General features: G+C 65.0%; 46 protein-coding genes (2 of these 46 cut by a window edge). 29 read left to right on the top strand and 17 right to left on the bottom strand.

Annotated elements, in window-relative coordinates; translation table 11 throughout:
• From AB4Y98_RS01490 to AB4Y98_RS01445, 10 genes are all read left to right on the top strand, one after another.
• Window positions 1-793: the final stretch of a GMC family oxidoreductase gene (locus AB4Y98_RS01490; RefSeq protein ID WP_442243607.1), read on the top strand. The gene continues 848 nt to the left of window position 1, outside the view; only the last 793 of its 1,641 coding nucleotides appear in the window; the start codon falls outside the window, past its left edge; the stop codon is at window positions 791-793.
• Window positions 790-2,187, top strand: coding sequence for a c-type cytochrome (locus tag AB4Y98_RS01485; RefSeq protein ID WP_394195612.1), 1,398 nt, complete (start codon window positions 790-792; stop codon window positions 2,185-2,187). The genes AB4Y98_RS01490 and AB4Y98_RS01485 overlap by 4 nt, the downstream gene beginning before the upstream one ends.
• Window positions 2,184-3,455, top strand: a complete 1,272-nt coding sequence (locus AB4Y98_RS01480) for a carbohydrate porin (protein WP_442243606.1) — start codon at window positions 2,184-2,186, stop codon at window positions 3,453-3,455. Before AB4Y98_RS01485 ends, AB4Y98_RS01480 begins: the two co-directional genes overlap by 4 nt.
• A gap of 259 nt (window positions 3,456-3,714) precedes the next feature.
• Window positions 3,715-4,125, top strand: coding sequence for a hypothetical protein (locus AB4Y98_RS01475; protein ID WP_394195614.1), 411 nt, complete (start codon window positions 3,715-3,717; stop codon window positions 4,123-4,125).
• A 111-nt stretch (window positions 4,126-4,236) separates the two neighbouring features.
• Window positions 4,237-5,049: a hypothetical protein gene (locus AB4Y98_RS01470; RefSeq protein ID WP_312785859.1), complete on the top strand. Its 813-nt coding sequence runs from the start codon at window positions 4,237-4,239 to the stop codon at window positions 5,047-5,049.
• 30 nt (window positions 5,050-5,079) lie between these two features.
• A complete protein-coding gene (locus AB4Y98_RS01465) occupies window positions 5,080-8,844 on the top strand; it encodes a hypothetical protein (protein ID WP_442243605.1) in 3,765 nt (1,254 codons plus the stop codon).
• 103 nt (window positions 8,845-8,947) lie between these two features.
• Window positions 8,948-9,244 carry a hypothetical protein gene (locus AB4Y98_RS01460; protein WP_127563146.1) on the top strand — a complete coding sequence of 99 codons (297 nt, stop codon included), beginning with the start codon at window positions 8,948-8,950 and terminating at the stop codon, window positions 9,242-9,244.
• 18 nt (window positions 9,245-9,262) lie between these two features.
• On the top strand, window positions 9,263-9,640 hold the full coding sequence (locus AB4Y98_RS01455) for a hypothetical protein (protein WP_442243604.1): 378 nt from the start codon (window positions 9,263-9,265) through the stop codon (window positions 9,638-9,640).
• Between the two features lie 132 nt (window positions 9,641-9,772).
• Window positions 9,773-11,347 carry an alpha/beta fold hydrolase gene (locus AB4Y98_RS01450; RefSeq protein WP_442243603.1) on the top strand — a complete coding sequence of 525 codons (1,575 nt, stop codon included), beginning with the start codon at window positions 9,773-9,775 and terminating at the stop codon, window positions 11,345-11,347.
• A gap of 80 nt (window positions 11,348-11,427) precedes the next feature.
• Window positions 11,428-11,781: a hypothetical protein gene (locus AB4Y98_RS01445; protein WP_164279926.1), complete on the top strand. Its 354-nt coding sequence runs from the start codon at window positions 11,428-11,430 to the stop codon at window positions 11,779-11,781.
• A gap of 99 nt (window positions 11,782-11,880) precedes the next feature.
• Here the strand turns inward: AB4Y98_RS01445 and AB4Y98_RS01440 are convergent, their stop codons facing one another.
• Complete coding sequence (locus AB4Y98_RS01440) at window positions 11,881-12,285, bottom strand: hypothetical protein (protein ID WP_442243602.1); 405 nt, start codon at window positions 12,283-12,285, stop codon at window positions 11,881-11,883.
• 162 nt (window positions 12,286-12,447) lie between these two features.
• Between AB4Y98_RS01440 and AB4Y98_RS01435 the strand changes: the two genes are divergently transcribed.
• The 4 genes from AB4Y98_RS01435 (at window position 12,448) to AB4Y98_RS01420 (ending at window position 15,434) form a co-directional block, all read left to right on the top strand.
• Entirely contained in the window at window positions 12,448-12,606 is a 159-nt protein-coding gene (locus AB4Y98_RS01435; RefSeq protein ID WP_312108171.1) for a hypothetical protein, read from the top strand.
• Window positions 12,607-13,087: 481 nt separating this feature from the next.
• Window positions 13,088-13,678, top strand: a complete 591-nt coding sequence (locus AB4Y98_RS01430) for a hypothetical protein (RefSeq protein ID WP_442243601.1) — start codon at window positions 13,088-13,090, stop codon at window positions 13,676-13,678.
• A 121-nt stretch (window positions 13,679-13,799) separates the two neighbouring features.
• Entirely contained in the window at window positions 13,800-14,252 is a 453-nt protein-coding gene (locus AB4Y98_RS01425) for a GFA family protein (RefSeq protein ID WP_312108167.1), read from the top strand.
• 60 nt (window positions 14,253-14,312) lie between these two features.
• Window positions 14,313-15,434, top strand: a complete 1,122-nt coding sequence (locus AB4Y98_RS01420; RefSeq protein WP_442243600.1) for a hypothetical protein — start codon at window positions 14,313-14,315, stop codon at window positions 15,432-15,434.
• 93 nt (window positions 15,435-15,527) lie between these two features.
• On the opposite strand, the gene AB4Y98_RS01415 is transcribed toward AB4Y98_RS01420, so the two are convergent.
• Window positions 15,528-17,189, bottom strand: coding sequence for a fatty acid--CoA ligase (locus AB4Y98_RS01415; RefSeq protein ID WP_442243599.1), 1,662 nt, complete (start codon window positions 17,187-17,189; stop codon window positions 15,528-15,530).
• Window positions 17,190-17,215: 26 nt separating this feature from the next.
• On the bottom strand, window positions 17,216-19,069 hold the full coding sequence (locus AB4Y98_RS01410) for a 3-hydroxybutyrate oligomer hydrolase family protein (protein ID WP_442243598.1): 1,854 nt from the start codon (window positions 19,067-19,069) through the stop codon (window positions 17,216-17,218).
• Window positions 19,070-19,157: 88 nt separating this feature from the next.
• Here AB4Y98_RS01410 and AB4Y98_RS01405 point away from each other — a divergent pair, with 88 nt between their 5' ends.
• Window positions 19,158-19,832: a response regulator transcription factor gene (locus tag AB4Y98_RS01405; RefSeq protein WP_442243597.1), complete on the top strand. Its 675-nt coding sequence runs from the start codon at window positions 19,158-19,160 to the stop codon at window positions 19,830-19,832.
• Between the two features lie 7 nt (window positions 19,833-19,839).
• On the opposite strand, the gene AB4Y98_RS01400 is transcribed toward AB4Y98_RS01405, so the two are convergent.
• Genes AB4Y98_RS01400 through AB4Y98_RS01385 form a run of 4 tightly spaced genes read right to left on the bottom strand, consistent with a single transcriptional unit; the run spans window position 19,840 to window position 26,789 of the window.
• Window positions 19,840-23,172 (bottom strand): hybrid sensor histidine kinase/response regulator, encoded by a 3,333-nt coding sequence (locus tag AB4Y98_RS01400; protein WP_442243596.1) that lies wholly within the window; start codon window positions 23,170-23,172, stop codon window positions 19,840-19,842.
• A 46-nt stretch (window positions 23,173-23,218) separates the two neighbouring features.
• Window positions 23,219-23,704: a MaoC family dehydratase gene (locus AB4Y98_RS01395; RefSeq protein WP_442243595.1), complete on the bottom strand. Its 486-nt coding sequence runs from the start codon at window positions 23,702-23,704 to the stop codon at window positions 23,219-23,221.
• Window positions 23,701-24,579, bottom strand: coding sequence for an alpha/beta fold hydrolase (locus AB4Y98_RS01390; RefSeq protein ID WP_442243594.1), 879 nt, complete (start codon window positions 24,577-24,579; stop codon window positions 23,701-23,703). The genes AB4Y98_RS01395 and AB4Y98_RS01390 overlap by 4 nt, the downstream gene beginning before the upstream one ends.
• A gap of 11 nt (window positions 24,580-24,590) precedes the next feature.
• Window positions 24,591-26,789, bottom strand: a complete 2,199-nt coding sequence (locus AB4Y98_RS01385) for a TonB-dependent receptor (protein WP_442243593.1) — start codon at window positions 26,787-26,789, stop codon at window positions 24,591-24,593.
• 157 nt (window positions 26,790-26,946) lie between these two features.
• On the opposite strand from AB4Y98_RS01385, the gene AB4Y98_RS01380 reads away from it, so the two are divergent.
• Both AB4Y98_RS01380 and AB4Y98_RS01375 read left to right on the top strand, forming a co-directional pair.
• Entirely contained in the window at window positions 26,947-28,350 is a 1,404-nt protein-coding gene (locus tag AB4Y98_RS01380) for a GntP family permease (RefSeq protein WP_442243592.1), read from the top strand.
• Between the two features lie 87 nt (window positions 28,351-28,437).
• Window positions 28,438-29,442: an extracellular catalytic domain type 1 short-chain-length polyhydroxyalkanoate depolymerase gene (locus tag AB4Y98_RS01375; protein ID WP_442243591.1), complete on the top strand. Its 1,005-nt coding sequence runs from the start codon at window positions 28,438-28,440 to the stop codon at window positions 29,440-29,442.
• A gap of 117 nt (window positions 29,443-29,559) precedes the next feature.
• On the opposite strand, the gene AB4Y98_RS01370 is transcribed toward AB4Y98_RS01375, so the two are convergent.
• The 3 genes from AB4Y98_RS01370 to msuE are packed head-to-tail and all read right to left on the bottom strand — an operon-like array spanning window position 29,560 to window position 32,256.
• A complete protein-coding gene (locus tag AB4Y98_RS01370; protein ID WP_033831132.1) occupies window positions 29,560-30,594 on the bottom strand; it encodes a methionine synthase in 1,035 nt (344 codons plus the stop codon).
• 44 nt (window positions 30,595-30,638) lie between these two features.
• Window positions 30,639-31,616: a DUF1852 domain-containing protein gene (locus tag AB4Y98_RS01365; RefSeq protein WP_080148744.1), complete on the bottom strand. Its 978-nt coding sequence runs from the start codon at window positions 31,614-31,616 to the stop codon at window positions 30,639-30,641.
• A 58-nt stretch (window positions 31,617-31,674) separates the two neighbouring features.
• Entirely contained in the window at window positions 31,675-32,256 is a 582-nt protein-coding gene (msuE, locus tag AB4Y98_RS01360) for an FMN reductase (RefSeq protein ID WP_442243590.1), read from the bottom strand.
• 176 nt (window positions 32,257-32,432) lie between these two features.
• On the opposite strand from msuE, the gene AB4Y98_RS01355 reads away from it, so the two are divergent.
• Both AB4Y98_RS01355 and AB4Y98_RS01350 read left to right on the top strand, forming a co-directional pair.
• The gene (locus AB4Y98_RS01355; protein WP_025874528.1) at window positions 32,433-33,347 is read left to right on the top strand and encodes a LysR family transcriptional regulator; all 915 of its coding nucleotides are present in this window, start codon (window positions 32,433-32,435) and stop codon (window positions 33,345-33,347) included.
• A complete protein-coding gene (locus AB4Y98_RS01350) occupies window positions 33,347-34,255 on the top strand; it encodes a methylenetetrahydrofolate reductase (protein ID WP_312785753.1) in 909 nt (302 codons plus the stop codon). Before AB4Y98_RS01355 ends, AB4Y98_RS01350 begins: the two co-directional genes overlap by 1 nt.
• Window positions 34,256-34,269: 14 nt before the next feature.
• Here AB4Y98_RS01350 and gcvA read toward each other — a convergent pair whose 3' ends face one another.
• Window positions 34,270-35,181 (bottom strand): transcriptional regulator GcvA, encoded by a 912-nt coding sequence (gene gcvA, locus AB4Y98_RS01345; protein WP_202968387.1) that lies wholly within the window; start codon window positions 35,179-35,181, stop codon window positions 34,270-34,272.
• 99 nt (window positions 35,182-35,280) lie between these two features.
• Between gcvA and AB4Y98_RS01340 the strand changes: the two genes are divergently transcribed.
• The 4 genes from AB4Y98_RS01340 to AB4Y98_RS01325 all read left to right on the top strand — a co-directional run bounded on the left by AB4Y98_RS01340 (window position 35,281) and on the right by AB4Y98_RS01325 (window position 38,161).
• On the top strand, window positions 35,281-36,135 hold the full coding sequence (locus AB4Y98_RS01340; RefSeq protein ID WP_025874531.1) for an MBL fold metallo-hydrolase: 855 nt from the start codon (window positions 35,281-35,283) through the stop codon (window positions 36,133-36,135).
• The gene (locus AB4Y98_RS01335) at window positions 36,132-36,998 is read left to right on the top strand and encodes an MBL fold metallo-hydrolase (RefSeq protein WP_442243589.1); all 867 of its coding nucleotides are present in this window, start codon (window positions 36,132-36,134) and stop codon (window positions 36,996-36,998) included. Before AB4Y98_RS01340 ends, AB4Y98_RS01335 begins: the two co-directional genes overlap by 4 nt.
• A 157-nt stretch (window positions 36,999-37,155) precedes the next feature.
• On the top strand, window positions 37,156-37,728 hold the full coding sequence (locus AB4Y98_RS01330) for a hypothetical protein (protein WP_238582167.1): 573 nt from the start codon (window positions 37,156-37,158) through the stop codon (window positions 37,726-37,728).
• A gap of 7 nt (window positions 37,729-37,735) precedes the next feature.
• On the top strand, window positions 37,736-38,161 hold the full coding sequence (locus tag AB4Y98_RS01325) for a nuclear transport factor 2 family protein (RefSeq protein ID WP_312785755.1): 426 nt from the start codon (window positions 37,736-37,738) through the stop codon (window positions 38,159-38,161).
• A gap of 15 nt (window positions 38,162-38,176) precedes the next feature.
• On the opposite strand, the gene AB4Y98_RS01320 is transcribed toward AB4Y98_RS01325, so the two are convergent.
• Window positions 38,177-39,109 (bottom strand): ABC transporter six-transmembrane domain-containing protein, encoded by a 933-nt coding sequence (locus AB4Y98_RS01320; RefSeq protein WP_363733322.1) that lies wholly within the window; start codon window positions 39,107-39,109, stop codon window positions 38,177-38,179.
• A gap of 273 nt (window positions 39,110-39,382) precedes the next feature.
• On the opposite strand from AB4Y98_RS01320, the gene AB4Y98_RS01315 reads away from it, so the two are divergent.
• The 3 genes from AB4Y98_RS01315 to AB4Y98_RS01305 all read left to right on the top strand — a co-directional run bounded on the left by AB4Y98_RS01315 (window position 39,383) and on the right by AB4Y98_RS01305 (window position 42,382).
• Complete coding sequence (locus AB4Y98_RS01315; RefSeq protein ID WP_442243588.1) at window positions 39,383-40,561, top strand: serine hydrolase domain-containing protein; 1,179 nt, start codon at window positions 39,383-39,385, stop codon at window positions 40,559-40,561.
• A gap of 69 nt (window positions 40,562-40,630) precedes the next feature.
• Window positions 40,631-41,212 (top strand): hypothetical protein, encoded by a 582-nt coding sequence (locus AB4Y98_RS01310; RefSeq protein WP_442243587.1) that lies wholly within the window; start codon window positions 40,631-40,633, stop codon window positions 41,210-41,212.
• Window positions 41,213-41,512: 300 nt separating this feature from the next.
• Window positions 41,513-42,382: a S1 family peptidase gene (locus AB4Y98_RS01305; RefSeq protein WP_442243586.1), complete on the top strand. Its 870-nt coding sequence runs from the start codon at window positions 41,513-41,515 to the stop codon at window positions 42,380-42,382.
• A gap of 64 nt (window positions 42,383-42,446) precedes the next feature.
• On the opposite strand, the gene AB4Y98_RS01300 is transcribed toward AB4Y98_RS01305, so the two are convergent.
• The 3 genes from AB4Y98_RS01300 to AB4Y98_RS01290 all read right to left on the bottom strand — a co-directional run bounded on the left by AB4Y98_RS01300 (window position 42,447) and on the right by AB4Y98_RS01290 (window position 51,951).
• Window positions 42,447-42,770 (bottom strand): hypothetical protein, encoded by a 324-nt coding sequence (locus tag AB4Y98_RS01300; RefSeq protein ID WP_442243585.1) that lies wholly within the window; start codon window positions 42,768-42,770, stop codon window positions 42,447-42,449.
• A gap of 212 nt (window positions 42,771-42,982) precedes the next feature.
• Window positions 42,983-43,219 carry a hypothetical protein gene (locus tag AB4Y98_RS01295; protein ID WP_394195635.1) on the bottom strand — a complete coding sequence of 79 codons (237 nt, stop codon included), beginning with the start codon at window positions 43,217-43,219 and terminating at the stop codon, window positions 42,983-42,985.
• Window positions 43,220-43,239: 20 nt separating this feature from the next.
• A complete protein-coding gene (locus AB4Y98_RS01290) occupies window positions 43,240-51,951 on the bottom strand; it encodes a GH36-type glycosyl hydrolase domain-containing protein (RefSeq protein ID WP_442243584.1) in 8,712 nt (2,903 codons plus the stop codon).
• Window positions 51,952-52,272: 321 nt separating this feature from the next.
• Between AB4Y98_RS01290 and AB4Y98_RS01285 the strand changes: the two genes are divergently transcribed.
• The 3 genes from AB4Y98_RS01285 to AB4Y98_RS01275 all read left to right on the top strand — a co-directional run bounded on the left by AB4Y98_RS01285 (window position 52,273) and on the right by AB4Y98_RS01275 (window position 55,905).
• Entirely contained in the window at window positions 52,273-52,455 is a 183-nt protein-coding gene (locus AB4Y98_RS01285; protein ID WP_442243583.1) for a hypothetical protein, read from the top strand.
• A gap of 144 nt (window positions 52,456-52,599) precedes the next feature.
• Complete coding sequence (locus tag AB4Y98_RS01280; protein WP_442243582.1) at window positions 52,600-53,124, top strand: DUF6622 family protein; 525 nt, start codon at window positions 52,600-52,602, stop codon at window positions 53,122-53,124.
• Window positions 53,125-53,253: 129 nt separating this feature from the next.
• Window positions 53,254-55,905 carry an excinuclease ABC subunit A gene (locus AB4Y98_RS01275; RefSeq protein WP_442243581.1) on the top strand — a complete coding sequence of 884 codons (2,652 nt, stop codon included), beginning with the start codon at window positions 53,254-53,256 and terminating at the stop codon, window positions 55,903-55,905.
• 376 nt (window positions 55,906-56,281) lie between these two features.
• On the opposite strand, the gene AB4Y98_RS01270 is transcribed toward AB4Y98_RS01275, so the two are convergent.
• Window positions 56,282-57,313: an aldo/keto reductase gene (locus AB4Y98_RS01270; protein ID WP_442243580.1), complete on the bottom strand. Its 1,032-nt coding sequence runs from the start codon at window positions 57,311-57,313 to the stop codon at window positions 56,282-56,284.
• Window positions 57,314-57,357: 44 nt separating this feature from the next.
• Window positions 57,358-57,671, bottom strand: the end of a protein-coding gene (locus AB4Y98_RS01265; protein ID WP_442243579.1) for an alkene reductase. It continues 799 nt past the right edge of the window; only the last 314 of its 1,113 coding nucleotides appear in the window; the start codon falls outside the window, past its right edge; its stop codon occupies window positions 57,358-57,360.

Below are 57,671 nucleotides of genomic sequence, written 5' to 3'. Positions count from 1 at the left end.
CAAGGCCACCGGCCGCAGTTTCGTCATCGCGTGCAACGCACTGGAGACGCCGCGTCTGCTGCTGCTTGCCGCCAACGAGCAGAACCCGAACGGTATTGCGAACAGCTCCGATCAGGTCGGGCGCAACATGCTCGACCATTCCGGTTTCCACTGCTCGTTCATTGCCGACAGGCCGATCTGGCTGGGCCGTGGACCGGCGCAGTCCAGCTGCATGGTTGGCCCGCGAGACGGCGCCTTCCGCTCGCAGTACTCGGCCACCAAGATCATCCTCAACAACATCAGCCGGGTGGCGATCGCCACCGACCAGGCGCTGAAGAAAGGCCTGGTCGGCGACGCGCTGGATGCGGAGATCCGCCGCCGTGCGGTATTCGGCGTGGATCTGTCGATCAGCCTGGAACCCTTGCCGGATCCCAGCAACCGGTTGACGCTGTCGAAAACGCGGGTCGACGGCCACGGCCTGGCCTGCCCGGATATCCATTACTCACTGGGCGACTACGCCCGCAAGGGTTACGACGAATCCTGCAAACAGCTGCGGCATATCGGCTCGCTCTTCAATGCCGAGGAGTTCGTCATCACCACGGCGCTCAACGCCAACAACCACATCATGGGCTCGACCATCATGGGCGCTGACCCGCGCGATTCGGTGGTCGATGGCGATTGCCGCGCACATGATCATCCGAACCTGTGGCTTCCCGGCGGCGGCCCGATGGTGTCGGCCAGCGTGGTCAACAGCACCTTGACCATGGCCGCGCTGGCGCTGAGGGCAGCTGATGCCATCGAGCGTGCAGCATGAAGACCTTCGCCTCGGCTCTGCTGATGCTGCTGGCCGCAGCCAGTCAATCCGCGCGCGCAGACGAGGTTGCCGAGCGTGGGCGCTACCTGTCTGTCGCTGCGGACTGCGTGGCATGCCACACCAGCCCCAAGCAGGGCAAACCCTACGCAGGCGGCTACGCGATTGCGTCGCCGCTGGGTGAGATATGGGCAAGCAACATCACGCCCTCCAGAAGCCATGGCATCGGCCTCTACAGCGAAGATGATTTCGCCAAGGCGGTACGCGAAGGCGTGCGCAAGGATGGCGCCCACCTGTATCCGGCGATGCCCTATACCTCGTATGCCAAGCTGACCGACGAGGACATCCACGCGTTGTATACCTACTTCATGAAGGAGGTGGTGCCGGTCGATGAAGAAGCACACGCGACCGAGCTGCCGTTCCCCTTCAGCATCCGCCAGTCCATGGCGGTGTGGAACCTGCTGTTCCTGGACAAGGAAACGTTCAAGCCCGATGCGGGCAGGAGCGCGCAGTGGAATCGCGGCGCCTATCTGGTGGAGGGCCTGGCGCACTGCTCCAGCTGCCACAGTCCGCGCGGGCTGATGATGCAGGAGGTGGACGGCAAGGCCTTCGCCGGCGGATCGCTGGGTGACTGGTACGCCCCCAACATCACCTCCCACCCCACCAGCGGTATCGGGGGTTGGAGCGATGCCGAGCTGGCCCAGTACCTGAAGACCGGCCGCGTCGCCGGCAAGGCACAGGCCGGTGGCGGCATGGCCGAAGCGGTGAGCAACAGCCTGTCCAGGCTGCAGGACGAGGACATCGCCGCCATCGTCGCCTACCTGCGCACGGTGCCGGCCGTGGCCGACCCTGATGCCACGCGGGCCGCCTTTGCCTGGGGCGATGTCGCCTCGACGGCGGGCGAGCAGCCGGTACGAGGTACGGGAGCGGCACTGGCATCGGGCGGCGTACTGTACTCGGGCTTGTGCGCAAGCTGCCATGGATCGCGGGGCGAGGGCAGCAGGGACGGGTACTACCCCTCCCTGGTGCACAACACCACCGTCGGCATGACCCGCCCGCAGAACCTGATCGCCACCATCATCGGCGGCATTGACCGCGATGTGCACGGCGAACACGCGTTGATGCCGCACTTCTCGAAAGGCTCGTTCGTACAGGACCTGAGTGACGCCGATATCGCAGCGGTTGCGACCTACGTGCGCACGCAGTTCGGGCCGGGCGACCAGGTCACCGAGGCGCAGGTTGCGCTGACCCGTGCCGGCGGCGAGAAGCCACTTCTGGCGAAGATTGCACGCTTGTGGCTGCCGATGCTCATCCTTGCCGTGCTGGCGTTGGTAGGCATCGTGCTGCTGGTGCGACGCGCCTGGAAGACCCGAAAGGCGCGGAGGGCGGCCGCATGAATTTCGTATCCTTGACCGGCATCGGGCTGCTTGCCTTCATCGTCAACGGGTCGGTGTCGGCTGCCGAATCAAGTGCCACCGCCAAGCCCAAATCGGTCGACAGCGTCGTGCAGACGCCGCTGAGCGCGGATTGGGCAGCGCGCCTCTGGCTGCAGGACCACGGCGTTACCCCCAGCGCACGCATCGTGATCGGCAGCGGCGTCAACAGCGATGGTTACAAGGGCAGTGGCTGGTCCACCGCCGAGCACATCGACCTGGGCGCGACGATCGACACCGGCAAGGCATTCGGCTTCGACGGCACCTTGCGCGTGGTGTTCTCCGATCGCTTCGGCAACGCCATCAACGAACGATCCACCGGTTCCTACATCCAGAACCAGGCCTTCTATGGCCAGGGCCAGAACCTGCGTTTCAACGAGCTCTCCTACGAGCGTTTGCTGCTGGACAAGCGGTTGAGCCTGAAGGGTGGCTTCTACTCGATGGGCAACGACTTCGGTGGCTTGCCTTACACCTGCAACTTCAACAACAACGGCCAGTGCGGGCATCCGCTGGGCCCGATCTACAGTTCTGGCTGGCTGGACAATCCGACAGGCCAATGGGGCCTGCGGGTAAAGTGGAACGATCCTTCAGGCTGGTACGCGCAGACCGGCATCTACGACGTCAATCCAACGCGCAAGCAGGCCAACAGCGGCTTCCGTGTATCGACGAGGGGAAAGACCGGCCTGTTCCTGCCAGTCGAGCTGGGCTACAGCCATGGCAAGTCCGGAGAGGACTACGGCGGCACTTACAAGATCGGTTACTACCTGGATACCTCCAACGCCGATGATATCGGTGACCCGACGGCACCTCGCGCTTCGCATCGCAGCGGTTCGTACGTGCAGGCCGCACAGCGGGTGTGGAAGCCCGAGGGTGACACGGTGCGCGGCATTTCGGTGTTCGGCGTGGCTACCCGTGCCGACGCAAAAACAGGGCTGATGCGCTACTCGTGGGAAGCGGGCGTGAGCTGGCGCGGCGTGATCGCGTCGCGCGAGGATGATGTGCTCAGCCTGGCCTGGAACCGGCTGGACATCTCCGACCGGCTCGCCCGCCATCAGCAGCTGACCGGAAAGGATGTGCAGAGCAACGAGCAGTTCGTCGAGCTGAACTACGGCGTGCAGGTCGCCCCGTGGCTGGTGCTGCGGCCGGCGGTGCAGTACGTGGCACGGCCCGGCGCCTATGCCAGCCGGCCTGACAGCTGGGTGTTCACCCTGCAGGCGCAGGCGACGCTGTAGCGCTGCGTCAAATAATTGACCATTTTCCCCGGCGATATTCCGGGGTCCAATGGATTATCTGCACTTTCTACTTTTGCGACGCCGCGCACGATATTCATTGATTATAGGATCATACTTCGCCGCAACTGCAGGAGCGGATGCAAGGTTCGCCCTCCGGCCTGGATTCAACGAACGGGCCGCATGCAGAAGCGGGAATACACGATTGGCGTAACAAGAATTTCAGGCTTGTACATACGTCCAAATGCGAAGGGGGCAGGGGATGCGCACGCGAACCTTTGGAATGCTGGCCGTCGGCATGGTCGCCTTGTTGGGATTTGAAGGGGCGGCCCTGGCGGACTTGCCGAAGAACATGATTTTCTTCATGTCCGGAACTGCTTGCCCGGCAGGCAGCAGCCGGCTCACCAATGCGAATGGCAGGATGCTGCTGGTGGCCAACGATACAGGTGCGATCGGGTCGACCTCGGGAAAGGCGCTGTCAGACCGCGAAGATCGCAGGCACAAGCACAAGGCGAAGGTTTCAGCCAATTTGAACGAGCATTCGATATCGGCCGCCAGCAGTTGCTGCAACAGCCAATCGACCCGCAAGGGAGAGCACTCTGCGGAGCTGGAGACCGACGAGTCGACATCCGCGCTGCCGTTCGTTCAATTGCTTGCCTGCAAGGTCGATTGACTTCTCCTTCAAGCTGCACGTTTCCAACACCAAGCGCCGTGCTGCGACCTCGGGTCCAGTACATGCCTGACCACGACCGCTTTCGCCTCACGCTCACTCAAAAGGTGCGACATGGCTACCACGCGTCGTCTTTCCCGGCCAACCCAGGCCCCGCTGCTCGCAGCTTTTCTCCTGTACGCATCCGCGCCGCAGATCGTTGCAGCAGCTGATGCCATGCCATTCTTCACGCAGGCCTATTTTGCCGGCACATGCCCAGAGGGCTGGACATCGGTCGATGGTGCCAAGGGACGCTTTGTGGTGCCCGCGCCCCTGGGCGCCGGTGTCGGCGGCTTTGCCGGAGATGCGCTCGATGGAAAAAAGCCTCCGGCGCACAGGCATCAGCGCATCAACGGCAAGATCAATCTCCCATCGAAGAACTTCGTGCTGATCGGCGGTTGCTGCAATGGCAGCCTGGGTGATTCCGGGGATTATGCGGTGAGCGGTGCCTCCGAGGAGGCGAGCGGCGACCTGCCTTACGCCCAGTACGGCCTCTGCATCAAGACCTCCAATGGCGATGGTTCTGCCATCCCGTCAGGTCTGATGACCTTCATGGCACAGACGATGTGTCCGACATCGTGGGAGGTGGAAAATTCAGTTGCGGGGCGCTATATCGTAGCGCTCCCCGATAATGGCACGCCCTACTACCAGTTCGGCGGGAAGCCGCTGGATCCAAGCGAAGTGCGCAGCCACGTGCATGGCGTGCAGGGAAAGATTCCGTTCAGCGGCCATGACATCGCGGGCGCCAGCGGCTGCTGCGCCAGCGGCTATGCGTCCAAGGGCGATTTCAACATCGTCGACACCAAGACGGCGCCGGTTGCCGGGCAGCCGTCCGACAGTGCGGTGCAGGCGCCGTACTACACCGCGCTGATGTGCCGGAAGCACTGAGTCCGGCTTTGGAAGGGCAGGGAGAGCATCATGAGCTGGGGTCACTTTGGCGGCGAACGGGATCGGGAACGTGCCGATGCCTCCGATCGTAATGCGCCAGGCACGGCCGCCGTACGGGTGCGCAATCGCGCTTGCCCATCGTTGATGCGTGCAGTTGTGGCAATGTGCTTGGCTGCGGCAGCGCTTGCCAACGTTGCGGCGGCACAGCAGGCAATGCAGGTGCACCGGGAAAGCGCTGCTGAGGTGCGCCCCGGTGAAGTGGATCCCATCACCAACCCGAAGCGGCTGACGATGTTCCCGGTCAGCACCATCGGAATGCTGGCGAGTCAGAACTCATCGCTGTACAGCGATCTGTTCGACTACGCCGCAGCCAACGCAGAGCTCACCCAGTGGAACGTGTCGGCGCAGAAGCTGCAGCCGGGAGATTCCTGCCAGCAGTCACAGCGGCGACGCCTTGCCCATGGCCGCGTATCCACGCCCGATTTCGAGCAGGCGGTGTGCATGACCAACTTCGGCATCACTGTTTATACAAGCCCTCTGAAGATCAACGATGGTCAGCGCGCAACGCTGTCCTTTGCCAATCCCTCCACCAGCATGGCGGGGCGCAATTTCGATCTGGCGGTCGGGGAGATCCTGCGGCGCCCCAACCAGGATGAACAGCCCCAACAGATGATCGTTGCCGCCTATGCCAACCTGCAGCAGCGACTGCAGGTCGACGTGATCCTCTGGACGCCAGGAGAGGGTTCGCAAGGCGGACTGGAAGTGGCTGCCTCCTATGTCGGCCCGGCCGATGAGGCGCCCACCGGCGACGTCGCGGTGACGCTGGGGGACTACATGAACGACGGCACCCTGCAGATCGTCACTGCCGCCGATGCGTCTGCTGGCGCCGGCGCCGGACGCATCCGCCTGGCGGCGTACCGCTATGCGAGCGACGGCAGCAAGCACGCCCTGCAGCGAGTCGGCACCTCCTATGCGTACGATGTCCCCAGCGGCCGCCCGAGTTCGATCGGGCTCGCCTCGGCGGACTTCGTTGGCCGAGGCCATGAGCAGTTCATCGTGAGCTATCTCGCCCAACGGGACGCCGGCGCCGACCAGATGCTGTCACTGGCCTATTTCGATCCGGCTAAGCTGGAGCAGATAGGGCCGCCGAGGGCAAAGTCCCTGGTCGGACCTGTCGCCGGCAACTCCTACGCCGATCTCGCTACTGGCCTGTTCCAGTTCGATCCCCGGACAGCCACTCCGGCAAGCGATCCGTTCTTCAGGCGGCAGCTGGCGATCGCCTACGTGTCACCCGACGGCAGAGTAATGGGGCGCGTACTGCAGGTCCGTGATGGCACGCCGCCATCCTTCCATGCCGGTCCGGAAGCTCAGTTCTCGTCGGACCGATCGCCGGTCGCGACCACCGGGTTGGGCCCGATGGTCGCGGCAGGCAATTTCATCGGCCTCAAGAACGATGGCGTCGATCCGCGGCACCAGCTGGCGGTGGCACTGCCCCAACGGGGTGACCAACCCGGGCGCATCCTGCCGGAGATCGTTGTCGCCCGTGTCAACAACGAGTCGTTTGCACTTGATCCGGTGTATCGCCACCGCATGCCCAACTACGAGAGCACCGGCCTGGTCTTCGGCGTGCCGATCATCGCCTATGATCGTGGTGGCGATTCCCTGTATCTGGGAAATCCAGCGCACATCACCATCCAGGACATGATCGATCCGCAGTACGTGGTCGGCATGCCGCCTCGCCACGTTGATGCGCTGCCTGACCCCGGTGGTGATTCTCCCTACAGGATCGTCAACCTGCTTGGTGGCTTCGGTCCATCGGCGTTCAGTGTCACCTTGCGTGACAGCGCAGACAGCACGCTCACCGAGACATCAACCAACTCCAGCTCGTCCCGGTTCGGTGGCGGCCTTACGCAGACCGTGGGCAGCACCGTCGGTGGCGGCTTCATGAACATTGCCAACTTCGAGACGTCGCTCTCGGTAAGAACGGCGGCATCGTTCGAGACCAACAGCATGGAGCGCACGCTCAACAACGACTACCAGTCGATCACCACCCAGAAGGCCGCCACCACCACCCAGGACGACCACTTGGTATTCAACATGCGCCTGATCGATATCTGGCGCTATCCCGTTTACGGCGTGAACCAGGAGCGCTCGGGCCGGTTCCCCTTCTACGACATCGTCATACCCGGGCAATTGATGGAGTACAGCGGCGGCGGCCTGAACTACGACTGGTACAACCCGTCGCACCAGAACTACAACGCCACCAGCTATCCGGAGATCCCGACGCAGGGTTTGTTCGCCACCGACATCGGCATGTTCAGCTTTCGCGATGAGGCGGGGAAGACCGTCGAGGTGGCGGGAAAACCGCTCAACAGCCCCATCGCGCGTGCCTTCGATGGCAATGCCCAGACGTTCAGCCTCGACTACACCAGGGAATCCGGCTCCAGCAGCGAGAAGTCCTTCTCCTATTCGCTCAGCAGGAGCATCGACATCACCACCGGATTCCGGGCGTCAGCAGACGTGCGCATGTTCAGCGGCAGCGCCAACTACGAAGGCACCGTCAGCCTGTCTGACGCATCGAACTGGGAAAGCAGCGTAGTCGCGCAGCGTACGATGCGCAACTCGCGGGGAATCACCCTCGATCAGCCGGATGTGCCCGGAATTGCCTCACGGGCCTATCACTACCAGACACTGATCTATGTCACCGGCAATGGCGGCATCAAGGTCGCGCATGGTACCGACTTCCTCCGCTCGTCCGGTGGATCGCAGTGGTGGAAATCCACCTATGGCGGACGACCGGATCCTGCCCTCAACCTGCCGTGGCGCATGGCCTACGACCCGACGCAAGGCGCGTGGACACTGGCGCCGCAGGACGAGTACTTCCGGTTGCGTGGACTGACGCTCACCGAGGCCTTGCCGGACGATGTCACCGGCGAGTACGCACCGCTGCTGGGTGGCGTGGATGCAGGAACCAAGGTCAGGGTCGTGGTACCGGTGCACAACTACTCTCTCGATACAGCTGCGCAGAAGGTCGTCGTCGCCTTCGCCTATCGCGCAAGGGCGCCGGACGCCGACAGGCTGGGCGGGCGCGAACCGGTCTCTGCACACGAAGAGGACTATGTCGAGTTCGCTCGTTCAAAGCCGATCACCATTGCGCCGCGCGGTGTCGCCAACGTCGACGCGCTGTGGAATACCGCCAACCTGGGCGGTAGTGACGCCGGCACTGCCTATGAGTTCAAGATCACCGTGGACCCGGACGATGCGATTCCCGACAAGTTGCACGGATCGGATCCCGCCGCCGGTGCGCAGACCATCGGCCATTGGCCATGGAATGGCGGCTTCTGGGTATTCAATGCCCAGAAGCCCGGCGCGAAAACGCGGCGCCATGACCTCCGTCAATCGCCACAGACGCCTCGATTGACGCTGAGCGTGCCGGCGCCCGCGCGACCGGCAGGTGAGGGCAGGGCGGCTGAAGGCAAGCGCACTGACGTTGCCACCGTGATCATCGATATGCCGGCAGCGGACCGCTCTCTGCGTCGACTGATCATCGGTGGCATCGACGCCGACGGCAGACGCGTCGCGCTGGCGTCGCGCTCCCTCTATGGACTAGGGCCCGGCCAGCATCGGTTTGACATCAGGCTTGGGGCCGCAGATGGCCCGGTCGCCCTGGCATCGCTGCACGCCTGGATGTCCTCGGGTGCGCTGCGCGGAGAATCACGCGCCGGCATCAGCACGCAGGGCGTGGATGCGGTGCATCCCGGTGCAAAGGAATCGAACCCAACAGAAGGGGAGTGATGCGTGACGAGGCGAGGCAGTCGCCTTCGGTGATCCACCCGTATCGGTTGGCGTGAGGCTATGCCGCCGGAATATCGACTTCAATGCATGGAGGGGTATCCCGATGAGAACGACCATTGTTGTAGCGATGCTGCTTGTAGCTGGCTCGATTTCCACAGCGAATGCCGCACAGTGCTATCAGGGGAGGGCCACGGTGCGACAGAACGCGCCAGCGAACATGTGCACGCAGCCGGAAAAGGGCTATGCCAACACCGGCAAAGGTCCATTGACCCATGACGGTTGCACGGCAGCCAAGAACCAGGCCGCTACCAAGCTGAGAGCGCGCCTGCAGCAGAGTTGTCGCGCCTATGTGCAGACCAATGAATCGTGCACCGTCATCACCGCTCCGACCTGTACCTGACAAGGGTGGTGAGGTGGTTTGCGGATTCATGCCTGCTGGCGGCGGGTTGGCTCGGGCCGGATGCCGGGGCCGATCCGACTGCTGGCGCTCGAACAGACAACAGGGACTACTGCGATGACGGACTGCAGAACCTTCAACGGGGTCACCAAGGCCATCTTCAGCTGCGTCAAGAAGAAGAGCTTCGAGGAGCACGGCACGGTCTACGAACCGGCGAATGCGAACCAGGGCAAGGCAACGACGAAAGTGCCGGTGGTCGGGACGGTGGTCGTCAGCTTCAGCTTCGATCCAACTGCGGGAACGATTGTCTACTGCATCATCTCAAAGCCCTGGATCGTGTCCGCTTCCCAGGTCTTCGATGGCATCGGCGACACCATCAATTCCTGCCGGAAGTCGTAGGGCCTGCGCAGGCACGCCGATGGCATGTCTTGCGCCTCCTTGCCCCAGCCATGCTGCAACGCAAGGTGTAAGCCACCATTCGCACTGGTACGGTCCTGCCCGTTGCACCACCAACGACGGGGAGAGACGACGATGCGCAAGGTATTGCTGCTGTTGATCCTGCTGACCGGACTGGCGCCCACCGCCTGGGCTGCCACGGTCAAGACCACCCACCGCACCCTTCCCAGCTGGGATGGCACGCCCCTCGGGGTCTTTGTCATCGAGCCCCAGGACGCAGGTGGCGGCAAGTACCCGCTGCTGGTGATGCCCAGCAGCTGGGCCGTTCCCAGCGTGGAGTACGTGGGGGTGGCACAGTCGCTGGCCAAGCGCGGCTATGTGGTCCTCAGCTACAGCTCGCGCGGCTTCTGGGAGTCCGGCGGGGCCATCGATATTGCCGGGCCGGCCACGGTCGAGGATGTCAGCGCATTGATCGACTGGGCGCTGGACAACACCCAGGCCGACCCGGCGCGGATCGGCGTCTCGGGCATCTCCTACGGCGCCGGCACCAGCCTGCTGGCGGCGGCACGCGATCCCCGCATCAAGGCGGTGGCCGCGCTCAGCGGATGGGCCGACCTGCAGGCGTCGCTGTACGCCAACGACACCCCCAGCGCACAGGGAATCGCGCTGCTGGTGGCCGCCGGCCTGGTCACCGGCCGACCCGGGGCAGAGCTGGCCACGATCAATCGCAACGTGGTGGTTGGCAACTACCAGGGTGCAGTGGAATCGCTGCTGCCCGTGGCCGCCATCCGCAGCCCCGCTGCGAGCATCAGCGAGATCAACGCCAACCAGCCGGCCGTGTTCCTGGCCAACGCCTTCAACGACAGCCTGTTCCCGCCGGGTCAGCTGGTGGATTTCTTCAACCAGCTGAAAGGCCCCAAGCAGCTGCAACTGCGCCACGGCGACCATGCCCTCAACGAGGCCTTGGGCGCACTGGGCATTCCAAACGAGGTCTACGAGTCGGCGGGCGACTGGTTCGACCATTACCTCAAGGGCGTGGCCAATGGCATCGACCGCCAGCCGGCGGTGCAGCTGAAGTCGCAGAAGGGCAGCTGGAGCAGCTACCCGAACTGGCAGGCCACCAACAGTGGTGCGGTCAGCTACGCGTTGACCGCACCGGGCGGCCTGCTTCTGCCCACCGGGGGGCTGGTTGAAAACGGGCGCAGCAATGGCTGGAACTACCGCATCGGCAGCGGCCTGGGGACCGCCGCCAATTCCGGCGTGGCGATGGTGTCCGGCTCGCTGCAGATGATCAACCTTCCGCCGGGTGCGTACGTGCCTTTCATCGGGCGCAACGCCGCAGGTGTCTGGCAGGGGCCGGTGTACTGGAACGCACGCCGCCTGGACGGCGCGCCGGAAGTACGGGTGACCGTTACCCCCAGCCGCGCCAACACCACGCTGTATGCCTATCTGTACGCGGAAGATGTGCTGGGCAATGGCCAGCTGATCAGCCACAAGCCGTACACCCTGCGTGGCGTTGCGCCCGGCCAGGCGACCACCCTCGATCTTCGGCTGGAAGCGAGCAGCTGGAACATTCCGGCGGGCAGCCGGCTGACGCTGGTGGTCGATACGGTGGACCTGCGCTATGCAGGCATCAGCCAGTTGGGCGGGGCGGTGACCTTCAGTTCGCCCGCGTCAGCACCATCGGTGCTGAAGGTGCCGTTGCATTGAGTTGCAAGCGGGCGCCCGTCGTTGCGGGCGCCTGCATGCGTTGGTTACGCTGTTCGCATTCATGACGCATGGAGTATTCGATGGGGCCGGAAACGCTGATCGGCACAGCGGCAGCCGCCATCGCGCTGGTGGTAGTGCTGGCCCTGTTCAACAAGAAGCGACAGCCACCTTCGCGGATCTTCAAGTGCGGTCGCTGCGGCAGCGCCGCTCACCACAATGATCGCACCAGCAACGCCTGGCGCAATGGCAAGACCCGGTTCTTCTGCCAGGCCTGCCATCGCCAGTGGCTGCAGTCACAGCCGCCGTCCGAGCGGAGAAGCGGCGACGCTCGGAGCGATTTCACATCCAGCACCAGCAACGGCGGCTGCCTTGGCGTGCTCGCGCTGCTCGCCGTGTTGCCACTGGGCGGATGGCTGGCCTGGGCCTGTATCTGAAACTACGTGTTGTGCCGTCCTGCAGCGTGCGGGGCCTCCTGCCATCCTGTCAGATCCAGCTGAGGACACCAGAAGACACCTGCGGACCGCGTGTTGCACTTAAAGCTTGCCGGCCGTCCTATAGCGGGACACGCCCTGTTCGATCAGCATCTGCAGCTCACGCAGAAGAGCCGGGTCCCAGGCATCGAAGTTGAAGCAGGACTTTCCTTGCATATGCTTCTTCAGCGCCGGGCTGATGCCCGCCAGCAGCTCGGGAAAGGTGTAGACGGGCATGAAGTGGAACGAATGCCTGCGAGCCGACGACTTCACCGCGCCGAAGAACTGCGCCTTGCCCTTGGCGTCTGCGTTCCTGCAATTGGCGTAGAAGTGACCGTCCTCGTCATGCACGACGAGAAGATCGGTCTTGTAGGGAAGCAATAGATCACGCAGGGCGACGAACAGGTCCGTCGCGGCACCGTCCATGTTGAGATTCGACTGGGCAGCAGATGCTTGCGGGATTTTCATGGAAGTAGCCCGGAAGGGAGCGCGGGTGAGAGATCGTGCGCAGGTTCTGCTGGGCAAGCCTATCACGGGGCAGTAAGCCGACAGCGGCAGATGGCTATGGACTTATAGCCACGAGCACCTGACCATGGCGCTCCAAGAAAACCCCCGCAACCTGGCAGCTCGATGAAAACACTGGCGCTGATCGCACTTTCCCTCTCCATCTGCATCAGCCTGGCTGGCTGCATTGCGCCATTTCGCGTAAAGGTGCGCGAGTTTGCGTCTGCCGACGTGCCGTCGCCAGAAAAGCGCGATGCGCCCGTTCGGTCAGCGCCGCCGCAGTAACGAAGCAGGAGGCTGCTGCCGGGCAGATATGGCGTATCAAGTGATCGCGCTGTCCACCAGCACCACATTGGTGAGGGCGCTGGAAGCGATCGCACAGCCCTACCCGTTGCCTGAGCTGCATCATCTTCAGCCAGGCAATTCGCACTTCATCCTGCCGTCAACATAGTTCAGCGCTGTTGATCAGGTTCACCGTTTTGGCAGAGGCCAGCGGGCTGAAGGCAAGCATGCAGCCGGCAATCATCAGGGTGTGCAGCTTGGTCATGTGGTTGCGCCCTGCAGAAGTCCAATGAAGTGTCAGCATGGTTCGGCGCCGTTAATAGCATGTGGTTGCGGCTTCGCTGGCCGCGGAACCATCAGGGGCGCAACCCTCAAGAAAGATGCACGGCAGCCGCTAATGCTCGGGAGAAGGTCGTGTCGCCCTCTCGATTTCGCAATCCTGATCCGGATACAAGGACGTAGTTCTGTGAGAATCACTGTAGTTTTGGCGCTGGCGCTGTCTGTCAGCGGATGCGGGATGCTTCCAAAGAAGGAAACGCCCGAACAGACGGCGGCTGCATCCCGCTTCTATCCGGGCAAGTCAATCGACCAGGTTCGTGCCGCATCGACAGAGGTCTTGAATCTACTGGCGCCGGGGAAGATGAAGTACGACGCTGGCGCGGCCGGTATCGCGGCCAAGCGTGAATATGGCTATGTGGAACGGCGCATGGGTTACCAGGGGAGCATGACGACGTTCTACAACGTGAGTATGACGGCGGTTAGCTGGTATACCGTTGTCTTCTCCGAAGAAGCGGGTGGCACGCGGGCCCGCTTTGCGGTGCAGACCCGTGCCGATGACCAGGGTTCGTACTGGGCCAATCCGGCGATCCCGGAGATTCACCGCAGCTTCCGCCACAATCTCCCGCTGGACGGCCGTTACGGCGTTGCCGATCTGAAGCTGTTCCATGACCGCGTCGAGTACCTGCTGGGGCTGCGTCCGCAGTGGACATCGTGCAGCGACGTGAAGGAGCCGGGCATGCCCCTCGAGTTCTGTGATCGCGCCGGTGCCAACGACGTGGGTCCAGCTCAGCCGTGACCGAACCGGGGCCGGCCTCTGTTTGATGTGCAGGGGCGGGCCCGGACCAAGAGGCATCCTCTTGTGAAGGACGAGCGGTAACAGCACACTCCTCGCCAGCCACTCCCATAAAGAAACATCCATGTCCCTTTGCATCACCTGCCTGTGCGGCGCAAATACCATGGAACTGCATGGCCGTCCCGCTGCGCAGGCGAACTGCCACTGCGCCACCTGCAGGGATTTCTACGGCGTTGCGATGCTCTCGGCCACCGCATGGGCGGCCGAATCGGTGAGCGTTTCGGGGACGAAGAATGCGCGTTTCCAGCACCCGGCCAAGCAGCTTTCCAAGACCTTCTGCCTGACCTGCGGGGATGTCTTGTTTGGCACCAATCGCCTGGGCATGCGCGTGGTTCCCAACACTCTTGTTGCGCGAGCTGCCGAGGGCGTGCTGGGTGCAGGGTTTGCGCCAACGATGCACCTGTTCTACCGGGAGCGTGTCATCGACGTTGCAGATGCGCTGCCGAAGTACCTCGATGGGTGGGATGGTCCGCTTCATGTGAGCCAGAAACATCCGCAGCCATGTCCTGGCCCCTGACGATACGAGGCCGCAATGTCCATGGATAAATCGTGGGGCAAGATCAAAAGGACTGCGCAGATGAGCTCGCCAATCACTAACGACCTGGTACTGGATACGCTCCGGAAGAGCTTTGAAGGCCTGCCCGCGACCGATGGTGTGGGCCTGCCATTGCTTGCAGTCTGCGCAGCATTCGATGATTTCAACGCGCTTTCCATTGGAAGGAAGCTCGATGAGGAAGCGCTTACCAGCCTGTTCCTGGGGCACTTGGGGTCGAGCATCCGCCATGCAAGCTGCATCTGGCCAGAAGGCGACGTTGGCGGCAATCGCATGGGCCTGCGCTGGCTCCATTACAGCCGCCCGGCAGAAAACACCTTTGGCAGTGACTTCGCGCTGCTGATCGCCGCACCTGGGCAGGACGAGCGCTACCGGTTGGCGGTCTTCCAGGCCAAACGCTGCGATGGGTCTGCCGTTGACCTGAAGCGGGCACCCGCATGGGATCTGGGTGAGAGTCCCGATGGCAATGGGGCTCCAGCGTCGGTCAGCAAAGCCAGTAGGGATCAGCTGGAGAAGGAACGCAAGGCAAAGCGTGTGGAGGAAGCCGACGCCGAGCTTGAACGCTATCTTGGGTGGTTACAGAAAACAGATTCCGTGCTTACGGCTGACCAGCTTTCGGAGATTGAACAGCGACAGCCCGGCAAATGCTGGCAACTTACCAAACTGGTCATCCTTGCCCTCAGGCTGAGGCACCAGTTCAACAGGCCGGCGGCGGCGAGCGTGAATTATGTGCTGTGGCCAGAGCAGACCGGCAAGCCTGTGACCTATGCGCCCGTGGCCCATGCCAGATTGGAGCGTCTGGTTGACAGCAAGAGACCCACGACAGCGCCGGTGGCGCAGCGGAATACGGCGTCCGGGGAAACGCTTGGGCGTAGCAGGCAACGTCTGGAACCACCCCAAAGCGAGCTTCGCACGCTTTTGATGGCGTGGCTGACGGAAGACGGGGGCAGCGGCGACTCCTTGAGCGTGGACGAAGCTGCCGACGCCTGCCAGTTGATCACTGACTGTGTCGGCTCGGTCGCCATCGTCGACCTTCGCAGTTCAGGGCCCGCACTCACCCTGGATAGCAGGATCGGACTGGTAGAACCTGCTGCAGCACTGTCCACCTACGAACACGCGTTCGAAGGCACCGGGTACACGCCCTGATGCAGATGGGCGAAAGGTGCACGGGCTCTGCGATGCTGCAACCCGCATCGTGCGGGTTGCAGCAGAACCGTCTTCGCCCTGCAGGTGCTGGTCTCAGCGGGCGTCGGTGGCACCACCCGAATCATGCAGGCTGCGCAGCTTCTTCTTGTTGATCTTGCCCACGCTGGTGCGTTCCAGCGAATCGACGAAGCTGACGCGGTCGGGGATCGCGTAGCGGGAGATATCGCCGGAGCGGCTGCGTGCTGCGACCAGCTCGATGATCTCCGCCTCGGTCACATCGCTGCCGTGCTGCCGGACCACCAACGGCAGCGGTCGCTCGCCCCATTTCGTATCGCTGATGCCGATCACCGCAACCTCGTTGACCGCCGGATGCAGGGCGATGATGTCCTCCAGGGCGAGCGAGGAGATCCACTCGCCACCGGTCTTGATCACATCCTTGATGCGGTCGGTCACGCGCAGGTAGCCGCTGCCATCGATGCTGCCGATGTCCCCGGTGTGCAGGTAACCGCCGGCCCATAAAGCCGTCGAAGCGTCCGGATTGTGCAGATAGCCCTGGGTGAGCCAGGGCGTGCGCACCACCACTTCCCCGGTGGCGATGCCATCGTTGGCAACATCATTCATGTGTTCGTCGACGATGCGCAGGTCAACCAGCGGCACCGGAATGCCGGCCTTGGTGCGCAGGGAAAGCTCCTCGTCCGGGCCGTCCACGGCGTCGGCATCGATCTGCGCGAGGGTGAGCAGAGGGCAGGTCTCGGACATGCCGTAGCCGCCGAAGATGTCGATGCCACGGGCCAGTGCCTGCTGCGCCAGGGCCCGCGGTAGTGCCGCGCCGCCGATGATCACCTTCCAGTTGCGCAGGTCGGTATCGGCAGCAGTGGGATGGCCCAGCAGCATATGCAGGATGGTCGGCACGCAGTGCGAGAACGTCACCTTCTCGCGGGCGATCAACGCCAGCAACGTGCCCGGCAGGTAGCGACCGGGGTAGACCTGCTTGATGCCCAGCAGCGTGGCCACGTACGGCATGCCCCAGGCGTGGACATGGAACATCGGGGTGATCGGCATGTAGACATCGTCACGGTGGAGGCGCCCTTGACTGGACGCACTGCCGAGCGCGGCCATCGCCGCAAGCGAATGCAGTACCAGCTGCCGATGGCTGAAGTACACCCCTTTGGGCAGGCCCGTGGTGCCGGTGGTATAGAACGTCGTGGCGCGGGTGTTCTCGTCGAAGTCCGGGAAGTGGGTGATGGGCGTGGCCTCGCGCAGCCCGGCTTCGTACTCGGTCACGAAACCCGCTGGCAGTGGGCCATCCTCTTCGTCCAGCAGCACGCGCGTGCGCAGGTCAGGCAGCTGTTCGTCGATGGCGTCCAGCAACGGAAGGAACTCGCGGTTGGCCAGGAGTACCCGCGCGCCGCTGTGATTGAGCGTATAGGCAATCTGCTCAGGCGCCAGGCGGATGTTCACCATCATCAGCACCGCTCCGATCATCGGCACGGCGAAGTAACTCTCCAGGTAGCGGTTGCTGTCCCAGTCCATCACTGCCACGGTATCGCCGTGCTTTACCCCCAGTGAGGTCAACAGCCCGGCCAACTGGCCAATGCGTGCCTGCAGGGTGCGGTAGTCGAAGCGCACCTTGTCGCCATAGACGATCTCCTGCTGCCGACGCACGGCCAGCGGCGTCAGCAGCAACTGCTTGATCAGCAGGGGATAGGCATGAGCCTCGGCGGTGGGCGCGTCTGTAGCGGTGGCGAATGACATGTGGGGACTTCCTGGTGGGCGGCGTGTCAGCGGCTGGGGATGGCCTGGATTGCGGGAATGGACAGCTGCTCGCGCAGCAAGGGCGCTTCCGCGCGTGGCGCTGGCTGGATGAGCGCATCCTTCGGCAGTGCCTGCGTTGGATCCTCAAGGTGACCCCACACCTGGTCCAGCGCCGCGAACATGTAGGGCAGCAGCGGCACGTAGCGCTTGCGGTAATCCGGGAAGCCCAGCAGCGAGTCGAAGTGCTGTGCGTGGTTCACCCGCCAATAGGCGATCTGCGCCCCCGCCTTGCGCGCAAATGGCACGTACCGATCGCTGGTCATGCTGATCGGCACCAGCCCGTCGTCGATGCCATGGATCACCACGATCGGCAGGCTGCGATGCGGAGCCTCGGCGGTGGCCGCGGCGATGCCGGCGCGCACACGCCGTGCATCGGCGCTATCGCCATTGCCGAGTGCACGCAGGCAGTTCAGACCGCGCAGGGGATCAGCTTCCGCGCCGGCGGCATTGCCATCCACCAGCACCACGCCACTGCCTGGCGGAATGCCACTGCCCTCGCTCCACCAGGTTGCACGCATTTCGGCTGCGGCCGCGCCGGGCCTGCCATCTGCCCCGGCGGCCGAGAAACTGTACGCACAGGGATGCTCGCCAGCACCGTAGCGGCCATAGGCTGACGAATAGGTGACCGCGATGGCGCGCCACAGATCGAACCCGGTCGAGAACGCGCCGGCGCGAAGTGCATCGGCACTCAAGCCAGCGTCGAGCAGCAGCTGCCGTGCCGACCGAGCCTGTGCCGCGGTGTCATCACCTTGCACCAACCCGGCGGACTTCAGCGTGGCGCATCGCTGGGTCCACGCCGGCACAGCCTGCGCTCGCATCGGCGGTTGCGGCAGATCATCGTCTGCCAGCAGCGCGCAGGGCATCAGCAACGCGGCCTGGGTGACGAAATCGTACAGCGGCGGTGCGCCTGCCACCGAGACATTGGGTTCTCCGGCCACCATCGCATCGAACCAGTCGCCTTCGATCTCCGCCGCACGCAGCACGGCGCCACCGCCATTGGATACGCCCACACCCAGGATGCGCGTGTTGGCTGCCGTGAATGGCGTCGATTCCGGGTAGGCGCGGTCCAGGGCCTGCAGGCCGAACTGCAGCGCCTGCAGCAGATGCCCGCCCCAGTCTGCTTCCGGGTTGTCACCCGAATGGGCATGTTTGAAGGCGATTCCCTGGGTGGCTGCCGTACCCGCAGGGACAAAGGCCAGCGCACCTTGGCTAGCGGGCGTGCCATCGTCCTGGAAGCCCGTCTTGGCGTCCAGATCGTAGTAGTCACTGCCTGCGCCCTTGTCGGTATAGGCGACGGCGCAGCCATGGGCCAGGCCCCAGCCGCCGGCAACCGCAATCGCGCCATAGATGCCACGCGAGCCGGAAGACGCAGCGACGAGCAGGCAGCGCCGCGAGGCATCGAAGTTGTCAGGCACCTGCACCAGAACGCGATGGGGCTGGCGTGCGCCAGGAATGCGCGCATAGGCCGAGAACTCGCGGCCGGGTACCGCCTGCAGGCTGCCGTAGACATCGCCAAAGCCACCGCCGGGGGTCAGGTCGGCGATACCACGCCAGCTGCTCCAGATCGCACGGCGCCGTGCCTCTTCGGCCGTGGGCTGGCCCGGGTTGCTGAAGGCTGGCGCGGCTGCCGAGCGCAGGGCGTCGATATCCAGTCCCGCCGTCAGCAGTTCATCGTTGCCGCGATGCACGGTTTGCCGCCACTGCTCGAACACCGGAACAGCAGTGATAGGGCGGGGCGCGGCAGCCTGGGCGGCGGAAATGCTGCCCACAAGAAGCGGCAGCGTGGCGCACAGCAGCGTAACGGGGCGATGGATGTTCATTGCTCCACCCTAGCAATCCGGGCGGCACACGCCAGCGTACCTTGGTACCCGTGCCCAAGCGCGGACGATTTGCTAACCTCGGCTGGACATGCCGACCCTGCTCATCGCCGACGACCACCCCTTGTTCCGCGCGGCGCTGCATCGCGCGGCCGAGGAGGCGGTGGCGGACCTGCAGATCAGCGAGGCCGATTCGCTGCACAGCGTGCTTGAAGCGATCGAGAGCCAGCAGATCGACCTGATGCTGCTGGACCTGCATATGCCGGGCAACCACGGTCTTGCCGGGCTGGCGACCATACGTGCACTGCAACCGGGGCTGGCGATCATCATCGTCTCGGCCAATGAAGAGCCGCACGTGATCCGCCGCGCCATCGATCTGGGCGCGGCCGGCTATCTGCCCAAGAGTTCAGGGCTGACCGATCTGCAGTCCGCGCTGCAGTCCGTGCTGGAAGGTGAGCGCTGGATTCCGGCGCTGCTGCGCGAGCCAGTGGCGCGGGTGGCCCCCTTCAACAAGGACGCCGATCTTGCCGCGCGCTTGTCCAGCCTGTCCGCGCATCAGTACAAGGTGCTGAGCCTGGTGGCCGAAGGGCTGCTCAACAAGCAGATCGCTGACCGGCTGGGCGTGCAGTTGCGCACGGTCAAGGCGCACATGACCCGCATCATGGGCCGGCTGGGCGTGCGTAATCGTGCGCAGGCCATCCGTGTGCTGCACGAGATGGGGTTGACCGATCCCTCGCGGCAGATCGAAGAGACGCACGACGCCTGACTCTTGGTCAGGCCTTTGCCGTAGCGGCCGTTGCCAGCAGATGGTTGATCGCCCAGCGCAGGGCCAGCGGCTTGAACGGCTTGTTCAGCAGCGACAGGCCCACGCTGCGCACCGCCTCGCGGGTGTCGTTGCCGGTGTCGGCGCTGAGAATCACCGTCGGCCGCGTTCCGTGGACGGCGACAAGGCGCTTCCACAGTGCGACGCCCGTATCGCCATCATCAAGGTGGTAGTCGAACAGCCACAGTGCCGCCTCCGGTGCGGAAGCGCCCAGCGCATTGACGTCGCGCGCCGCGATGACATCGCAGCCCCAGGCAAGCAACATCTGTCGCATCGCCTCCAGCGCGTCCGGATCGTTGTCGACCACCAGCACGCGGATGCCCTTGATGCTGCTGTTGCCAGCGGCAGGTTCAGTGCGCGGGGCCGCAGGCGGCACTGCCCGCGCCACGGTGATGGAGAAGGTCGAGCCGCGATCGAGCACGCTGTGCAATTGCAGCGGCGCATGCAGCAGGTCGGCGATGCGGCTCGCGATGGTCAGGCCAAGGCCGAGGCCCTGGCCGTTGCTGCGATCGCCACGATGGAATTCCTCGAACACCACCGCTTGTTGCTCCGGGGCGATGCCGGGTCCGCTGTCATGCACGCCGATCGATAGCGTCTGGCCATGCCGACGCACGCCCAGCAGCACGCCGCCATGGCGAGTGTAGCGGATGGCATTGGCCAGGAAGTTCTGCAGCACCCGACGCAGCAGCAACGGGTCGCTGTGCACCCACGCGCGGGTCCGTACATGGCGGAACTGCAGGCCGCGCGCCGCGGCCAGCACGGCGAACTCCTGCGCAAGCGGGTCCAGCACGGTCGACAGCGCAAACGGGCGCGGATCGGCCACCAGTCCACCGGCTTCCAGCCGCGAAATATCGAGCAGACCCGACAGCAGATCGTCGGTGGAGTCCAGCGCACCACGAATCTGGCGCAGGAAGCTGTCCAGGAACTCCGATTCGATGTGCTGCGACATGGCATCGGTCAGCAGCTGCGCCGCATGCAGGGGCTGGATCAGGTCGTGGCCGACAGCGGTCAGGAAGCGTGTCTTGGCCACGTTGGCCCGTTCGGCTTCATGCACGGCCTGCTCCAGCCGGGCAGTACGGTCCTGCACCCGGCGCTCCAGGGTTTCGTTGCTGCGCTTGAGCGCGTCCTCTGCCCGCCGGAAAGCGGTGACATCGGTGAAGGTGGCCACGTAGCCGCCACCGGGCATCGGGTTGCCGCGGATTTCAACGATGGTGTTGTCCGGGAAGATCCGCTCGGACAGATGCGGAGTGCCGCGCCGCATGTGTACCACCCGCCGTTGCAACGCCTTGTCGCGCGAGTCGCCGGGGGTGTCGCCGATCTTCAACTGTCCCAACGCCCACGCCGTCAGGTTCGACACCGGCTGTCCGACCTGCAGCAGCTCCGGCGGGAACTTGAACAGCGCGGCATAACGGCTGTTCCAGGCCACCAGCTGCAACTGCGCATCGACCACGCTGATGCCCTGGCTCATGTTTTCCAGCGCGGCTTCCAGCAGGCGCTGGTTGAAGCGCAGCACCTGGGTGGCTTCGCCGACCGCGCGGGTAACGGCGTCCAGCGGTGCAGCGCCACCATCGCGGGCGGCCTCCACCAGCAGGCGTGCCATGCCCGCACCGACCACGGCGGTCAGCTCCCGCTCGATGGCGGTGACCCGCTCGTCATCCAGCATCTGCCCGGCATGCCCGTCCATCAGCTGGCGTGCGCGTTCCTGGCCGAGGAAGCGACCGGCCGTCTTGCGCAACGATGCTGCGGCCACCGCGTCGCGCTGCCGAGGCATCGATGGGCGCACCGCTCGCGACACCAGCACCACGGTCACCAGGTTGACCGCCAGGCTTGCGCCCATGCTGATGGCGATATGGCCCGGCTGCATGCGCAGCGAGAACATCGCCAGCCAGTGCAGCCCGTCTGGGCTGGCCGACGGCGGCGGGGCGGGGATCACCATCGGCAGCAGCACCAGCCACAGCCAGACCAGTGAGCCCAGCACGATGCCGGCGATGATGGCCAGGGAGGGCGTGCGCGGCCGGTACACCGCCAGCAGCACTGCCGGGGCCAGCTGCGAGAGCGCGGTGAACGACATCAGGCCGAAATCGCTGAGCGCTTCGGTACCGCTCATCGCGCGGCTGTACAGCCACGACATCAGGAACACGGCGAGGATGCCGGCGCGACGGAAGGCCAGCACGCGCGGTCGCAGATCGGCGGTGGTGACGCCGCCATCGACGCCGGCGAACAGCCGCGAGCCCACGCCGTGGTTGCCGAGCATGATCGACAGAGTCAGCCCGGACAGGATCATCATGCCGGTGGCCGCGCTCAGGCTGCCCAGGTAGGCCAGCAGCGCCAGCAGGTGGTGGCCGCGTTCCTGCGGAAGGGCCAGCACATACAGGTCGGGCGACACCGAAGATGGCAACTGCGCGGCACCGGCCAGTGCCATCGGCACCGATGGCAGGCCGATCAACAGCAGGTACACCGGGAACAGCCAGCGCGCTGTCTTCAGATCCGACGACTGCCGCAGTTCGACCACGCCCACGTGGAACTGGTGGGGCAGGGTGAACGCGGCCATCGCACCGAGCGCGACCATGGTCAGGTAATCCGGCACCACTGCCGGCGGCGGAAGGTGCGCCATCTTTTCAAGCAGCGGCGCGCCAGCCTTGTGCACCGACAGCGCGGCATACAGGCCGATGGCCAGCAGCGCGGTCAGCTTCAACAGCGATTCCACGCCCAGCGCGACTACGATACCGCGGTTGTGTTCGGTCGCCGACGCTTTGCGTGCGCCGAACAACGTGGTGAACGCCGCCATCGTCAGAGCGAACCAGAACGACATGTCCAGCTGCCAGCCAACGGGCGCGAACTGATCGCCGAGCAGGGCGGCAAGGCCCTGGCTGACCGCTTTCAGCTGCAGCGCGATGTAGGGAATGATGCCAAACAGCGCGACCAGGGTGATGGTGATGCCCAGCCCTTGGTCGGCACGCAGCCGTGCGACCACCAGATCGGCGATGGTGGCACTGTTGTGCTGCTTGGCCAGCCGCCCCAGCCGCACCAGGAACGGCAGGCCGAGGGCAAAAATGAGCGCCATGCCGATCAGTGTCGGCGGGATCGGGAAGCCCCACTGCACGCCCTGCGAGGCGGCGCCGTAGTACGTCCATGCCGTGCAGTGCACGCCCAGCGACAGCGCGTAGATGGCCGGCCAGATCTTCGACAGCCGATGCCCCTGGCGCTCTCCCCACAGGGCGACGCCGAACAGCAGCACGGTCCACGCGATGCAGGCGAACAGGACGATGGAGGGCGTCAACATCGCTCCAGTGTAGAGAGAACCGCGGCCGGCGGGCAGCCGGTTGGCGCTAGTCGGCGAGCACGATCAGCGACAGCTGTTCGGCGACCACGGCCACCTCACCGGCGGGGATGACTTCCACTGTCTTGTGCTGGGTCAGCAGCCATTGCCCGGGTCTGCGCGCTTCCAGTGACACCAGCTGCGAGCGCACCCGCACCTCGGAACCGCTGGGCACCGGCGCCAGGAAGCGGACCTTGTTCAAACCGTAGTTGAGTACGTGGGCGATGCCGGGAAAACCGGCCAGGGCCGCCACGTCGTCTTCGACGGTGAGCGAGAGCAGAAGGAAGCCGTGCGCGATGGTCTGCCCGCCCGGCAAGCCGGTCTGTGCGCGGGCGGGGTCGGTGTGGATCCAGTTGTGGTCACCGGTGGCGTCGGCGAAGGCATCGATGCGCAACTGCGCGATGCGCGTGCTGCCGCCCAGCCGCTCGCTTGCTGCCCATTGCCGCAGTGCCTGCAGGGCAGCAGGCAACTCATCCGTTGAAACGTCGGCAGTCATCGCACGCGCTCCAGCAATGCCAGGATCGCATCACGCGCCTCGGGCTCGGACAACATCGGGGCATGGCCCACCTCCGGCACTTCAACGAGGCGGGCGTTGGGCGAGGTGGCTGCCATCTGCCGCGCGACATCGGCAGGCAGGATGTCCGACAAAGCCCCGCGAACGACCAGCACCGGCACGCGTGCAGTCAGGCCACGCACCGCGCGCCATAGCACCGGGCGCAGCAGCCACAGCACCCACGGACGCGTGGTGCGGATCACCGCCGGGTCGTAGTCCAGTTCCAGCAGGCCATCGCTGCGCTGGCGGAAGGTGCGCACCGCCATCGCGCGCCAGTCGTCGGTGGTAAAGCGCGGGAACGCGGCCTTGCCGATGGATTCCACATACGTCGTGGCCTGTGCCAGGTCCATCGGTGGTACGGGCTTGCCGGCGTACTTGCCGATCCGCGCCAGGGCTTCGCGCGGTACCTTGGGGCCGGCATCGTTCAGAACTGCCGCGGCGATCAGCCCGGGCGCACGCGAGGCCAGGGTGATGGTGACCAGCACCCCCAGCGAGGTGCCGACGAATACCGCCTTGTCGATGTTCTGCGACCGCAGCAGCGCCACCATGTCGTCGGCATAGGTGCGCGGGTTGTAGCTGGACGGGTCCGATGCGCGTTCCGAACCTGCGCGTCCTCGCAGGTCAACCGCGATCACCCGCCAACCCGCAGCAGTCAGCGATGCGGCCAGCGCATCGAAGTCGGCGCCATTGCGGGTCAGGCCGGGGATGCAGACCACGGTGCCGCGCGCCGGCTGTGCGCCTGCAGGAGCATGGTCACGCGCATGCAGGCGCAGGCCATCGTCACTTTTCCAGTACAGATCATCGTAAGACGGTGTCATGCAGAAGCTTCCTAGAAATCGTAACGGACGCTGAGGCTATATTGGCGCGGCGGCCCATAGAAGCCAATCAGCGTGCCGACCGCCGGAATGTTGTAACCGGTGGTGCGGTATTCCTTGTCGGCCAGGTTGGTGCCCTGCAGCGAGAAGGTCCAGGCGTCGTCAAGCTTCCAGATCACGCCGGCATTGACCAGCCCGTAGCCGTCCTGGCGGATCACCGGGCTCAGATCGGTGGTCGGCCATACTTCGCTCTGATAGCTGTAGCTCACCCGTGCGGACAGGTTGCTGCCATTGGCCAGGTCGGTGCGGTACTCCACGTTCAACGCGCCCGAGAAGTCCGGTGCGTTGGTGAACTTCATCTGCTTGGCCACGTTGACGCCACGATCCATGTACTCGTCATACTTGGCATCCAGCCAGGCCAGGTTGCCGGAGATCAGCCAGTGCTGGCTGGGCAGGTACTGGTACTCGATTTCCAGGCCGTTGATGGTGCCGGCGCCGGCATTGGTGAAATCGCCGAAGAAGGCATCGTCGACGCCGTCGCCATTGGTATCGATGCCGGTGAACACCGACAGCTGGATGTCCTTGTACTTGTTATGGAACGCCGACAGGTTCAGGAACAGGCGCTGATCGAGGAAGGCCATCTTGCTGCCGATCTCGAAGCTGTCGACCGTCTCGTCATCGAACGGCTCGGCCGAGCGTGGCACCGCAACGGCATTGGCGCGGATGTTGTAGCCGCCCGACTTGAAGCCACGCGTTGCCAGGCCGTAGACCATGATGTCCGGGGTGATCTGGTAATCCAGCGACACCTTGGGCGAGACGTTCTTGAAATTGGTCTTCTTGTCGAAATCGGCGGCGACCGCGATCGGACGGGTGAACGTCGCATCCGAGTAGAAGCGGTTGAGCACGATCGCGCGCTTGTCCTCGTCGGTGTAGCGGGCGCCGACGTCCAGCTTCAGCTTGCTGGTCAGGTCGAACGTCCAGTCGGCGTACAGCGCGATGCTGTCGGTCAGCACCTTGCCGCGGGTGTCGCCGAACTGCAGGTTGAAGAAGTTGTTGCGGATCTGTCCGCCGGCCTCGCCACTGAACTGGTACAGGCCCACCACGCCGCGCACGCGGCCGCCGGCATCGTAGTTCAGCTGCACCTCGTTGCTGACCTGGTCATCATGATAAGTGCCACCCACATCGGCCAGCTTGACCGGCGTACTGTCGAAGTCGATGTTCGCGTCGCTGTCCGACTCGCGCTTGGCCACCACGTACTTCAGCGCAACGTCTTCGCTGGGCCGCCAGTTCACCGTGGCCGAGGCGCCCTTGGTCTCCACACTGTTGAGGTTGCGCATGCCCGAGCGGATGTCGTAGCGGTCATCCATCGGCGGGTAGGCGCGCACGAACGGGTTGGGTGCCAGCATCTTCGAGCCACGCATGCCGGACTGGTCATCGATCCAGTCCAGGGCGAACTGCACGTCGAAGTCGTCGCCCGCATACGCACCCAGGTTGAAGCGTGCAGCATTGATCTGCTTGTCACTGACCGGCTGGTTGGTGAAGGTGTTCTCGCCGAAGCCGTCACGATTCATGCTGGCGACCGCCACGCGCGCGCGCAGGCCGCTGTCGGCCCCGCCGATCGGGCCGCCGATCGCCGCCTTGGCGTCCAATTGGCTGTAGTTGCCCACGGTGATCTGGGCGAAGCCTTCGGTCTGGGTGGGCAGGCCGCGCGAGATGTACTTGATGGCCCCGCCGATGGTGTTCTTGCCGTACAGCGTGCCCTGCGGACCGCGCAGCACCTCGATGCGCGAGACGTCGAACACGTCCAGCAGCGCACCCTGCGGACGGGCGATGTAGACGTCGTCCAGGTAGATGCCCACGCCCGGGTCAGCGCCCCAGGTGGGGTCGGACTGGCCGACGCCGCGGATGTAGGCGGTGACCGTGCTGCTGGCGCCGCGCGCCGCGTAGATGGTGAGGTTGGGGACCTGTCCATCAAGGTCGCTGATGTCCTGGATGTTCATCTTGTCCAGGGCTTCGGACGTAAAGGCGGTGACGGCAACCGGAACCTCCTGCAGGGTTTCCTCGCGCTTGCGTGCGGTCACCGTGATGCTGTCCAGGTTGGTGGCCGAAGCGGTGCGGGCGGCTGCCGGCGTGCCCTGCGGTGTGTCCTGCGCCAGGACCGGCCCGGTGGCCAACAGCGTGCCGATCATCAGGCTCAAGCAATTCCGTTTCATTCGGTCCTCCCCCAAGGCATGTACGCGGCGAATGGCCCATTGCCACCCATGGACGCTAGGCTAGCGGCGCGGTTGCGCACCGGCGAGTGGACCTAGGTCCAGTCGGCAGCGGTCACCAGATCCGGATACTGGGCGCGTCCCCATCCGGAAGCGCCGTATGTCGTTACTGATCGTACTTGCAGCGCTGGCCTTCCTCATCCTGGTGGCCTACCGCGGTTACAGCGTGATCCTGTTCGCGCCCATCGCCGCGCTTGGCGCAGTGCTGCTCACTGATCCCTCGCTGGTGGCACCGATGTTCACCGGCTTGTTCATGGACAAGATGGTCGGCTTCCTCAAGCTCTATTTTCCGGTGTTCCTGCTGGGCGCGGTGTTCGGCAAGCTGATCGAACTGTCCGGCTTCTCCCGCTCGATCGTAGGTGCGGCGATCCGCTTGTTCGGACCGCAGCGGGCGATGCTGTCGATCGTGCTGGTGTCGGGCCTGCTCACCTATGGCGGCGTGTCATTGTTCGTGGTGGTGTTCGCGGTCTATCCGTTCGCGGCCGAGATGTTCCGCCAGAGCAACATCCCCAAGCGCCTGATTCCGGCCACGCTGGGGGTGGGCGGCTTCAGCTTCACCATGGACGCATTGCCGGGCACGCCGCAGATCCAGAACATCATCCCGACCACGTTCTTCGGCACCGATACCTGGGCGGCTCCGGTGCTGGGTACGCTGGGCAGTGTGTTCGTGCTTGCGGTGGGCATGGCCTACCTGGAGTGGCGCCGTCGCGCGGCGGTACGCAGTAGCGAGGGCTACGGAGACCCGGCCACCCTGGTGAACGAGCCGGCACCGTTCGCAGGCACCCATCTGGCGCACGCGGGTATTGCCGTGCTGCCGCTGGTGCTGGTGTTTGTGTCCAACAAGCTGTTCACCCTGGGCATACCGCACTGGTACGGCGCGGAGCACAGCTTCGTGCCGTCTATCATGGGCAGCTCGGCGCCGGTGGTGCAGGGCGTGGCGAAGATCACCGCAATCTGGGCCGTGCTGGGGGCGCTGCTGGTTGGCATCCTGTCGGTGCTGGCGCTGGCCTGGCGCCCGGTAGTCACGCAGTTTGCCGAGGGCACCAAGGCGGCGATCGGTGGTGCAGTGCTGGCCGCCATGAACACCGCCTCGGAATATGGCTTCGGCGCGGTCATCGCCGCGTTGCCCGGCTTCATGGTGGTGGCCAACGCGCTGGGGGCGATCAAGGACCCCCTGCTGCATGAAGCGGTCACCGTAACCGGTCTTGCCGGCGTCACCGGCTCTGCATCGGGCGGCATGAGCATCGCCCTGGCGGCGATGTCGGAGACCTTCATCGTCAACGCGCAGGCTGCCGGCATACCGATGGAGGTGCTGCATCGCGTTGCCGCGATGGCATCGGGCGGCATGGACAGCCTGCCGCACAACGGTGCGGTCATCACCCTGCTGATGGTCACCGGGCTGACCCATCGCCAGGCCTACAAGGACATTTTCGCAGTGACCATCATCAAGACCCTCGCGGTGTTCGTGGTGATCGGCATCTACTACGCCACCGGCTGGGTTTGACAGCGGCGTCGCAGCACCCTCTGGAAGGTCGGTCCACGAGGATTTCCGGTACCACTTCATCCACGACTCACGCATGAGGATCTGGTCATGAAATCTGGAATCGATTCAATCAAGGCGCTGATGCTGCTGCTGTGCACATGGCTGGCCACCACGGGGACCGCCTCCGCGGCAGACCCATCCGGACATTGGGATGTTGGCCTGTACGGCAATCTGTTCGGCGCCCGCGAGTACCAGGTGTGGGTGCCGGCCGGCTACGATGAAACGCGGCCACTGCCCCTGCTGCTGGTACTGCACGGCTGCGTGACCGGGCCGAACCTGATGGGCGAGGCCTCCGGCTTCAACGAGGTCGCCGACACCGAAGGCTTCATCGTGGTCTACCCGCGGCAGAACGTAACCTCCAACCCCGCACGCTGCTGGAACTGGCAGCTGCCGATCAACCAGGCGCGCGACAGTGGCGAAGCCTCCATCCTGGCCGGCATCGTGGACAAGGTGAAAGCGGGCTACAGCATCGATCCGCACCGGGTGTACGTCACCGGCATTTCCGCCGGCGGGGCGATGACTTCGATCATGCTGGCCTGCTATTCGGATGTGTTTGCGGCGGGCGCGATCCATTCCGGCGGCATGTACAAGGGCGCGACCACGATCTCCGGCAGCGCCTATGCGCTGTTGGCCGGCAGCATCTACTCACCGGACAGCAACGGGCGCCTGGCCTGGCAGTGCTCGGGCTCGCCGTCGCCGCGGCCGATCCCGGTGCTGGTCTTCCATGGCACCGCCGACGCCACGGTGAACCCGATCAACGGGCAGCAGGCCGTGCGCCAGTTCCTGCAGACCAACGACCTGGCTGACGATGGCGTGGACAACGACTCGGTGAAGTACGTGCCGACCAGCACCTTCCACGGCCAGGTGCCGGGTGGGCGTGCCTACACGGTTGACTCTTACACCTATGGCGGCAGGACGCTGGTGCAGCATTACGTGGTGCAGGGAATGGGGCATGCCTGGAGCGGCAGCCAGTCCGGTTTGCCGTTCACCGACCCCAAGGGGCCGGATGCCACGTTGATTACCTGGCTGTTCCTGAAGGATTGGCAGCGCTGAGTGTGGGGGCACAGGAGCAGGGGAGGCGGCGCCAGTGTGGGAGCGGTGGGCTCCCGCACTGGCGCGCGGCCTTTGCCTCATCCATCCAAGCGTGTGCGCCCGCATGCGCACTCGTGCTCAGCCGCGGGCCAGAAGCTCGTCGCGGATGATCTGTGCACCTGCGCTGAGCGCGCGCAGCTTGCCTCGTGCTACGTCACGCGACAGCGGCGCCATGCCGCAGTTGGTGCTGGGGTAGAGCTTGTCAGCATCCACGAACTGCAGGGCCTTGCGCAGCGTGTTGGCCACTTCTTCCGGCGTCTCGACCGTGCTGGAAGCCACATCGATGGCACCGACCATCACCTTCTTGCCGCGCACCAGCTCGATCAGGTCAATCGGCACGTGCGAGTTGTGGCATTCCAGCGAGATGATGTCGATGCTGGACGTCTGCAGCTTCGGGAACGATTCTTCATACTGGCGCCATTCCGAACCCAGCGTCTGCTTCCAGTCGGTGTTGGCCTTGATGCCGTAGCCGTAGCAGATATGGACCGCGGTTTCGCACTTGAGCCCTTCGACCGCGCGCTCCAGTGCAGCGACACCCCAATCGTTCACTTCGTCGAAGAACACGTTGAAGGCAGGCTCGTCGAACTGGATGATGTCGACGCCGGCCGCCTCCAGTTCCCTGGCTTCCTGGTTGAGGATCCCGGCGAACTCCCATGCCAGCTTTTCGCGGCTCTTGTAGTGCGCATCGTAGAGCGTGTCGATCATGGTCATCGGGCCCGGCAGCGCCCACTTGATCGGCTGCGTGGTGTGCCTGCGCAGGAACTTCGCGTCCTCCACGAACACCGACTTCGGACGACTCACCGCACCCACCACGGTGGGCACGCTGGCGTCGTAGCGGTCGCGGATGCGGACGGTTTCGCGCTTCTCGAAATCGACACCACTGAGGTTCTCGATGAACGTGGTGACGAAATGCTGCCGTGTCTGCTCACCATCACTGACGATGTCGATGCCGGCATGCTGCTGCTCCTGCAGGGACAGGCGCAGGGCATCCTGCTTGCCCTCCAGCAGCTCTTCATCCTGCAGCTTCCAGGGCGACCAGAGCTTTTCCGGCTGTGCAAGCCAGGACGGCTTGGGCAGGCTGCCGGCGGTCGAGGTGGGCAGTAGTTTCTTCATCGGGCTGTTTCTTGTGTCCAGGTGGGAAAGGGGGAATCGACTGATCAGCGGGCGGCCCACTGCTCAAGCACGGCGCGGTACGGCTTGATGAAGTGTTCTTCGGTGAACCGGCCTTGCTTGACGGCCAGCTGGCTGCGCTCTTCGCGGTCGTAGACGATGCGGGTGGACGAATAGTCCTGGTGCTTCAGGCTGGGCTGGTAGACCTTGCCCGCTACGGAATTGGCGTTGTAGATCTCGGGGCGGTAGATCTTCTGGAAGGCCTCCATCGTGCTGATGGTGCCGATCAGTTCCAGGTTCGAGTAGTCGCCCAGCAGGTCACCCTGGAAGTAGAACGCCAGTGGCGCGACGCTGCCTGGCGGCATGAAGTAGCGCACCTGCAGCCCCATCTTGTCAAAGTACTGGTCGGTGGGGGAGAACTCGCCTTGCCGATACTCGACGCCCAGGATGGGATGGTGGTTCTCGGTGCGATGGTAGGTCTTGCTGCTGGACACGCTGATGCAGATCACCGGCGGCTTGCTGAAGTGCGCACGGTAGGCGTCGGACGCCAGGAAGTGCTTGAACAGCTTGCCATGAAGATCGCCGAAGTCTTCGGGAATGCCGAAGGTGGCCTTGCCTTCGTTGCTGGCGGGCAGCACGACGCTGAAATCGTAGTCGCGGACGTAGGAGGAGAAATTGTTGCCGACGATGCCTTCCGTACGCACGCCGGTACGCGTGTCGACGATGGTCGGCCGCAGCACCTCGATCAACGGGAACGTATCGCTGCCGTCGCTGCCATCGATGTGCATCTCCACCGAGATGATGTCCAGCTCGACCGCGTAGCGATCCGCGCTGGGGTTGTCCCAGTGCGCCAGATCGTTGAAGCGGTTGTTGATCATGCCGAGCGTGTTGCGCAGGTTTTCCTGGCGGGATTCGCCGCGGGCCAGGTTGGCGAAGTTGGTGGTGATTCGCGTGCCGTCAGCGGGCTGGTAGTCCTCGTTGAAAGGAATACGGGTGATGCTGAAGGTGAAGTTCTCGGTCGTCATGGGCGGCGTTCCGGGTTGCGGGGGTGACATCCGAATGCAGGTCGCTGGCATTCGGCATTCAGAGGACTGCAGCGGCCTCGGTAACGGCAGGTGCTGCACGATGGGAGAGGGCAAGCAGGGGCATCGCTCGCTGCACCGCCAGCCGCGCCCGCTGCATCAGGGCCTCGTTCTGCACGCAGCCGTCTGCGAAATCCTTGTCGGTTGCGTAGACACCCAAGGGCAGGGTTCGCGCCTGGAAGAAGCTGAAAAGCGGTCGCAGCTGGTGGTCGATCACCAGCGCGTGGCGTTCGCTGCCGCCAGTGGCGGCCAGCAGGATCGGGGTATCGACCAGCGCGTCCTGGTCGATGAAATCGAAGAAGTGCTTGAACAGGCCGGTGTACGAACCGCGGTAGACCGGCGTAACCACCACCAGCACATCGGCCCGCTCGACAGCGGCCAACTGCCGCTCCACGGTTTCGGGCAACTGCGAGCGCCGGAGCGCACCGGCCAGTTGTGGCGCCAGTTCACCCAGTTCAATCAGGTGCTGATCGCAGGGGACGCCTTCGCCGATCAGGTCCAGCAGGTGCTMGGCCAGGGTCGCGGCCCTTGAGGGGCGCTGCAGCCCGCCGGAAACGGCGACGATACGGAGGGGGCGGGTCATCTCTTCGCTTCAGCAGGGGAAGGGGCTGCTTCGGGTTGACCTGCAGGGGCGCAGTCCTGCGTGCCGGCTGGGTAGCCGCGCTGGCAGGGATCCGAAGGCGTGAGCCGATGCTAGCCAGCCCATCCCATGACGTAAAATGGTATTACTTCACCAATCCATGAGTGAGATTCATCGTCATGTTGGAGCGGATCCATCTCAGCATCGTGCAGCAGGTCGAGCAGCAGGGGTCGCTCACGGCCGCCGCCGGTGTGCTGAACCTGACCCAATCAGCCCTGAGCCACAGCATGAAGAAGCTGGAGCAGCAGTTGGGCACCAACGTCTGGTTGCGCGAAGGCCGCAGCCTGCGCTTGACCCAGGCGGGCCAGTACCTGCTGGCGGTGGCCAACCGGGTGCTGCCGCAGCTGGACCTGGCCGAGGAACGGCTGGGCCAGTTCGCGCAGGGCGAGCGTGGCGCGCTGCGCATCGGCATGGAATGCCACCCCTGCTACCAGTGGCTGCTGAAGATCGTCTCGCCCTATCTGGCCAGCTGGCCCGACGTCGATGTGGACGTCAAGCAGAAGTTCCAGTTCGGCGGCATCGGCGCCCTGTTCGGCTATGAAATCGACCTGCTGGTCACGCCCGACCCGCTGTTGAAGCCGGGCCTGAAGTTCGTCCCCGTCTTCGATTACGAGCAGGTGCTGGTGGTGGCCAAGGGCCACGCGCTGGCGTCGGTCGAGCACGTCAAGCCCCGCCAGCTCAGCCAGGAAGTACTCATCAGCTATCCGGTGCCGTTCGAGCGGCTGGATATCTACAACCAGTTCCTGCTGCCTGCCGGGGTCACGCCCCGGCGCCACAAGGCCATCGAAACCACCGACATCATGATGCAGATGGTGGCCAGCGGTCGCGGCGTGGCCGCCATGCCGCGTTGGCTGGTGGAGGAATATGCAGCCCGCATGGACGTGGTACCGGTGCGTCTGGGTGCGAAAGGCATTCCCAAGCAGATCTACCTGGGCGCGCGTGAGGCCGATACCGGTATCGATTACCTGCAGGCGTTTGTCGAACTGGCACGGAACAGCTCCACAAGCGCCGGCAACCTGCGTGGAGCCGGCTGATGTCAGCAGGCGTTGGCCGCATGGAGCCACTGGCGCAGACCTTCGTCAACGCCTTTTCATTGGAAGTCAGTGCCAAGGCCATGCCTGCGTTGCGCGCCGAAGCCGCCCGCATTGCACGGGGGACGACGATCTCCATTCCCTACCTGCCGAGCGAGGACGATGCTGCGCGACTGGCTGCGGCACGCAGGGTGCGCGAACTGGGATTCGAGCCGATGCCGCACCTTTCCGCACGCCGCATCGGCTCGCGGGCGGCGCTGGAGCACTTCATCGAGCGTGCCGTCATCGACGCCGGCATTGAGCGCTGTTTCGTGATCGCAGGCGATCTTGCCACGCCTGCCGGGCCGTTCGCCGACAGCACATCGATCATCGAGAGCGGYATTCTCGAGCGCGCCGGCATCAAGGTCGTGGGGGTGGGCGGGCATCCGCAAGGCCATCCGGCGATGACCAGCGCCGAGAGGTGGCGCGTGCTTGAAAAAAAGTGCCAGCGTATCGAAGAGCGAGGCATGGCACCGCTGGTCATCACCCAGTTCGCATTCGACGCCGATATCGTTCTGGCCTGGTTGAATGAACTGCGCGCCCGTGGCATCACCCATCCGGTGCTGGTGGGCGTTCCCGGGCCGGCCAGCATCGCGCGGCTTGTACGCTATGCGGCCATGTGCGGCGTCGCTGCAAGCACCTCGATGCTGTCCCGCTACGGCATCTCCATCGGCCGCCTGCTGGGAAGGGCCGGGCCGGATGTGTTCGTGGACCGCCTGGCAGAGGGCTTGACCGAAGCCCATGGGCAGGTCAGCCCGCATCTGTTTCCCTTCGGCGGTATCGCACCAACCATGGAGTGGGTGGAGCACTACCGGATGCGTGCAGGCGATGCGCACACGACCCGCTCACCTGTTGCCGATGAACCGTCATGACACGCATGGGCCTGTCATGGCCGATCACTGCACTCCTCACCCAGCCATTGGCAGAACGCCTGCACATCGGGGCGGTCCTGAGCCCTCTCGCGACGGATCAACCAGAATGCGTAACGGTTCTCCAGCTCCAGGCTGAAGGGTTTCACCAGCCTGCCTTGGCGGAGATCGTCTTCCACCAGCGGCGCCACGCCGAGCGCCACGCCATGGCCGGCCACCGCCGCTTCCTGCGCAAGATAGATGCTGGGGAAGACCGGCCCGGCGCTGGCATTGACGTTGATGGCGCCGGCGGCCTCCAGCCAGTGTGACCACGCCGGCACGCCGGGGCGGTCCGTGGCACTTTCATCGTGCAACAACGTGCAGTGGCGCAGATCATCAGACCGCTGCAGCCGGCCAGCAGTGCCGGCCAGCAGCGCGGGCGAGCACACAGGGAATACCGGCGCCTTCAACAGCAGCTCAGCACGCACGCCGGTGTAGTTGCCTGCACCGTAGCGGATGCCGACATCGAATCCTCCGCGCAGAAAGTCGGCGTGTTCATTGCCGGTGTCGATGCGCACCCGGACATTGGGGTGCGCATGGTGAAAGCGGTGCAGCCTTGGGGCCAGCCATTTCGCGGCGAACGACTCCATGGTTGTCACCCGCAGCTCGTGTGGTGCGCGCGTCCTGGCGCGCTCCAACGCCAGGTCCAGCTGCCCAAGTAGATCGCCGACCGTTGTTGCCAGCGCCGCGCCGTCTGATGTGAGCGCCACGGCGCGGTGATTGCGCTGGAACAGGCTTACGCCCAGATAGGCCTCGAGGTGTTTGACCTGATGGCTGACCGCAGCCGGGGTGACGAACAGTTCGCGCGCCGCCTGATTGAAGCTGAGGTGGCGGGCAGCCGCTTCGAACGTGCGCAGCGCATTCAGTGGGGCAGTGGGGCGGGCTTTCACGGGCACCATCCAAAGCAGGGGCCCTGTCATCGTAGCGCATGAATTTTTCTAACGCGAAGCGTAGAACTACTCGTTTGCCGGGTGCCGCATGAGTTGGTGATGATGCCGATCCTCCCACCCGGAAAGCCCGCCGTGCGAATTCAGGAGCTTGCCCCAGATGTGCTGATGTTCGTCGGTGACCAGGTTGAATCGGTCGCTACCGCCTTCGTCAACGGAGACCAGGTGCTGCTGGTGGACGCGTTGGGCAGCGAGGAGGATGCCGCCTGGTTGCGGGACGTACTGCACGGGCAGATGGGCAAGAGGGTACGACTGGTTGCCGCCACCCATTTCATGAGCGACCACATCTGTGGCATGACGCTGTTTCCGGAGGCGCTGACCCTGGCGCACCGCCATCACCGGCATGCCTTTCTTTCGCAGAACCAACCGGTGGCATCACGCTACCGCGATCCCGATATCGTGTTCGACAATCTCGCCATGCGCTGGGGGCGCCACCAGCTGCGCTTCCTGTACAACCCCGGCAAGACGATGGACCACATGAGCGTGGATGTGCCGAGCGCCGATCTGGTCTGCGTGGGCGACAACATCGTCGGCAACATCGTCTATCTCTCCCGGTCGGACCCGGCGCTGCAGCGCGCCGCCATCGGCCGTATCCAGCAGTTCGGGCGCAGCAGGGTGGTCGGCGGGCATATCGGGGTCTTCGATGCGGCGGTGCTGGGCAATGCACTCCACTACCTGCAGCGGATGCAGGAGATCGTCGTGGATATCCGGCTGCGAACTGCGCCGACGGAGACCACGGCGCTGATGGCAGCCATCAGACTGGAGGATTGCATCGCGTCGGGGGTAACGCCGACGGCATTCGAACGAGAATGGCATGGACACAATCTCACGGCGATCGTCGCGCAGTCGATCTTCTCCCTGGACGCTGCGCTGGCAGCAAGGGAGCAGGCCGCATGAAACACGATGCCGTCAACGCACCGGCGCTGGGCAGTCGCAGACGCTTCCTTGCCCGTTGCGCCGGTGTGGCCGCTGCTGCGCTGGTCCCTGCCGGCGCCGCAGCGCCACCGGCGGCGATGCGCAGCCTGCGCGCCCAGCGATTGGCGTGGGCCGGGGTGCGGCTGCAATTGCCGGAGAGCACGCTGCTGATTGATCCGCTGGTGAATCCCGCAACGTGGGGCAAGGCGTTGCCGGACCGGCTGGTGCCGGTGAACGATGCGCTGGGCGAAAGCCACGTGCTGGTCACCCACACCCACTCCGATCACTTCGATGCAGATGCGGTTGCGGCGGCGCTCAGCAAAGGGGGAACACTCGCATATCCAGCCGGCCTGCAGCCCATGCCGCTACCGGCAGCCGCACGTGCACGGCCGAGCGCGCTATGGGAGCCCCAACTGCTGGGCGACTTCACTGCAACGCCGGTACCGGCATCGGACGGCTACGGCGATACGCAGGTGTCCTGGGTGGTAACAGCAGGCGGCCGACGCATCTTCCATGGCGGCGACACCCAATGGCACGGCCATTGGTGGCGTATCGGGCGCCAGTTCGGACCGTTCGATGCGGCCTTCCTCCCCATCAATGGCGCCACGTTCGGCTGGCGCAAGCCAGTAAGTGGCCAGCCTGGCGTACTGACGCCGGAGCAGGCGGTGGCAGCGGCGGCAATCCTCGGCGCACGCACGCTGGTGCCCATTCACTATGGCATCAGCGGAATGGACAACTATGCGGAAGTGGACGACCCGCTTGGACGACTTCGCAAGGCAGCCGGTGACCGTGCCGTGGCCGTGCAGTTCGTCGAGCCGGGCGCGTGGCTGACATGGCCGGCGTAGTCCCGTATCCGCGCGTGAATCATTCCTGGCCCTGGGAGAACCCATGAATCGAGCACACTGCATTGCAACCGCCATCGCGTTTTCTTCTTTTTCCATGGCCGCTCTGGCGGCGGAAACCACCAGCCCCAAACGCCCCTCGATCGAGCAGCTGCAGAAGGTGATCGTCAGCACCTCGCCGCAGACCCGCGTGGATGCTCCCGACAAAGAACGCATCACAGCGCGGCGGATCGATATCGTCGACGAGAACGGGGTGATCCGGATGACGCTCTCGGGCCAGACGCCACCGCCCATCATCGATGGCATCCAGTACAAGCGAGCCTTCAATGTGGCGGGCATGGTGCTGTACGACCACAAGGGCAGCGAGCGCGGTGGCTTCGGAACCGCAGACGTCGAGGGCGGCATGGCCGTACTGGCGCTTGACCACCCGGCCATGGATGCAATTGGCTGGCGCGTGTCGCCCGACGGCGACGTGCGGTTCTCGATCAACCAGGCGCCGCCGCTGATTCGCGAGCCGCGGCTGGACAATCGCCTGATTCCGGGGGTGCAGACGCCAACACGCATCGAGATGGCGGTGGCAGCCGATGGCACCCCCGCCATCGCGCTGAACGATCAACAGGACCGCGCCAGGCTGCGCCTGACCGTAACGCCGGAAGGCTACGGGGCCATCGAGTTCCTGGACGCGCAGGGCAGGGTGATCCATACCCTGGCGCCCGAAGCCCATCGGCAGTGATGGCAGGTTGTCACTGACGCAGCAATCGCCCAACTACCATGGAGCCGGCATGGACACTGAAATACGGCAGCTCGAAGAAGCGCTGCGCATCGCGATGCTCACCAGCGACGTGGCCGCGCTGGATGGCCTGATTGCAGACGCCCTGATCTTTGTGGGGCCTTCGGGCGAAGTGTTTGGCAAGCAGGATGATCTGGCCCTGCATCGTTCAGGGCGCCAGAAGCTGAGCATGGCCGAATGGCAATCGGTGGAGATTGCCCTGCATGATCAAACCGCTGTTGCACTCACCACTGCGGACCTGGCCGGAACCTTCGATGGCGCAGCCTTCTCTGGCCGCTTCAGGTACTGCCGCTTCTGGGGCAAGACGGCCGGTGTCTGGCAAGTGCTGGGCGGCTCGGTTGTCGCTCTGCCCGCAGCAATGGAGACAATCGCCTAGACAGCCGGCGGTGACTCATGGCCCGGGGTGGACGTTGTTCTCCGCATCCTCCATTCCCGGGCTGACCCGGCGGCCGATGTCCTTCAGCCTTGCCAGCTGGTCGACCATCGACGGTGCATCGTCCAGGCTGCCGACAAAGGTCCACAGGTAGGTCATCACCGCATAGACGTGGCCAGGGGTCACGCCATCGGTCGTGGCGAGGCGGCCGATGGTCAAGGCAAACAGCACCGCAGCAGCCGCGCCGACCACCACGAAGGCACCAGCCTCGCGATCGGACAGCAGGATGCGCAGTCGCGACAGGGTGCGGTAGTGGCGGCGCAGTACCGACGGGCCGACCCGGTCGACCAGCCGGATTTCATGCTCCAGCCGGTTGTTCAGGCGGCCGTGCAACTGCTCGTTGCGGCGAGCGAACGAGGGCAGCAACACCAGCGCACCGAGCAGGGCGATGAGGCTGGCGGCCCCCACCAGGGGTTCGATTGCCAGCAGCATCGCCGCCGCGCCGAACATGGAAACGAGCGCAGTGGCGATGATCGGCACGTGCTTCTCGAAGAAGTCGACGAACTCGCGGGCCAGTACCACCCGCGCCGCCGAGGTGGAGGTGGCCTGGCCCAGGCGCCGCTGCGCCTGCACCACGTTTACCGCCAGATCGGCGTAGATGCGGGTGAAGGTGCGTGTATCGACCGCACGGCGGGCGGCGCCTACCAGCCAGAACAGCAGCACCACGCCGGCGTAGGAAATGGCATGGCCGACGTTGCCACGGATGATCGCGTCCACCGCGAAGCCGGCGAACAGCGGATAGGCCAGCAGCAGCGCATTCTCCAGCGCCACCAGCGAAAAGGTGCCAGTGAGCTGCCAGGGGTAGGTGTGCAGGATGGCTTTCAGGGTGGCGGCCGCATTCTGCTGGCCGATGCTGCCGGCTGCGACGGCCGGATCGTGTGGGGGCTTCATGGGGACCTGGGCAGATCGAGGATGGGGCAGGGGATCGATGGAGGCATTTCCCCTGATCGCTGCCAGTATCTGCAGTCCTTTGGAGGGAGCATGGAGGAGCGATGGAGATTGCGTGGAGATGCTGGCAGCATTCAGCGACGGGTGTGCACCGGCCAGGGGAGCTCGACCCGGGGCGAGGCTCGGCATCCATCGGCAATCGAGCCCCTGCCATCGGGTATCTTAAGGGCCCTTTTCCCACCTCCCTTCAAGCGCCTACGCATGCATGCGAATCCGATGACTGTTCGAAACAGGCGATGGCTCGGCAGCTTGGTCGTATCCGCGGCGTTGTTGGCGGCAGGCTGCGCCAGCGAGAAGGCCGCAACGAAGGATCTGGGGGCGGAGATCGATGAGATCGCCGCAGCGCTGATCCAGCAGCCGCTGCTTCATTCGACCTCGATCGGCGTCGTGTACCGGGGCGAGGAATTCGTCCGTCATCGCGGCGACATGGAAACCGGCAAGCCTGGCCCTCCAACCGATGCGACCCTTTACGAGATCGGCTCGTTGAGCAAGACCCTGGCCGGCACCCTGATGGCCAATGCCGTTCTGGAACACAAGGTCAGTCTGGACGACGACGTCCGACAGTACCTGCAGGGGGACTATCCGAACCTGCAGTACAAGGGCGAGCCCATCCGCATCCGCCATCTGCTGTCGCACACCAGCGGCCTGCCGAACATGCTGCCGGAACGCGCGAACACGGTGTTGGAGGACTTCACCGATCATCGTACGCCCAGCGAACTCAACACCCTCTATGCGCACTACGGCAAGGCTGACTTCTTCAAGGATCTGCACGCCGTCGAGATTGACCGGGCACCCGGCAAGGACTACGCCTACTCCAGTGCCGGAACGGAACTGACAGCGCATATCCTGGAAACCGTCTACAACAGCGACTACGAGTCGCTGTTACGCGGATTCCTTGGCGATTCCGCGGCGATGACGGGTCTCAGAATCAGAATCAGACTCAGCGACAGCGAAGCGTCCCGGCTTGCGGTCGGCTATCACAGCGACAACCCGATACCGACCACGCCGATGCCACAGTTGCCGTGGGGCGCCTCCGGGAACGTGAAGGCAACTGTCCCGGAAATGGTGAAGTACCTCAGGTTCCAGCTGGCCAACGGGCCGGTGGTAAAGGAGTCGCATCGCCCTCTGGTCACGTTCGATTCGGAGTTCAGCATCGGCTACTTCTGGAACATCGTTTCCGGTGACCGGCTGAAGGGCGTCTACCATGCGCATCATGGTGGCGTACCGCGGTCGCAGTGCTACATCTACATCGTGCCCAAGTACGATCTTGGCATCTTCATCATGACCAACCAGAGCGGCGACCAGACGGCGCGCGCCATGGAGGCTGCGATCGATGCGCTGGTCGAAAAAATCGCCGCGCGGGAAGCTCTCGTTGGTAATGATGTTTCCCGATAGAGAGGGTGTTTCCCAGCTGTCCGGTGTGGTGCCGAACAGTGTTGGCACCCCAGGCAGGAGCATTGCGCATTGATCACCCGTACGTTGAACAGGATTCTACTGCTCGCAGGCTTGGGGCTTGTCATTGCGCCGAACGCCCCGGCAGCAGGATCGATCCGCACCCCCGTTCCCAGGCAGGATGAAGTCGATCAGGCGCTGGCACTCGTGTCCTGCAAGGCGGATCGCACCGCATTCCGGGCGTTGGCCCATCAATTGCGTGACATCGCAACCCGCGGGAAGCCATCGGCCGGCTGGCAGCCGATCACCGGCAAGGATGGGGGTTACAGCAACGCACTGGGCGACATACCCGGCGTTGTCGCGGAAATGAAGCTTCCAGCACCGGCTCTGGTCTTCGGTCATCCGTCCACGCGGCTGATACTGTCGCGCAGTTCCGTGGTGGCTGTCTTCGATGCAGCCCTTGCTGCAGACCTCACCAAATCGCTTTCCCTCGATGGGCCGGGGACGCAGGGCGAACCCGGAGGAATGCGGGTGGTCCAGTCAGCACCGGAAGCCCAGGGCGATGGCATTGAAGTGATGGCACTGGTGGCCCAGCGCATCGAGGCCGACCCGATGCCGATCGCCGTGGCCGGGTGCCTGTACTTCACCCGGTGAAGTGCGCGACGTTTTCATGGACGGGGGGCCTTCCTGGTTCCCGATCTTCGCTCCGGGGCTGTGAACAGAGGGATTCAAGGGCGTGCCAATCTGGAAACCCTGCGCACGTACGGCCTGTTCGATCCGCAGGAATGCCAGGCTCGCACTGCGCGGTGAACACTAAACGTCTCGGCGCGTCCCGGTTTCAGTCGTGGTTTCCATCCCTTCGTCGGCCACCACGGGAATTGGTCGCGCGTCCATCAGCAATGTCGATGCGTTTGGCTAGGCTGGATTGATCGACCACAAGGATGAATGCTCTCGATGAATCGCTGGCTCTTTCTGCTGCTTGCCGCGCTCCCGTTCGCTGCCGGGGCCATCGTCATCCGTGATGATGTCGAAGATGGCAGGTACCGCATCGAACGATCTGACTTCCCGGCGCTGGCGGACATGCCAGGAGAGGGGCACGGTGTTCTCATCGCCTCGCGTTGGGTGCTGACCGCAGCGCATGCAGCGCCGATGGAAGGAATGGGAGCAACGATCGCGATCAATGGCAACGCGTATGGCGTTGAACGCGTATTCCTGCATCCCGGCTACCGGAGGATGCCCGAGGCCCTGGGCACGGAGGCGATGGCAACAGGAAGTCCTTCCCGGATCCATGCCTTCCTGGCGGCCTCGGATGACATCGCGCTGATCAAGCTTGCCGCGCCGGTGACCGATGCCACGCCCGTGGCGCTGTATGGGGGTTCAGCAGAGGTCACGCAGGTCGCCGTCTTGATAGGGAAGGGCGCCACCGGCAACGGTGCGGTTGGCCAGTTGCCGGATGCGCCGCACCGTACATCCCTGCGGCGGGCCCACAACACGATTACCGGCGGCAATCAGCGGTATCTCTGGTACCGGTTCGATCCGCCGCCGCATGGCCTGCCGCTTGAGGGCGTACTGGGAAGTGGAGACAGCGGTGGTCCGCTTGTGGTCGACGACCACGGCACCTGGCAATTGGTGGGACTCGGGTCCTGGATCACGGCCGTACCCGAGCATGCCCTTGAAGCGGGTTTCTATGGCCAGATGGTCCACAACGTTCGCGTGTCACGCTACGTCGACTGGATCGAGGCCGTCATGCGGCAGGGGGACGATAGCCTGCCGCCCAGTAAAGCCGGACGCGCCAATGGCTCACTTGGAAATGGACGCCCGTAACAGGTCCGATCGTGGAATCCCGCACAAACTGTTCTGAAGCGGAGCGCGCGCAGATGTGCCGCGCTCACCGCACCGCGCATGTCGCTGAGGTGGCCCGCGGGGTGGGCACCCGCCACACCTGTTCACCTTCCTCGTCATTGCCCACGTAGAACGCGATGCGCCCATCCTCCTCGCGGCGAAGCGTGGGACTGAACGTGATGGTGTCCATTTCGCCGCCCTTGCCGACGAAGCGCATTTCACCGCCGCAGACAAAGTTCGAACCGGCCTGCTCTCCCAGCGCACCACAGTTCAGTGGCGAGGATTCGGCGCGGACCAACGGCTTCACCCGAGGCTGGATGCGCCCCTGGTCGGCCAGCTCGCAGAAGTGGTCGGCGATGGCGTTGCGCATCTCGGCCTGTGAGGGCATCCATGCGGGGCAGCGGGACGCGTCGCCCTGGCAGCTGCTGGCCGGGGCGGTGGAAGCGGGTTGCGTGGACGGTGCTGCGATCGTCCCGGAAAGCGGCAGCAGGGAAGCTGCGATGGCAAGCAACAGGCGAGTGGAGACGGGCACGCGTATCTCTGGTCAGTTGAGCCCGGCATCGTAACGCAGCGCGCTGGCCATCACTCTCCTGGCGTCCCCGGCGGCAGGCTGTCATCACGCTCGTACCAGGATGGAAGCTCCAGCGCGTGGCTTTTGAGCATGGCCTGGATGCACGCGTGCGCCTGGCCCCTTTCTGCGTGCTCGCATTGGTCCAGAATCTCCGCAGCCAGCGTTTCGAACTGCGGCCAGAACTGCGCCGGATGGCGCGACCGCGCCAACCAGTGCACCAGCATCTCGGCCAGTGCATCAAGCTGCACCTGTACTTCAGGGCGCACGTTCATCCCGGGGCCGCACCCAGGTCAAGCGCGACGCGGTAGTGATGGCCGTCGTCGCGCAGCAGGACGGTGAGGTCCGGCTGCAGCACGCCATCCACGTGCAGCGTAGGCTGGTCCTGCGCAGTGCGGGTCACCACGAACTCGTAGAAGCTGCGGCCGAAGCGGTAGCTCAGTTCGAATGACGGCCAGTGATCGGGCAGGCACGGTGCCAACGAAAGACGATCGCCCTGCCGACGTATGCCCAGCAGCGATTCGACCAGCAGGCGATACATCCAACCGGCCGAGCCGGTGTACCACGTCCAGCCGCCTCGCCCGACGTGCGGAGGCACGGCGTAGACGTCGGCTGCCAGCACATAGGGCTCGACGCGGTAGGTCTGGATCGCCTCCGGGTCCAGCGTGTGACTGAGCGGGTTGATCATGCCGGCCAGCTCCCAGGCACGCACCGCATCGCCCTGCTGTGCGAATGCCATGGCCGCCCACACGGCCGCGTGGGTGTACTGGCCGCCATTCTCGCGCACGCCCGGTACGTAGCCACGAATGTAGCCGGGGTCTTCCGGGGTCTGGTCGAAGGGCGGATCGAGCAGCTGGATCAGCTTGGCGTCCTTTCGCACCAAGTGCGTGTACAGCGAATCCAGCGCTTGGGAGGCACGTTCAGGCGCGGCGACGCCTGACAGCACCGACCAGCTCTGCGAAATCGAATCGATGCGGCATTCTTCGTTCTGTGACGAGCCCAACGGGGCGCCGTTGTCGAACCAGGCGCGGCGATACCATGCCCCGTCCCAGGCATGCTGTTCCAGGTTCTGGCGCAGGCTTTCGGCCTGCTGTTGGCACCACTCTGCACGGGGTGCATCGCCATGCGCGTTGGCCAGCCCGATGAAGCGGCGGAGCGTGTCATGCAGGAAGAAGCCGAGCCACACGCTTTCACCGCGCTGCTGGTCGCCGACGCGGTTCATGCCGTCGTTCCAATCCCCGCTGCCCATCAGTGGCAGGCCGCGCTCGCCGAGCAAGCGGCAACCGCGCTCGAGCGCGAGCACGCAGTGCGCATACAGCGTGCCGCGCTGCGTCGAAGGCGTGGGCATGTCGTAATACCCTTCCTCTTCGGGTGTCACCGCGCGCCCCTCGATGTAGCCGACCACTTCGTCCAGCACGCTGGCGTCGCCGGTAACCTCCAGGTAGCGGCATGCGCCCTGCGGTAGCCAGAGGTAATCGTCCGAACAGCGGGTGCGCACGCCGCGACCTTGCGGAGGGTGCCACCAGTGCATCACATCGCCTTCGGTGAACTGGTGTGCAGCGCATAGCAGCAGGTGCTCGCGGGTCAGGTCCGGGCGAGCGTGCACGAGGGCGAGTGCATCCTGCAGCTGGTCGCGGAAACCGAACGCACCGCCTGATTGATAGTAGCCACTGCGTGCCAGGTAGCGGCAGCCCAGCGTCTGGTATACCAGCCAACCATTGGCCAGTGCGTCCAGCGCCGGGTCTGGCGTGCGCACCTGCACCGTGGCCAGCACGTTGCGCCAGTGGATGCGCACGGCGTCCAGCGCATCGATGGCCTCATGGGCGCCCTGGCGGCTTCGTGCCAACGCCAGCGTTTCCTTGCGGTTGCGCCCGGCGCCAAGGCGGAACGTCGTTTCGCTGCGGTCGCCTGCAGCCAGCAGCAACGGCACCTGGATCGCCGCGCAGGGATCCAGGCCCGCACCCAGCCGCGAATCCAGGCGCTCGCGACGCAGCGCCGCCGGTGCGTGCAGGCTGCCGTTGCGGCCGATGAACTCCAGTCGGTCACAGGTCCAGCCGCAGCCATCGGCATCGGTGTCGAAGAAGGCCATCCGGCCACCGAAGTCGGTGCTGTAGGTGTTGCGCGCCAGCAGCGCGCCACTCTGCGGGTCGCGTTCGGTGAGTACGTGCATGCGCGACTTCGCGCGCAGGTCACCCATCACCCATTCAACGTAGCCGATGGCCGACAACCGCCGTGGCCGCCCCGACAGGTTGTGGAGCCGCAGGACCGAGAACTTCAGCGGCGCGGCGACGTCGACGAAGACCCACAACTCGCTGGCGATGCCGTCTTCAACATGCTCGTAGACCGTGTAGCCGAAGCCATGGCGTGTACGGTACGCGCCGGTGCCACGGCGCGGCAGCGGCATCGGTGACCAGACACGACCGGTGTCCTCGTCGCGCACGTAGAAGGCTTCGCCGCCAGTGTCCGACACCGGATCATTGAGCCAAGGCGTCAGGCGGAACTCGTGCGCATTCTCGAACCATGTGTAGCCCGGTGCACTCTCGCTGACGACCGTGCCCAGGCGGGCGTTGGCGATCACGTTGGCCCATGGCGCCGGCGTCGGCGCGCCTTCGCGTACCACCACCACGTACTCGCGGCCGTCCTCGCTGAAACTGCCGGTGCCGTTGTCGAATCGGCCGGTGCCGCGGTAGGGAAGGAAAGGCCACGGGTCGTCCACTTCTTCGTCGTGCTCGGCGCTCGGCGGCAGTCCGGGCTCCGGGCCCAGGTCGGCAACGATGGGCAGCCCGGGCGTCGCCTCCATCGACAGGGCCAGCTCCTGCTGCAGCGCCTGCGGCACCAGGGCCGGGATCCGTCGCGGAGGCAACGGCTGACGCCCCACCTGCGCGACCAACGTACCGTCTTCGTCGCTGATGACCACCCGTGCCACCGCCTGCAACAGAATGCGGTCCTCGTGGGTCATGTTCTGCACCGGCCGCACGAAAATGCCGCCGGGGCGGTCGAGCAGGCCGGTCTCCGAACTGGCGGCCACCATCCCCAGAATCTGGTCCTGCAGCTCCTGCCGATAGCCAGCCTTGCTGTCGTTCCAGATGACAAGGTCGGTGTTGAGGCCCTTCTGGCGCCAGTAGGCATGCGCCTGCACCAGTTGCCGGACCAGTTCCACGTTGTCCGCGTCGGTGACCTTCAGCAGCACGATGGGCAGGTCACCGGAGATGGCATGGCCCCACAGCCCGGATTGTCCTCGCTGGTTCTGCTGCAGGACGCCTGCACCGGCGCGCAGCAGCGGACCGGCATACAGCACGTGGCTGGCCAGGCGCTCATACAGCGATGCCTCGGCCTGGCTTGCGTTGATCTGCCGGCGCACCACCTGGCTGTGTGTCCAGGCCAGGTCGAAGACGCGGTCGGCCAGGCGGCGATCACGGTATTTGTCCACCAGTGCTTCGCAACCGCCGCGACTGGCGCCGATGCCATACACCATGTCCAGCTGTACGGTCTGCTCGGGCTCAAGCACCACGCGGACGCGGATGGCCACGATCGGGTCCAGCACAGAGCCATCGGTGCCGGACAGGTCGGCATCGGTGGTCAATGCCTGCGGCGTCCGCGGCGTGTTGCCACGGCCCAGGAAGCGCGCACGGTCGGTTTCATAGGAGATCGCCACCACTTCCGCATCGTGCACCGCCACCAGATGGAACATCCACGGCGGCACCTCGTCGTGCGAACGTGGCCGGCGCGTGCACAGCACCGCCTGCTTGGCGGCCAGGATCTCGCTCTGCACGAAGAGGTTGCTGAAGGCCGGGTGCGCATCGTCGGCCGCCGCGGGTGCCAGCACCACTTCGGCATAGGTGGTGATCTCCACCGTGCGCGGGCGACGGCTGCGGTTGGTCAGGCGCAGGCGCCTGAGCTCGATGTCGTCCTCGGCGGAGATGGCGACCTGCAGGTGGCTCTCGCAGCCGCGACGCACACCGCGGAATTCCGCCTTGGCGTCAGAGAAGATCGCCTCGTAATTGTCCACTGCCACGCAGGTGGGCTGGTAGGCGGCAGACCAGAACTCGCCGCTGTCCACGTCGCGCAGATAGCAGAACGTGCCCCAGGCATCGGTGGTGCCGTCCTCGCGCCAGCGGGTAAGCGACAGGTCGCCGTGGCGGCTGTAGCCGCCGCCGGCATGGGTCAGCATGCCGTGGTAGCGACCGTTGGACAGCAGCTGCACTTCCGGGCGCGGGCCACCCGGGTCGCGCAGGACACGCAGGGACGTCTCGTGCTCGGCCAGTGCCGAGTGCTCGCCAAGCGCTTCGACCTCATGTGGATGGAACACGCCCACGCGCGGGATACGTTCCTGCAGCAGCAGCAAGGTCGCCTGGAACTCGACATCGGCAAGGAAGCGGCGCTGCATCGGCTGGTCGCGCAACAGGTAATCCAGCGACAGCAGGCCCATGCCCTGATGGTGGGCCATGAACGAACGCAGCAGGACGTGATCCTGTCCCGGCGGCACCCGGGTGGGCGTGTAGTCGATCGCCTCGTACATGCCGAAACGCCCGCAGAAGCCCAGTTCTTGCAGCGCCTGGAGGTTCTGGCAGGCCGCTTCCGGCGCCACCATCAGCGCCATCATGCTGGCATAGGGCGCGATGACCCGGTCCTGGCCCAGGCCGCGCTTGAGCCCCAATCCGGGCACGCCGAACGCCCGGTACTGGTAGTTCAGGCGGGCATCGACGGCGTTGTAGCCGGACTCGGACACGCCCCATGGCAGGTTCAACGTACGGCCGTAGACGATCTGCGCCTCGACCGCGTGCCGTGCGGTCTGGTCCAGCAACGTGTCCGGATAGCTGGGCATCACCAGCTGCGGCATGAGGTACTCGAACATCGAGCCACTCCATGACAGCAGCGTCGGCGTACCGTTGACCTCGGTGAGCATGCGGCCGAGCGCAAACCAGCTTTCCTGTGCAAGCTGGCCCTGCGCAATGGCAACGAACGCGCCCAGCCGCGCTTCGGAAGCCAGCAGGTCGTAGAAGCTGTTGTCGAGGCGGTGGTCGTCTACGTTGTAGCCGATCGAAAGCAGGTTGCGGGTACGGTAGAACAGGAACCCGTATTCCATCAGCGAGAACTGCCCGGCGCGGTGCGCCAGGTCCTGCAGCTGCTCGATGCGTGCGCGCGCGTCCGCGCCGGCCGTACCTGGCAGGGCGGCCAACTGGCGCAGGCTTGGCACCGGTGCATCGACGGCCGCGTTGGCATCGGCAGGGATATCGGCCAGCGAGGCGTGGGCGGCATGGCATTCGGCTGCGAACAGGGCTGGCCAATGCAGATCACCGTCCTCGGGCGAGGCCGGTGCCGGCCATTGCAGCAGCACCGCGTCGGCCAGACCGGCCAGTTCCTGCAGACGGGCCAGCGACTGCGCCGTCCCGACGGGACGGTCGACACGCGTAGACGCCAGACGCTGGCGAAGATGATTGAGCGCCTCGACCAGCGACGCATCGTCGGCGCGATGACGCTGCCGCTCCTCTTCCAGCACGCCCAGCGTATCGGCCAGGCCATCGAACGTGTGCGGCGCCAGCACCGGCGCATCCACCAGCGCGAGCAGGCCTTGGCGCAGGGTAAGCAGGTGGCCGGCAAGGTTGCCGCTGTCCACCGTGGAGACGTAGCGCGGCGGCAGCGGCGCCAGTGTTTCGGTGTCGTACCAGTTCAGGAAGTGGCCGCGATGGCGCGGCAGCTGGTCCAGCGTATCGAACGTGCGGGCGGTACGTTCAGCCACCGCGCCCTGCTGCAGATAGCCGAAATCCCACGCAGACAGATTGGCCAGCAGGGACAGGCCGATGTTGGTCGGCGAGGTGCGTCGCGCGACCACCAGCGCCGGATGCTCCTGGATGTTGTCCGGCGGCAGCCAATGATCCTGCTCGCGCACCCAGGCCTGGAAGAAGGACCAGGTGCGCCGCGCCAGCCGGCCCAGGAACGCCCGTTGCGTGACCGACAACTCGGCCACGCTTGCCGCCGGCGGGCGACCCAGCCACGCCATCAATGCCGGCGCAAAGGTCCACGCCAACAGCAAGGGCAGGGCAATCGGCAGTGCCTGCGGACGCACGCTGGCCACCACAGCCACCAGCGCGAGCGCCAGCAGCGAGGATGGCGCCATCACCCGCCATTCCGCGCTGCGATCGCTACCAAGGCGGCGTTCGACTTCGCTGGAGGGATTCCATTGCAGCAGGTGACTGCGTGTGACGGCCATGCGCCAGAGCGTGCGCAGCACGGCGTCACTGGCCAGCAGTGCTTCGTAGGGCAGGCACGCTATCTGGGTGGACGCGCGCAGCAACGACTGCAACGTACCGCGCCCGACCTTGATGTAATGCGCTTCCAGCGGCGTGTCTTCCGGAACGCTCAGGCCATCACGCAGCATGCCTATCAGCGGCGGCGCGAACCACAGCGCCAGCACCCACGCGGTCCACGCAGCAGGGTTTCGCGCATACAGCCAGCCGGCAAGCAACAACGCAAGGGCAGCAATCGGCACCACGCTCCGGCGCAGGTTGTCCAGCAACTTGCCGCGCGAAAGCAGGCTGAGCCGGTTGCGTTCCCAGCCCGAGCCCGGGCGCGGTGTCCACGGCAACAACCACGGCAGCAGCTGCCAGTCGCCACGGATCCAGCGCGCACGGCGCTTGGCGTCGGCGGCGTAGCGCTCGGGATAGTCCTCATACAGGCGCACATCACTGACCAGGCCTGCGCGTGCATAGCAGCCTTCCAGCAGATCGTGGCTGAGGATGCGGTTCTCGGGCAGGCGGCCCTCCAGCGCATGCTCGAAGGCGTCGACGTCATAGATGCCCTTGCCCACGAACGAGCCTTCGTCGAACAGGTCCTGGTAGACGTCGGAAACCATGCGCGTGTACGGATCGATGCCGGGCTCGCTACCGAACATCCTGGCAAAACGCGAGGTACGGCGCCTCCCCAGGCTGGTGCCGACGCTGGGCTGCAGGATGCCGTAGCCCTCCACCACGCGTTGCAGCTGCGGATCGAAGCGCGGGCGGTTGAGCGGGTGCGCCAAGGTGGCGACGAACGCGCGTGCCGCATCCCGCGGAAGCTGCGTGTCCGAGTCCAGCGTGATGACGTAACGGACGCCGATCAGGGCCACCGCGTCTCCGACGATGCGCATGAACGCAGCCGCATCGCCTTGGCGGAGCAGGGCATTGAGCGCGGCCAGCTTGCCGCGCTTGCGCTCGTGGCCCATCCACACACCTTCGCCCGGATTCCATTGCCTGGGCCGGTGCAGCAGGTAGAAGCGGTCGCCGCGCTCGGGCGCGTAACGATGGTTCAATTCCTCGATCCGTGCCACGGCGTGCGCAAGCAGAGCGTCGTCCATCGGCGCCTGTGCTGCTGGGGCATCGAGAAAATCCGTCAACAACACGAAGCGCAGGTGGGGATCGCGGTTGGCCAGGAAACGCACCTCCAGCGCTTCGACCAGAACGTCGATGCCGTCGACGCTGGACAGCATCGAGGGGACCGCGACCACGGTGGCGCACGCGGCAGGAATGCCTTCGCTGAAATCGAGCTTGGGAAGCGGCCTGGGGGCGACCAGCACCGTCGCGGTCCAGTTCACCAGCACGATGCCCAGCTCACTGAACACCAGCAGCCCGAGCAGCGCCGCCAGCCAGACAGGTACCGAGCCGCTGCCGGTTGCCAGCAGGCCGCTGGTGGCCAGCACCGCCAGCAGGCCGATCGGCAGCAGGTACAGCGCAAGCGGCACGCGATGCGCCAGTCGCCGTGCCTTGCGGTGGCGCGGTGCTGCCTCGGCCACCGCCGCAACAGTGGTCTGCAGGCCTTCGCCGACCAGCCAGTAGCCCACGTGCGTGCGCGGGCCGTCCGCCGGCGTAGCCGCCCGTGCCAGGTCCAGCGCGATGGTCGCAACGCGCTCCTCGGCGATGCGGCTGCCGCGGGCAATCTTCTCCACCACGTGGCGGTAGGCATCGCGGGTGCCGAAATCCATCTGCGCATAGACGGCCATGGGGTCTTCCCGCAGCCGCTGCTCGACCACACTCATGTCTTCGACAAAGGTGCGCCAATCCATGGTGGAGAGGAAGCGCAGGCTGCCGATGCTGTTGCCGATGGAGACCTGGTCGGCCGCCTGCTGTTGCCCCTCGGCGGCAACCAGTTCGTCGATGCGCTGCCCAGCCGCTGCCGCCCACTGTTCCAGCCAGGCGATGGGCATGGCCCACGCGCCGCCGCGCCCCTGCAGCGAGCGCGTCAGTTCGGCGATGAACGCGCCGGTCAGCGGCGGCGCGGATCGCGCCATGTCGGCAACCACCAGGACCACATCGGTAGGGGTGTCGGACGCCGCGCGATTGAGGTTGTCAGCCCACTGCGTAGCGAGGCGGCGGTCGGTCCCATCGCGCATCACCCGCGCGGCCATGCGCCGCAGGTTCTCCAGCAGTGCCAGGCGCAGCATGATCGGAACCGCCCACAGTTCGCCCAGGCTCAGCGGCGCGAGCGACTGGTACGAGGCGATGAAGCGGCCCAGCGTATCGGCGTCAATGCGGCCGTCACCGTGCGCGATCGCCTGCATCGACAGCTCATACACCCGTGGCAACCCGGCCGATGGGCCGGAGGCAAGTGAAGGCAACTGGCGGCTGTAGCCGCGCGGCAGGTGGCGTCGCGCGGTCTGGATCTGTTCTTCGACCAGGTAGTAGTTGTCGAGCAGCCATTCCCCCGCCGGAGTGACCGGCCGCTTTTCGCGCACCACGCTGCTCAGCAGCGTGTTGGCGTCTTCCAGCACGCGCTCGTTGGCCTGCAGTCGTTCGAGCAGGCGCTCCGGGCTGGGGCGCAACCGCACGCGATGCTGTCGCGCAAGTGCGCGGCCGTACTCCTCCATCTGTTCAACGTTGTACAGCGCGGCACGCAGTGGGCCCTCGGTGGCCTCGATGGCCGGGGCCGAGGCCTGGTGCTCACGCCAGCGCCAACGCACACGACGACGCAGGCGCAGCCAGCGGCCAAAAAGACGACGAAGGTGGGGCATAGGTTACCGATGGGGGCAGGGCGCGTCCTGCATGGTTGCATTGCGGGTGCCGTGGTAGCTGTGAAGGCCGGGTCTGGTTCGCGTGGTCGGCGCTGCCATGGCGCCCATCCCCAGGCGCTTAAATCGCAAGTATCAGTAGCGGCTGATCCTGCAGACCGGGTTTCGACGCCCGGCCAGCCGTCTTCGCTGGCATGGCAAGGAATACCCGGTTGCGCGTGATGCCACGCCACACGATGGACAGAGATCTATATCTTCCATGCATTGGGCATATGCATTCCCGATCTTCTTCCCGCATGAGCCGGAGGGTAGATTCCCCTGACAATGCGACCGTGGATCGCGCCGATCCCGGGCACGACCAAGCTCCACCGGCTGGACGAGAATCTGGGCGCAGTGGATCTGGAGCTCGATAAGGCCGACCTGGCGAAAATCGATAACGAAATGACGCAGATCAGGATCAGTGGCGCACGTTTGCCGGAGGCCGCGTTGAAGATGACCGGCAAGTAGGCATTCCTGCATCGCCTTGCTGCCGTGCAGAGGGGAGGGTGCAGGCTGTATCGCTGACACCTGTCACTTGTCCGGGCAATGCGTACCGCCAATAGTGAGCGCCACCGCCGCCTCCCTGGCCGGCACTCACCGAAAGGACCTCCCGTGAACCTGCTGCAGCAACTCCTCTCGCAGACCCCCATCTGGGTCTGGGTGCTTCTGGCGTTCCTGGTCTCGCGCGGCATCGCGGCCATGCGACCGGGACAGACCTCGCTGCGGAAGCTGGCCATCGTGCCCGCGCTGTTCAGCGTCTGGGGCATCTGGTCGATCAGCCATCGCTATGGCGGCTCGCCAGTGGCGTGGGCCGAGTGGCTGGCGGGAATCTGCGCGGGCGCGGCATTGGGCTGGCTGCTGCTGCGCCGGGCAACGCTGACCGTGGACGCCTCCACGGGCACGCTGTGGCGCAGTGCCGACTACAGCCTGCTGCCACTGCTGTTGGTCACGTTCGTCATCAAGTACGGTTTTGAAGCGGCGCTCGCCGTGGCGCCCGGCCTGAGCAGCAACGCAGGTTTCAGTGCCGCCTATCTCCTGCTGTCTGGCGGATTCACCGGCATCTTCATCGGCAAGTACTGCCGTTATCTGGCTGCGTTGCGCCGGGCGGCGCCCAGCGGGATGCAGCCTGCGGGCTGAGTCCAGCCCAGGATGAGGGGCGGTGCACGCGCTTCGGTCGCGCCCTCACCACATTCACCTCGCAGCAGCGAAAATGCATCCTTGGGCGCGCTTTGATGCGCACCGCTCACTGCCTGCAGGAACGAAACGATGTCCAACAACCCTTTCGGAGAATCCTCGTGCGCTGCCGCAGCCGGCGGCTGCGTCGAGGTGCGCGGCGCGCGCGAGCACAACCTCAAGAATGTCGATGTCTCCATTCCGCGCAATGCGCTGGTGGTGTTCTCCGGGGTATCGGGTTCGGGCAAGTCATCGTTGGCCTTTGGGACGGTCTTCGCTGAGGCGCAGCGGCGCTACTTCGAGTCGGTTGCGCCGTATGCACGGCGCCTGATCGACCAGGCGGGCGTGCCCGATGTGGATGCCATCGATGGGCTGCCACCGGCAGTGGCCCTGCAGCAGCAGCGTGGCGCCAGCAATGCACGTTCGTCTGTGGGCAGTGTGACCACGCTGTCCAGCCTGGTGCGCATGATGTATTCGCGTGCGGGGGCATACCCGGCCAATCAGCCCATGCTGTACGCCGAGGACTTCTCACCCAATACGCCACAGGGTGCCTGCAGCACCTGCCACGGCCTTGGGCACGTCTACGAGGTGACCGAAGCGTTGATGGTTCCGGATCCGACGCTGAGCATCCGCGAGCGCGCCATCGCCTCCTGGCCGCCGGCATGGCACGGCCAGAACCTGCGCGACATCCTGGTCACGCTCGGCTACGACATCGACATACCGTGGAAGAAGCTGCCGAAGAAGGACAGAGAGTGGATCCTGTTCACCGAGGAGACGCCGACCGCACCGGTCTATGCCGGCTTCACGCCTGCCGAAACCCGGGCCGCGCTCAAGCGGAAACTTGAGCCCAGTTATATGGGTACCTATACCGGCGCCCGCCGCTACGTACTGCATACGTTTGCCAATACCCAAAGCGCGCTGATGCGCAAGCGGGTTTCCCGCTACATGGAGGGCAAGCTGTGCCCGGCCTGCCACGGAAAGCGCCTGAAGCCGGAGGCGCTTTCGGTCACCTTCGCCGGTGTGGATATCGGTGAATTCATGCGGCTGCCGCTGGATCAACTGGCGGATCTGCTCGAGCCCATCGCGCACGGCGATTTCAGCGCGCACAGCCGTGGCTCAAGCAACAGAAGGGGCGCCACGCGCCGCGATCGCACCCAGCGAGCGGCCAGCGGTGGTGCCAGCCATGCCTCGGCCCCCGACGTACGGCTGACCTCGGCATTGTCGGAAGAGAAGCGCTTGGCTGCACAGCGGCTCGCAAGCGGGGTCATGGCGCGTGTACGGCAATTGCGGGGCCTGGGCCTGGGGTATCTCTCGCTGGATCGCGCCACGCCAACGCTATCGGCCGGCGAGCTGCAGCGCTTGCGGCTGGCGACGCAGCTCAGCTCGTTGCTTTTTGGCGTGCTGTACGTGCTCGACGAGCCATCGGCCGGCCTGCATCCTGCCGACAGCCAGGCGCTGTACGATGCGCTCGACCGGCTGCGCGACGGCGGAAACTCGGTGTTCGTTGTTGAACATGATCTGGAGTTGATGCGCCGCGCGCAGTGGCTTGTGGATGTCGGCCCAGAGGCGGGCGAGCATGGCGGGCGCGTTCTCTACAGTGGCGAGCCCGACGGTCTGCGGCTGGTCAAGGAGTCCCGGACCGCCCTGTATCTGTTCGACCAGATGCCCGCGGCCGCCAGCCGGCAGCGCAGCGCCAACAGCTGGCTGGAGCTGAAGGGCATCCACCGCCACAACCTGCAGGGCGTGGATGCGCAGGTGCCGCTGGGGTTGCTGACCGCAGTGACCGGCATTTCGGGGTCGGGCAAGTCCAGCCTGATGGCGCAGGCGCTGCCTGAGCTGATGCTGCTGCACCTGGGGCATGAGCCCGCGGACGATGGCGCCGAGGGCGCGTCTACGGACGGGCCAACAGTGATCGAAGTGACGCGAGGTCGGTTGGCAGGCGATGTGGACGCCATCCAGCGGGTGGTGCAGGTGGATCAGAAGCCCATCGGCCGAACGCCACGGTCCAATCTGGCCACCTACACCGGGTTGTTCGACCACGTGCGCAAGTTGTTCGCCGCGACGCCGGCCGCACGCCGCCGGCGTTTCGATGCGGGCCGCTTCTCGTTCAACGTTGCCAAGGGCCGATGCGAGACCTGCGAGGGCGAAGGATTCGTCAGCGTCGAACTGCTGTTCATGCCCAGCGTCTATGCACCGTGCCCCACCTGCCACGGCGCCCGCTACAACGAGGCCACGCTGAAGGTGCTGTGGAACGACCGCAACATCGCCGAGGTCCTGCAGATGACGGTGGACCAGGCGCATGCGTTCTTCATCGAGGAGGATGCCATTGCCCGCCCGCTGCAGCTGCTGAAGGAAATCGGTTTGGGCTACCTGAGGCTGGGCCAGCCGGCCACGGAACTGTCAGGCGGTGAGGCACAACGCATCAAGCTGGCGACCGAGCTGCAGCGCAGCCAGCGTGGGCGCACGCTTTACGTGCTGGACGAGCCCACCACCGGCCTGCATGCGTCGGACGTGGACCGGCTGCTGGCCCAGCTGCAGCGGCTGGTCGAAGCCGGAAATACGGTGGTGATGATCGAGCATGACATGCGTGCTGTCGCGCAGGCGGATTGGGTGATTGACCTCGGGCCTGGCGCCGGCGCTGCGGGTGGCACCATCGTGGCCGAGGGAACGCCGCAGCAGGTCGCCCGCGCCAAGGGCAGCAGGACGGCGCCCTTCCTTGCGCGGGAGCTGGGGCAGGGCGACTGAGTCGAGGGCGGATCTGGATGGGTTGTTGGCCGGCGGCTGGGCCATTGGCTGCTTGTGGCCGGGAGCGGACATCGACGGGGCAGAGGATAAGGGCGCGTTATCGGGGGAAGAAGAGCAACCGAACCTGTCCAATGCGAGTGGACGCCGACAAGTCCGAATGGCGCAACCCGAACAGCGCATGGGTTCCTAGCTGGTCAGCTCGCCAGAGAGTCTTCTCAGGCATGCGGAGATGGTAGGCCGGAATCCTCCTGCGGAGTGGCGAGGCTTCGGGCTTCAGCTCCTGCTGGCAACGCTGTCCATTTATCAGCAAGTAGTCGGCCCATTAGTAAGGGCCGACTCAGTTCTGAACCCACAACCCCTCGAGAGATCCGACGGGTCAGGCGGTGGGGGCTTTCGCGGGGATGATGCCTTCAGACTTGAGCTCAGCCCAGAATTCGGCGGGAGCGACTGCGCTGGCGGCGGCAATGTTCTGGCGCACCGCATCGGCGTTCTGCGCCCCTAACAAGACCTCCGTTACTGCAGGATGCTTACGGACGAATTCGATCGCGGCCGCTACCAGGCTCACGCCGTGACGTTCTGCGACTGCTTCGATCGCCTGCACCCGCGAGAGGATTTCCGGCGGCACCTTCTGGTAGTCATACATTGCTGTCCCGGCCTTGGTGCCGGTGGCCAGGATCCCTGAGTTGAAGACGCCGGCGGCAATGATCCCGACCCCGCGTCGTTTGAGCTCATCAAAGGCACCGTCAAGCGGGCCATGGTTGAGCAGCGAGTAGCGGCCAGCGATAAGCGCGCAGTCAAAGCCGAACTCCGACGAGGCACGAAGCACCGAGTCGGTATCATTGACGCCCAAGCCAACGGCCGATACGAGACCGTTGGAGCGGAGCTCCTCCAGGGCCTTGTAGCCGCTGCCTGCAAGCTGGCGCCAGTAGATATCCGCTTCGTCGCCGTGCCAGGCCTCGCCAACGTCGTGCATAAGCAGGATCTCGATGAAATCTACGCCCAACCGGAACTGACTGCCCTCGAACGAGCGCATGATGCCATCGTAGGAGTAGTCGTACTCGGCGAAAAACGGGAGCGGATCGACCCAGCCGATGGAGTATCGATCCTTCAACTCGGTGAAGCGGTTGGCGGGTCGCAGGACCCTGCCTGCCTTAGTGCTCAGTGTCACCTTGTCTCGAATACCAAGTTCACGGAGCGCGTGGCCGAGGTAGTACTCGGCCTTGCCGTAGCCATAGAACGGTGCTGCGTCGAAGTGACGGATGCCGCCTTGGTAGGCTGCGTCGATGGCCTCTTCAACCTGCCGATAGTTGACCTTGTTGTTGAAGCCAGCCATGCCCACCATGCCAAGCCCGATGGGGCTTACCAGGGTTTGTGAGTTACCAAGTCTGTTAGTCCGCGGATCATTCATCAGAATCTCTCCAGGTTGTCTTTGCAAGACGCCGCAATGGCGGCTCAGTAGTTGCCGTTCGGCCAGTCCGTGTAGCCCTTGGCGCCGCCGCCGTAGTACGACTCACGCGGTGCAATGGTCAGTTCAGCGCCACGGCGCAGGCGTTCGACCAGATCGGGGTTGGAGATGAAGAGGCGACCGAAGGCGACGGAGTCGATCTTCCCGCTGGCACGGCGCTCAATTGCCATCTCCAGGTCGTAGTTGTTGTTGCCGATGAAGTGGCCGTTGAACAGGCCGCTCAGGGCATCCATGTCCACGCCTTCAGGAACAGTGCGGCTGGTCGCGGTGGCGCCTTCCACGAAGTGCAGGTATGCCAGGT

Source organism: Stenotrophomonas sp. 2YAF26, from assembly GCF_052114625.1.
Classification (GTDB): Bacteria; Pseudomonadota; Gammaproteobacteria; order Xanthomonadales; family Xanthomonadaceae; genus Stenotrophomonas; species Stenotrophomonas indicatrix.
Note: the sequence above shows the minus strand (reverse complement) of the source record. Positions and strands in the feature narration are given on the sequence as shown.

What these genes read in the sequence shown, in the direction of transcription:
- AB4Y98_RS01365 (WP_080148744.1), bottom strand. Translation starts at nt 31,616, where the DNA reads ATGACGACCGAGAACTTCACCTTCAGCATCACCCGTATTCCTTTCAAC.
- AB4Y98_RS01320 (WP_363733322.1), bottom strand. Translation starts at nt 39,109, where the DNA reads ATGAAGCCCCCACACGATCCGGCCGTCGCAGCCGGCAGCATCGGCCAG.
- AB4Y98_RS01420 (WP_442243600.1), top strand. Translation starts at nt 14,313, where the DNA reads ATGAGCTCGCCAATCACTAACGACCTGGTACTGGATACGCTCCGGAAG.
- AB4Y98_RS01380 (WP_442243592.1), top strand. Translation starts at nt 26,947, where the DNA reads ATGTCGTTACTGATCGTACTTGCAGCGCTGGCCTTCCTCATCCTGGTG.
- AB4Y98_RS01385 (WP_442243593.1), bottom strand. Translation starts at nt 26,789, where the DNA reads ATGAAACGGAATTGCTTGAGCCTGATGATCGGCACGCTGTTGGCCACC.
- AB4Y98_RS01415 (WP_442243599.1), bottom strand. Translation starts at nt 17,189, where the DNA reads ATGTCATTCGCCACCGCTACAGACGCGCCCACCGCCGAGGCTCATGCC.
- AB4Y98_RS01270 (WP_442243580.1), bottom strand. Translation starts at nt 57,313, where the DNA reads ATGAATGATCCGCGGACTAACAGACTTGGTAACTCACAAACCCTGGTA.
- AB4Y98_RS01440 (WP_442243602.1), bottom strand. Translation starts at nt 12,285, where the DNA reads ATGAAAATCCCGCAAGCATCTGCTGCCCAGTCGAATCTCAACATGGAC.
- AB4Y98_RS01390 (WP_442243594.1), bottom strand. Translation starts at nt 24,579, where the DNA reads ATGACACCGTCTTACGATGATCTGTACTGGAAAAGTGACGATGGCCTG.
- AB4Y98_RS01305 (WP_442243586.1), top strand. Translation starts at nt 41,513, where the DNA reads ATGAATCGCTGGCTCTTTCTGCTGCTTGCCGCGCTCCCGTTCGCTGCC.
- AB4Y98_RS01395 (WP_442243595.1), bottom strand. Translation starts at nt 23,704, where the DNA reads ATGACTGCCGACGTTTCAACGGATGAGTTGCCTGCTGCCCTGCAGGCA.
- AB4Y98_RS01410 (WP_442243598.1), bottom strand. Translation starts at nt 19,069, where the DNA reads ATGAACATCCATCGCCCCGTTACGCTGCTGTGCGCCACGCTGCCGCTT.
- AB4Y98_RS01465 (WP_442243605.1), top strand. Translation starts at nt 5,080, where the DNA reads ATGAGCTGGGGTCACTTTGGCGGCGAACGGGATCGGGAACGTGCCGAT.
- AB4Y98_RS01340 (WP_025874531.1), top strand. Translation starts at nt 35,281, where the DNA reads ATGATGCCGATCCTCCCACCCGGAAAGCCCGCCGTGCGAATTCAGGAG.
- AB4Y98_RS01485 (WP_394195612.1), top strand. Translation starts at nt 790, where the DNA reads ATGAAGACCTTCGCCTCGGCTCTGCTGATGCTGCTGGCCGCAGCCAGT.
- AB4Y98_RS01445 (WP_164279926.1), top strand. Translation starts at nt 11,428, where the DNA reads ATGGGGCCGGAAACGCTGATCGGCACAGCGGCAGCCGCCATCGCGCTG.
- AB4Y98_RS01370 (WP_033831132.1), bottom strand. Translation starts at nt 30,594, where the DNA reads ATGAAGAAACTACTGCCCACCTCGACCGCCGGCAGCCTGCCCAAGCCG.
- AB4Y98_RS01435 (WP_312108171.1), top strand. Translation starts at nt 12,448, where the DNA reads ATGAAAACACTGGCGCTGATCGCACTTTCCCTCTCCATCTGCATCAGC.
- AB4Y98_RS01460 (WP_127563146.1), top strand. Translation starts at nt 8,948, where the DNA reads ATGAGAACGACCATTGTTGTAGCGATGCTGCTTGTAGCTGGCTCGATT.
- AB4Y98_RS01290 (WP_442243584.1), bottom strand. Translation starts at nt 51,951, where the DNA reads ATGCCCCACCTTCGTCGTCTTTTTGGCCGCTGGCTGCGCCTGCGTCGT.
- AB4Y98_RS01480 (WP_442243606.1), top strand. Translation starts at nt 2,184, where the DNA reads ATGAATTTCGTATCCTTGACCGGCATCGGGCTGCTTGCCTTCATCGTC.
- AB4Y98_RS01475 (WP_394195614.1), top strand. Translation starts at nt 3,715, where the DNA reads ATGCGCACGCGAACCTTTGGAATGCTGGCCGTCGGCATGGTCGCCTTG.
- AB4Y98_RS01355 (WP_025874528.1), top strand. Translation starts at nt 32,433, where the DNA reads ATGTTGGAGCGGATCCATCTCAGCATCGTGCAGCAGGTCGAGCAGCAG.
- AB4Y98_RS01450 (WP_442243603.1), top strand. Translation starts at nt 9,773, where the DNA reads ATGCGCAAGGTATTGCTGCTGTTGATCCTGCTGACCGGACTGGCGCCC.
- AB4Y98_RS01425 (WP_312108167.1), top strand. Translation starts at nt 13,800, where the DNA reads ATGTCCCTTTGCATCACCTGCCTGTGCGGCGCAAATACCATGGAACTG.
- AB4Y98_RS01400 (WP_442243596.1), bottom strand. Translation starts at nt 23,172, where the DNA reads ATGTTGACGCCCTCCATCGTCCTGTTCGCCTGCATCGCGTGGACCGTG.
- AB4Y98_RS01300 (WP_442243585.1), bottom strand. Translation starts at nt 42,770, where the DNA reads ATGCGCAACGCCATCGCCGACCACTTCTGCGAGCTGGCCGACCAGGGG.
- AB4Y98_RS01315 (WP_442243588.1), top strand. Translation starts at nt 39,383, where the DNA reads ATGACTGTTCGAAACAGGCGATGGCTCGGCAGCTTGGTCGTATCCGCG.
- AB4Y98_RS01470 (WP_312785859.1), top strand. Translation starts at nt 4,237, where the DNA reads ATGGCTACCACGCGTCGTCTTTCCCGGCCAACCCAGGCCCCGCTGCTC.
- AB4Y98_RS01285 (WP_442243583.1), top strand. Translation starts at nt 52,273, where the DNA reads ATGCGACCGTGGATCGCGCCGATCCCGGGCACGACCAAGCTCCACCGG.
- AB4Y98_RS01375 (WP_442243591.1), top strand. Translation starts at nt 28,438, where the DNA reads ATGAAATCTGGAATCGATTCAATCAAGGCGCTGATGCTGCTGCTGTGC.
- AB4Y98_RS01405 (WP_442243597.1), top strand. Translation starts at nt 19,158, where the DNA reads ATGCCGACCCTGCTCATCGCCGACGACCACCCCTTGTTCCGCGCGGCG.
- AB4Y98_RS01335 (WP_442243589.1), top strand. Translation starts at nt 36,132, where the DNA reads ATGAAACACGATGCCGTCAACGCACCGGCGCTGGGCAGTCGCAGACGC.
- AB4Y98_RS01275 (WP_442243581.1), top strand. Translation starts at nt 53,254, where the DNA reads ATGTCCAACAACCCTTTCGGAGAATCCTCGTGCGCTGCCGCAGCCGGC.